This is a genomic window from Mesorhizobium sp. CA13 (genome assembly GCF_020165235.1).
Taxonomy (GTDB): Bacteria; Pseudomonadota; Alphaproteobacteria; order Rhizobiales; family Rhizobiaceae; genus Mesorhizobium.
Genome location: NZ_JAIUHS010000009.1, coordinates 170060 through 223971 on the forward strand (window position 1 = coordinate 170060; position 53912 = coordinate 223971).

Here is a 53912-nt window from a genome sequence, read left to right on the forward strand (position 1 = left end):
GCTGATGATCCGCAATTCATGCCGACCGCTGGGAACGGTGGCGCAGAGCGTGAGTGCGTAGAGCGGTTCAGTGGTTGAATCGCTATCGGCAAGCGCCGAGCTGGAAATCTCACGCTGCTTGCGACAGCGATTTATGGGCGTCAGCCAGGATTTCGAAGGACCTCACCCGAGCCGCATGGTCGAATATCTGCGCGGTGACCATCAATTCGTCGGCGCCGGTGCGGCGAACGAAGGCGTCGATGCCTTGCCGCACCGTTTCCGGCGAGCCGACGACGGCGCAGGACAGCGCCTGGCCGAGCATGGATTTGGCCATCGGATCGAGATCGCGGTCATAGTTCTCGACCGGTGGCGGCAATTTTCCGGGGCGCCCGGTGCGCAAATTGACGAAGGCCTGCTGCAGCGAGGTGAACAGCAGCCGCGCCTCCTCGTCGGTGGGCGCGGCAAAGACGTTGAGGCCGAGCATGACATAGGGCTTGTCGAGCTGTTCCGACGGCTGGAAACGCGAGCGGTAGATGTCCAGCGCATGGTCTAGCTCGGCCGGCGCGAAATGCGAAGCGAAGGCGTAGGGCAGGCCGAGCATGGCGGCAAGCTGGGCGCCATACAGGCTGGAGCCGAGAATCCAGACCGGCACGGTCTGGCCTTCGCCCGGCACGGCGCGCAGCCGCTGGCCCTCTTCCGCCGGCAGGAAATAGCCCATCAGCTCGACGACGTCCTGCGGGAAATTGTCGGCACCGGCCTCGAGATTGCGGCGCAAGGCGCGCGCCGTGTTCATGTCCGTACCGGGCGCCCTGCCGAGGCCGAGATCGATGCGGCCCGGGAACAAGGCAGCCAGCGTGCCGAACTGCTCGGCGATGACCAGCGGCGAGTGATTGGGCAGCATGATGCCGCCGGCGCCGACGCGAATGGTCCTGGTGCCGCCCGCGACATGGGCGATGACGACCGAGGTGGCGGCACTTGCGATGCCGGGCATGTTGTGATGCTCGGCCAGCCAATAGCGCTTGTAGCCCAGCCGCTCGGCATGGCGGGCAAGATCGAGCGAATTGGCCAGCGACTGCGAGGCATCGCTGCCTTCGACGATCGGCGACAGGTCGAGGACGGAAAGTTCGGTCATGGACGACATCCTTTGAGGAAATCGGATGTAGGAAGTGCCGGCCTGGGTCGCAAATTCAAATTCTTGAACCTGACTTTTCGCAACGGCGAGCATGCCGGGCCTGGAGTAGCTTACCCTTTCGCGTTTGCCGGCGCCGGGCCCTCCTCGTCCTCGAGAGTGATGGTATGCTGAGCGGCGAGAAAATTGCCGACAGGGCTGAGCCCGTCGAAGTGATCGCAGAACACCTTGATGACGACCAGCAGCGGCACCGCCATCAGCGCACCGACGAAGCCCCACAGCCATGACCAGAAGGCAATGGCGATGAAGATCGCCACGGCGTTGATCTCGAGCCGCCGGCCGACAACCATCGGCGTCACGAATTGGCCTTCGACGACGTCGCACAAAATCAGGAAGGCAGGCGCCAGCAACGCATAGGAGATCGTGTCGAAGCTGATCAGCGCGATGATCGTGACCACGATGAGCGTGATCATCGCCCCGACATAGGGCAGGAAATTGAGCAGAGCGGCCGTGGCGCCCCAGACGAACGGATTGGGCATGCCGAGCGCCCACAGGCCAAGGCCGATGACCGTGCCGAGACCGATATTGATGATGGTGACGGTGAGCAGATAGTGCGAGATTTCCTGCTCCACGTCGTAAACGACACGCAGCGCCCGCTTCTTCTCGGTGAGGCTGGCGAAGGACTGGATGATCTTTTCGTAGAACATCGTGCCCGAAGCGAGCAGGAACAGTGACAGCACGAAGATGATGGTCAGGCTTGTTCCCGCCGAGAGAATGTTCGAGGCCGCCGACGACAGGAAGCCAGACTGGGCTACCGCTACTTTCTGTATGCCCGGCTCCTGCGACGTCTCGGTGAGGCCTTCGATCTGATGTGTAACCTCCATGATCCTCTCGAGCGGAGGCCGCAAATGCGCCAGCCGCTCGGTCAACCGCTGGCCGATCGACGAGGTGTTGTTGATGAGATCGATCACCGGGCCGCTCAGCAGGTAGCCGGCGCTGGCGAAGAGGCAGAGGGACAGAAGCACCAGAAGCGTCGCCGAAATCACCTCGGGGATGCCGCGCTTGCGCAGAAGCCTGACGATCGGCGTCAGCGTCAATGCCAGCAGAAAAGCCAGTATGACCGGCATGAAGAAGGCACGGGCGAAATAGAGCGCATAGACGGCCATGAAAATGAAGATGCCGACGAGCAGCGAGCGTATCAGATGGGTGTCGGCGCGGGCGACGATGCGCGCCTCTTCTGCTTCGGCAACGCCCGCGACCGAAGCGGTGGGGTCAGCTTTCATCACGGTCCCTCGGCGGCGCACCGCAATAGGCGCAACCGCTGACGAAAACGCCCCTGCCGCTCCAAGGTTCCGTTAGCCGGCGTCGAGGAACCCCGACATTGAGGACCCTTGCCGCACGGCTTTGCACCAGCTTCGGCTCACGTCGGAGCGTTGCGTATTACATGCCATGTAATTGAACGCGCGCAGCCGGCGGGCCCAATACGAGCAGGTTTTCGCAACCGCAGAGCGGGAAAGCCGGCGCGGCGAGGACGTCGTGCGCGCAATCACATCCAATTTTGGAAGAGGACGTTACGATGCAAAGATTCACCCTTCAAACGATCGAGTCGGCGCCGGAAAAATCCAGGCCCGCGCTGAAGGCGCTGGAAGAGAGATTTGGCTTCCTGCCGAACGTCATGGCGACGATGGCGAACAATCCGGTCCTTCTCAACGGATTCGTCAACAGCTTCGGCAGTTTTCATGGCGGCAGCTTCGACGAGATAGAAAAGCAGGTCCTGCTCTTGACCAACGCGGTCACGATCAAGTGCCCCTGGACGGTTGCCGCGCACTCGACATTCGCCATCGAGGACGGCATTGCCGAGAGCGAAGTCAAGGCGATCCGCGACGGCGGACTGCCGAAGGACCCGAAATACGCAGCACTCTCGGCGCTGACAAAGGCACTGATCGAAAACAAGGGAAACGTGACCGACGCGGACATCGACAGGTTCACCTCGGCGGGCTATTCGAAGCTCCAGATCCTTGAAGTCGTAACCGGCGTGGGCGTTTCCACGATGGCTGCAACGACGACGAACATGGCCGGCACCCCGATCGAGGAACGCTTCCAGCCGCAGGCATGGTCGCCTCCCTCGGCGATGGCGGCTTGAGCCGAATGACGGCGCATGGATCGCCATGCGCCGTCGAACGATACGCGGGTCGGCGCCCATCGTTGGACGGATTGCGAGGATAGTGCATGAGACCGTCGAACCTCAGGACGAGCACAAGGCCTGAGCTGGGCGTGCTCCTGCGTCACTGGCGCGATGCACGCGGCAAAAGCCAACTCGACCTGTCCCTCGATACCGGCATTTCGCAAAGACAGATCAGCTTCATCGAAAGCGGACGCAGCGTGCCCAACCGCGAGACCTTGATGGCGATCGCGCGGGCGCTCGACGTCCCCTTGCGCGATCGCAACATGTTGCTGTTGGCGGCAGGCTACGCGCCGATGTTTTCCGAAAGCGCATGGGACTCGGCTGAAATGAAGAGCGTGATCGGCGCCTTGACGCGCATCTTGCGACAGCATGAACCCTTTCCGGCGCTGGTGATGGACCGGTACTGGAACGTGCTCATGACCAACGAAGCCGCGCCGTTGTTCTTCGGCTGTTTCTTCGACATGGCTGCACGCCAGGGGCCGCGCAACATGCTGCACCTCCTATTCGATCCGGACGGAATGCGCCCATTCGTCGCCAATTGGCCTGAGGTGGCGCAGAGCTTGTTTGAGCGTGTCTACCGCGAATCCATCGGTCGCCTGGTCGATGACAAGACAAAGGAATTGCTGGCGACGCTGCTCGCCTATCCGGATGTGAAAAACGAATGGAAGAACCCGGTGGCGATCGGCTTCATGCCCGTCATTCCGCTCGGATTCATCAGGGAAGACCGTGTCCTGAGTTATTTTTCGATGGTCACCACCGTGGGCACTCCCCAGACTGTTGCCGCCCAGGAGCTTCGGATCGAGTGCCTGTTCCCGGCCGATGAGGCGACCGAGATCCATCATGCCATAATGATGGATGAGGCTCGTGCTGGTGCTGCGCAACGGCCAGGCGAGCACGCCGATTGACGGGCGGCTCTGAGCGAAGCCCGCATCTGCGGGCCTCATTCGAGATCATACGGCAGGCGCCGGGGCCGGGCCGGCGTTGGCCGTCTCCTTGCGCACGATCGGCGCCACCCTGGTGCCGTAGAGTTCGATCGCGTTCATGACCTTGGCATGCGGCATGATGCCGATCGCCATCTGCAGCAGGAAGCGGTCGTTGCCGAAGATCTTGTGCTGGGCGACGATCTTCTCGGCCACCTGCTCGGGATTGCCGACGAACAAGGCGCCGCTCGGGCCGCGCGACTGGTCGAAATGAGCCCGCGAAGTCGGACCCCAGCCGCGCTCGCGGCCGATGCGGTTCATCACCTCGGCCTGCGGGCCATAAAAATCGTCGGCCGCTTTCTCCGTCGTCTCGGCGATGAAGCCATGGACGTTGATGCTGGTGGCAAGGCCCTTCGGATCGACGCCAGCACGCCTGGCGGCCTCGCGGTAGAGGTCGAAGAGCGGCGCGAACCGCGCCGGCTCGCCGCCAATGATGGCGAGCGCCAGCGGCAGGCCGAGCGCGCCCGCGCGGGCGGCGGACTGCGGCGTGCCGCCGATGGCGATCCAGATCGGCAGTTTTTCCTGCATGGGGCGTGGGTAGACGCCGCGATCGTTGATCGGCGCGCGCAGATTGCCCGACCAGGTGATCTTCACCTGATCGCGGATGGCGAGCAGCAGATCGAGCTTTTCGGCGAACAGCTCGTCATAATCCTCGAGCTTGTAGCCGAACAGCGGAAAGGATTCGATAAACGAGCCGCGCCCGGCCATGATCTCGGCACGTCCGCCGGAAAGAAGGTCGAGCGTGGCGAATTGCTGGAAGACGCGGACCGGATCGTCCGAGGACAGGACAGTGACGGCGCTGGTCAGTTTTATGCGCTTGGTGTGCTCGGCCGCCGCGGCCAGCGCCACCACGGGCGCGGACGCGGCATAGTCCGGCCGGTGGTGCTCGCCGAGGCCGAAAACGTCGAGGCCGACCTGATCGGCCAGTTCGATCTCCTCGATCAGGTTGCGCAGCCGCTCGTGCGGGCCGATTGCGCCGGGGCCCGGCTGCGGGCTGACGTCGGCGAAAGTGTAGAGACCGAGTTCCATCTGGTGTCATCCTGGCGTTTGATTTTCGCGCTAGAGGTAGCGATCAGCCGGCATCGCCACCAGAGGGTCCGACTGCGAACAGTGCGTGTCCGTTTCGGCCGCAAAGGCGTCTCCCGGCTGCAACAGCACGGAATTTCATGGCTGGCATACCGTTTTGGCGCTTGAACTCCCGGTTTTCGCGCGTATGTAAGCGTCGCGAATTGACTTCAGGGAAGTGGACTTGGCTATCTACAGGGAAAAAGACATTTTCGAGCGGCGCAACGCCGCGAACGAGGCAAAGAAGGCGCTTCTGGAGCGCTTCAAGTCAAAGCCGGCGGCGGACGATCCCGCAGTGCTGGCGCGACAGGCCGAACGCAAGGCTATCCTTGCGGCGCGTGAGATACGCGAAGCCGAGAAGGCGAGGCTGAAGCAGGAAAGGCTGGCACGCGAGGCAATCGAGAAGGCCGAGCGCGAGGCCGCAGCCGAAGCCGCACGGATCGCGGCCGAAGAGGCGGCGCAGGCGGAAGCCAGGATTCGTGAAGCCGAAGAGGCCGAGCGTATCGCGCGTCTTTTGGCCGACGAGGCCGAGCGCAAGGCCAAGCGCGATGCGCGCTATGCGGCGCGCAAGGCGCGCACCGGCAGGACGCCGCCGGGCTTTACCGGCCGCTAGCCTCAGACCGCCGGAGCAATCTGCTTCGAGGATCAGGGTCGCTGCGAAGCGGCCCTGCATGCGTTTGTCCGCGCGCCAGTTCATGCGATTGCCGGCGCCGGTCGTGATGCGACTTTCGCGGATTGCTCTGTTTGCTTCGACGCAATTCCGGACGGATGCCGCTTCGCACTTCTCCTGGATTGCCTTACGCCGCGAATTTCAGCCCCATAATGCCACAGACGATGAGCGCGATGCAGGCGAGCCTGATCACGGTCGCCGGCTCGCCGAGCAGCCAGATACCGAGCAGCGCCGTTCCGACCGTGCCGATACCGGTCCACACCGCATAGGCGGTGCCGACGGGCAGCGCCTTCAGCGCCAGTCCAAGCAGCGTGAGGCTGACGATCATCGAGGCGACCGTGAGCACGGTCGGGACGAGCCGGGTGAATCCGTCGGTGTATTTGAGGCCTATTGCCCAGCCGATCTCGAACAGGCCGGCGAAAAACAGAAAAATCCACGACATGGGGAACGCTCCAGCCAAGCATCGCACCGGTCTCCGTTTCAGGACAATGCGATACGCGATCGACAGAGCACCGCGGCAGCCGTCCGGCTGCCGATGCCCTATCAAACAATGGGCGGGTCGTCCCGACCGGATTTCAGAAGATGTGGGGTCGTCCCGCACCAGATATGGAGTGTCTTAACGTCCGATCAACAGACTGCCGGCGGTGTTTCGAACGCCGCCGGCGAACTCCGTCCCGAGGCACGCGAAAGCCTATTTTTCCTTAAGCCTCGTTGCCTTGACCGGCGGCGCCTTGAGCGTGGGAGCAGCGGCTGGCTTCTTGGCATCCTTCTTAGGCTTGCGGGCTTCCTTGCCTGCCTTCATCGCACCTTTTGCCATGATTCGTTCCTCCAATTGCGGGAAGCGAAGTGAAACAAGAGAAATGCCTCTAGGCAAGGGGCTGTTCGCGGTCATGGCCGCGAAAATCCGGCAACCTGTTTCGAGGGCCTTTATGAATCTCAACCGGCGCGCACGGACTTGAACGGATGGGGGTTGATGCGTCGTGGATGGCCGGGGAATTTCGCGGGCCGGCAGCACGATCTCAAGGAAATCGGGTCCCACTTTTCCTGGAATTGCTCTAGACTTCGCGCGTCGGACAGGACGACAGGGAAGCAATGGCGGGACATGGCGGCTCTCGAACGGTCATCTACGCGGCGCTCGCCGGCAATCTCGCGATCGCGCTGACCAAATTCGCCGCGGCCTTCTTCACCGGCAGTTCGGCGATGCTTTCGGAGGGCGTGCATTCGCTGGTCGATACCGGCAATGGCGGTCTGCTGCTGTATGGCATGCATCGCGCTGCACGCCCGGCCACCCGCGCGCATCCGCTCGGCCATGGCCGCGAGCTCTATTTCTGGAGCTTCATCGTGGCGCTTCTCGTCTTCGCGCTCGGCGCCGGCGTATCCTTCTACGAAGGCGTGACGCACATCATTGCGCCGCAACCGGCCGCCAATGTCAGGGTCAACTACATCGTGCTCGGCCTGTCGTTCCTGTTCGAGGGCAGCTCATGGCTGGTGGCGCTGAGGGAATTCCGCCGGCAGAAAGGCCGGCAGGGCTGGCTGCAGGCCGTGCAATCGAGCAAGGATCCAAGCGTCTACACGGTGCTGTTCGAAGACAGTGCCGCGCTTCTCGGCCTGATCGTCGCCTTTGCCGGCATATTGGCGGCGGAGATTTTCGAGATGCCGGAACTGGACGGCGTCGCCTCGATCGGCATTGCTCTGATCCTGGGTGCGACCGCGGCCTTCCTGGCGCGTGAAAGCAAGGGGCTGCTCATCGGCGAGCCTGCTTCACCGGAGGTGCAGAAAGAAGTGCTGGCGATCGCCCAGCAGGATCCGGCCGTGCAGCGGGCGAACGGCGTGCTCACGGTCCACATGGGGCCGGAAGAGATCGTCGCCGGCCTGAGCATCGAATTCGAGGACCATCTGTCGGCACCGGAAATCGAAGCCTGCGTCGAGCGCATCGAAGCGCGGTTGAGGAAGGAAATGCCCGAGATCACCCGGCTGTTCGTCAAGCCGCAGACGTCAGGCACCTGGGAACAGCGGCGCAAGCTGATCGAATCCGCATCCGAGTAGAGCTTGAACATGGTCTCGAGACCGCGTTCCACCTCTCGCGATCATGCCTCTGGATCAGCGTCGCGTCGTTGCCTTGCGCCGCTGCGCCGCTAAGATCGGCCGATCGAATTCTTGGAGGACTGATTATGAAGATCGACGGCGGCTGTCATTGTGGCGCCATCACCTATGAGGCGGAGGTCGAGCCGGAAAAGACCTCGATCTGCCATTGTACCGATTGCCAACAGCTGACCGGCACGGCCTTTCGCGTCACCGTTCCGGCATCTGAAGATCACTACCGGATCACCAGGGGTACGCCGAAGATCTACATCAAGACCGTGGCAAGCGGCGCCAAGCGCGTCCAGGCCTTTTGTGGCGACTGCGGCTCGCACCTTTACGCCACGTCGGTCGGAGATGGCCCCAAGGTCTACGGCATTCGCGTGGGAACCGCGCGGCAACGCCAGGATTTGATTCCGACACTGCAAAAATGGCACCGCTCGGCGCTTCACTGGCTACCTGAATTTCAGGGCATGACCACAGTGGAGGAGCAGTAGCGCCGGCCCGGTGCGGCGCCTCATTCGTCGCCTTCGACGACCCTCAGCCTGAGCTGGCCGGTCTTTGAATCGGCAACGCGCGGGGAATCGACAACGCGCGGGCCGGGTTCGGGCTTGGCAGGGGCTGGTGACGCGATATCAGGGCCGGCTTCGCCACCGGGCTGCGCACCGAACTCCAGAGCTTCGATCTTCTGGCCGCGCTTGGTCACCTTCGACGTCGAGACGAGGATGTCGTCTATATCCTTGGCCGACTGGGCAAAATGGCCCTGCAATTTGCGCACTCGCTCGTCGACGCGCGAAACATCCTCCATCAGCCGGATCACCTCGCCCTGGATCAAGTGTGCCTGCTCGCGCATGCGGGCATCCTTGAGAATCGCCTGGATGACCTGGATCGACAGCATCAGCAGCGACGGCGAGACGATGACGACGCGGGCGCGGTGCGCCTTCTGCACCACCGCCTCGAAATTCTCGTGGATCTCGGCAAATACCGATTCCGACGGCACGAACATGAAGGCGGTGTCCTGCGTCTCGCCCTGGATCAGGTATTTTTCCGCGATATCGCGGATATGCACCTCGATGTCGCGGCGGAAGGCCTGCGCCGCGACCTTCTGCTGTTCGACGCCTTCGGCGGCGCGGATGGCATTCCAGGCTTCCAGTGGAAACTTGGCGTCGACGGCAAGCGACGGCGCGCCGTTGGGCATCTTCACCAGGCAATCGGGCCGGCTGCCGTTGGACAAGGTCGCCTGGAACTCGTAGGCGCCGTGGGGCAGGCCGTCGGCGACGATCGCTTCCATGCGCGATTGGCCGAAGGCGCCGCGCGTCTGCTTGTTGGAGAGGATCGCCTGCAATTGCACGACCTGGCCGGCGAGCGACTGGATATTGCCTTGCGCGGTGTCGATGACGGCTAGCCGCTCCTGCAATTTGGCCAGGCTTTCATGCGTGGACCTGGTCTGCTCGGTCATGGTCTGGCCGAGGCGGCCAGTCATGGCGTCGAGGCGCTGGCCGATCGACTGCGTCAGTTCCGCCTGCCGCGCGCCGAAGACTTCCGCGATGGCGCCCATGCGCCCCTGCATCTCAGCTTGGCTTTGCAATATGCCGGCCATCCGCGCCTCGGCATCGCGGGCATGGTCGGCGGCCTCGGCGGCGGCAATAGCACGCGCCTTGGCCGAGCGCCACAGCGCAACGACAAGCGCCACGAACAGGCCAAGAAACACAAAGGCACCGAAAGCCAGCGCATGGCCGAGCGTGATCGTGGTCGCGCCAAGCCGGGCGACAGGCTCCGAAAGGATGGAGGTCAGGTCGTTCATGCGCACAGCATAGACGATTCGGCCGCCCAGCACAGATCAAAACGTGAACGATCCCCCAGCGCACCGGTTGACGCCCTTTATTCAAGGTCTTAGGTGAGACGCCATGCCGATCAAGCCGCTCATCATCCTTCCCGACCCCATCCTGCGCCAGGTTTCCAAGCCGGTGGAGCGCGTCGATGCACCTTTGCGCAAACTGGCCGACGACATGCTGGCAACCATGTATGACGCGCCCGGCATCGGGCTGGCCGCGATCCAGATCGGCGAGCCGCTGCGCATGCTGGTGATCGACCTCGCCAAGGAGGACGAGACGCCGGCGCCGCATGTCTTCATCAACCCCGAAATCCTGGAAAGCGCCGACCAGCGCTCCGTCTACGAGGAAGGCTGCCTGTCCATCCCCGACTATTATGCCGAGGTCGAACGCCCGGCTTCCGTGCGGGTCAAGTATCTCGACCGCGACGGCAAGCTGCAGGAGATGGAGGCCGAGGGGCTGATGGCGACCTGCCTGCAGCATGAAATCGACCATCTCAACGGCGTGCTGTTCATCGACCACATTTCGAAGCTGAAGCGCGACATGGTGGTGAAGAAGTTCAAGAAGCTGGCCAAGGACAAGGCTCCGGGCAAGCTGGTGGGATAGGGGACAATGCCCCTTCGCGTCATTTTCATGGGGACGCCGGAGTTTTCGGTGCCGACGTTGCGCGCGATTGCCGAGGCCGGACATGAGGTCGCGGCCGTCTACACGCAGCCGCCGCGGGCCGCTGGCCGGCGCGGCCTTGAGCTGACGCCGTCGCCGGTACAGCGCGAGGCGGAACGGCTGGGCATCGAGACGCGCACGCCGACGTCGCTCAAGGGCGAGGCCGAACAGGCAGCTTTTCGCGCGTTGCAAGCCGATATCGGCGTGGTCGTGGCTTACGGCCTGCTTTTGCCCAGGGCGGTTCTCGAGGCGGCGCGACTGGGCTGCATCAACGGTCATGCCTCGCTGTTGCCGCGGTGGCGCGGTGCGGCGCCCATCCAGCGGGCGATCATGGCGGGCGACAGCGAAACCGGCATGATGGTCATGCGCATGGAAGAAGGCCTCGACACCGGCCCGGTGGGGCTGGTTGAAAAATGCGTCATCGAACCCGACATGACCGCCGGCGATCTGCATGATCGATTGATGAGCGTCAGCGCCGCACTGATCGTGGAAGCGCTGGCGCGGCTGGAAAGGAATAGCCTGGCATTCACCGCCCAACCGGTCGAGGGGGTGACCTACGCCAAAAAGATCGATAAATCCGATACGCACGTGGATTGGACGCGACCCGCGGCCGAAGTCCACAATAACATTCGCGGCCTGTCGCCCTTCCCCGGCGCCTGGTGCGAGGTTGAAATCGGTGGCCGGGTGGAACGGCTGAAACTGCTTCGCTCGACGCTTGCGCAAGGCGTGGGCGAACCGGGAGGAATTCTCGACGACCGCCTGACGGTCGCCTGCGGAGCGGGCGCGATCCGGCTGGTCGAAGTTCAACGGGCGGGCGGAAGGCCCGCCGCCGCGCAAGAATTCCTGCGCGGGACCAAGATCGAAAAGGGAATGAAACTGTCATGAGCATGATGTCGATACGCGCGGCGACGCCGCGGGATCGCGAGGCCATCCGCCTCGTCGAGGAACACGCTTTCGGCCAGCAGGCGGAAGCCGGGCTGGTTGACGCGCTGGTTTCCGGCGGCGACGCCGTTGTCGAACTGGTGGCGGAAGAAGACGGGCAAGTGGTCGGCCACATCCTGTTTTCGCGGCTTTTCGTCCGCGCCGGCGGCAAGGATTTTCCGGCGGTGGCACTGGCGCCGCTGGCGGTGGAGCCGTCGTTTCACGGCACCGGCATTGGCGGCGCGCTGATCCGCGAGGCTCACATCCGCCTACGCGACGCCGGCGAGACGCTGGCCGTGGTGCTGGGCGACCCCGCCTACTACAGCCGTTTCGGCTACAGCCATGCGCGCGCCGAAGGCTTCGAGAGCGACTACCAGGGCGAGGCGCTGCAGGCGCTGGCCTGGGGCGACGCTCCCGAAACCGGCCGGCTGGTCTACGCCTCGGCCTTCACCGCACTCGCCGCCTAGGCGAATGCGTATAGCCGCCCGGCATGCCGCGTTTTCGCCTCGACATCGAATATGACGGCAGCCTGTTTGCCGGCTGGCAGCATCAGGCGGACCAGCCCTCGGTGCAGCAGGCGATCGAGCAGGCGATCGAAAAATTCTGCGGCCAGCAGGTCCGCTTGCGCGCCGCCGGCCGTACCGATGCCGGCGTGCATGCGACGGCCCAGGTGGCGCATGTCGACCTGGCCAAGGCCTGGCCGGACGACAAGGTGCGCGATGCCGTCAACGCGCATCTGCAGGCCGCCGGCAATCGCATCGCGATCTTGAAAGCCACGACCGTCGTCGACGGCTTCGATGCCCGCTTCTCGGCCATCGGCCGCCACTATCTCTACCGCATCCTAAACCGGCGCGCGCCCTCGGCCCTGGAAAAGGGCAAGGTATGGTGGGTGCCGAAGCGGCTCGACGCCGCTGCCATGCACGAAGCCGCCAAAGTGCTGCTCGGGCGGCACGATTTCACCACTTTCCGCTCCACGCAATGCCAGGCCGAGAGCCCGGTGCGCACGCTCGACCGTCTTGACGTCAGCCGTTCGGGCGACATGATCGAAGTCAGAGCTTCGGCGCGTTCCTTCCTGCACAACCAGGTGCGCTCGATCGTCGGCTCGCTCAAGCGCGTCGGCGAAGGCGCATGGACGGCCGGCGATCTCAAGGCGGCGCTCGAGGCGCACGACCGCGCCGCCTGCGGCCAGGTGGCGCCGCCCGACGGGCTTTTTCTGGTCGGCGTCGATTATCCCGGATAGAGTCCCGAAAGGCTCTGAGCTCCGGTGTCCGGAACCGTGATTCCAAGCAGCGCCTGCAGCCCGAACAGCACGATCAGCGAAGCGATGAACATGCCGACGAAGACAGCGGTCCCGATTGCGGCACCTCTGCCGATGGTCGCGTTGGTCATGCGCCAGGTCAGCACCATCGAGAGCGCGAACAACAGCAGCGACACAAGGCTGGAGATCTGGCTCGCCGAGGTCAGGAAAAGCCTGATCAGCGCCGACGGCAGCATCAGCCAGGCGGTGATGGCCGAAGCCCAGTTGGAGGCCACGACATAGTGGACGAAGCGGCCGCCGATGCCGGCGCGCGGCGCGACCAGAGCGAGTGCGACCAGAGGCAGCACCCAGGAACCGATATCGACTGTCGCCAGCCGCAACAGCATGCTTAAGCGGCCCGCGAAGGCATCGGGATCGCCGATCTCGTTGGCGATGCCGACCCAGCCGACGATCAATGCCGGCGCCGCGACGACGATGGCGAAAAAAGAATTCCAGAAACCATCGGCAGACAGGTCGAGCAGACGCAGGCCATCGGCCCTGCCGAGCATCAGTCGCCAGGCGCCGGTCAGCGAAACTTGGGTCTCGTCCGCCGAAAGCATGCTGCTCAGTCCTGTCCGAACCAGTCTTCGATGAAGCGCTGATAGATTTGCGTCAGCGTCTCGAGATCGGCAAGGGCGACGCGTTCGTCGACCATGTGCATGGTCTTGCCGACCAGGCCGAATTCGACCACCGGGCAATAGTCCTTGATGAAGCGCGCATCCGACGTGCCGCCGGAGGTGGACAGCGCCGGCGCTCTGCCGACCACCGTCTTGACCGAGCCGCTCAATGTCTCGATCAGCCGGTCGTCGCGGGTCAGGAAGACATGGCTCGGCCGGTCGCGCCAGACGAGGTCGTAGTCGACCGACATCTCCTTGCCCGGCCGGTATTTCTTGCGGCCCGCCGCCTGGTCGAGACGATTGTGGATTTCGGCCTGTATGGTCTCGGCAGTCCAGCTGTCGTTGAAGCGGATGTTGAAGGTGGCGGTTGCCTTGGCTGGAATGACGTTGGTGGCCGGGTTGCCTACGTCGATGGACGTCACCTCCAGATTGGTCGGCTGGAAATCCTTCGTGCCCTCATCGAAGACGGGATGCAGCAAAGCATCGACCAGGCTCATCAGCCCGCGTACCGGATTGTCGGCAAGCAAGGGATAGGCGACATGGCCCTGACGGCCATTGACGGTGATGTCGCCCGACAGCGAGCCGCGCCGACCGATTTTTATCATGTCGCCGAGCGCAGCCGGGTTGGTCGGCTCGCCGACGATCGATGCATCCCATTTCTCGCCCCTGGAAGCCGCCCATTCGAGCAGCTTCGTGGTGCCGTTGATGGCCGGGCCTTCCTCGTCGCCGGTGATCAGCAGCGAGACCGAGCCCTTCGGGCCGCCATTCGTCTCGACATGGCGCGCTATCGCGGCGATGAAACAGGCGATGCCGCCCTTCATGTCGACCGCACCCCGGCCATACATCTCGCCATTGGCGATCTCGGCGCCGAAGGGCGGATGCGTCCAGGCGGCTTCGTCGCCGACCGGCACCACGTCGGTGTGTCCGGCGAACATCAGATGCGGGCCATTGCCGGAGCGCCTGGCATAAAGGTTCTCGATATCGGGCGTGCCGTCTTCCGAAAAAATCGGGCGATCGACGAGGAAGCCGAGCGGTTCCAGCATCGTCTGCAATGCGCTCAGCGCACCGCCTTCGGCCGGCGTCACGGAGGCGCAACGGATGAGGGCGGCGAGGTTTGCGGCGGGATCGGTCGGCAGCGTCATGGCAAAAGCGATAGTCGAAAGCTGAAGGCCTGTCACGGCCAGACGTAGGGGCCAGTCCTATGACCGGCGATACCGCCGACATTATGGTTTTCATGTCGTATAGTCGCGGGCCCGGTGCGGAGTAAGAGATGGCAAAGGGGGACAGGAGAATCGTCATTGCCGGCGCCGGCAGCATCGGCTGCTATGCCGGCGGCTGCCTGGCGCTCGCTGGGCGCAAGGTGATTCTGCTGGCCCGGCCGCGCATCGAGGCGGCTCTGCGGCAAGGCGGATTGCGGGTCAGCGACCTTGAGGGCCGCGACCGGCGCCTTGAGCCGCAAGCGCTTGCCGTCACCACAGATCCAACCGCCGCCTTGCCGGAGGCGGACGTGATCCTGGTCACCGTCAAGAGCGGCGCGACGCGGGAAATGGCTGCGCTCATCGCCGCGCATGCCCCGCCGGACGCGGTGGTGGTGAGCCTGCAGAACGGCATCGACAATGCCGACAGGCTGCGCACCGGTATCAGCGGGCGAACAGTGCTGGCGGGCATGGTGCCGTTCAATGTCGTGCAATCGGCCGAGGGCGAATTGCCGCTGCGTGTCCACCGCGCCAGCGACGGCAAGGTCGTGATCGAGGACAGCGATGCCGGTTTGATCAGCCTTCTCGGCGTCGAAGGGCTCCGGGTTGAAGCCCATGCCGACATAAAAGCCGTGCTGTGGGGCAAGCTTTTGATGAATTTGAACAATGCGCTGGTGGCGCTTTCGGGCCTGCCGCTGGCGAGCGAGCTTGCCGACCGGCACTGGCGGCTGATCCTGGCAAGACAGATCGACGAGGCGCTCCAGGCGATGAAGGCGTCGGGCATCGAGCCGGCGCGGATCGCCGGCTTGCGGCCGGCGCTGTTGCCCATGGTGCTCCGCCTCCCCGATTGGCTGTTCAGGCTGCTGGCGCGACGGATGCTGGCCATCGACCCGGAGGCGCGTTCCTCCATGTGGGACGATCTGCAGCGCGGCCGGCCGACGGAGATCGGCGATTTGCAAGGCGCCGTTCTTCGCCTGGCGCAAGAAGCGGGCACACCGGCGCAGACGGTCCAGCGGATCATTGCCCTGGTGCGTGAGGCGGAAGCGGCCGGGCGTGGATCGCCCGGTTTAAGTGCGGATCAGGTCGCCGCGCCTGAAGCGCGTCGGGTCTGAACGACTTCAGGCGACGCGCATCAGGCCTTTGTTTTCATGGATGTCGCCAGTAGCGCATGGCGACATACGGCGCTCAGGGTTCGGCCGGTGCATTGGTGTGCCTGCCATAGCGGTTGGGTCCTGGCTGGCCCGGAAACAGGCAAAGTACAACGAAGGCGACGATCGAGACGACCGGCACGAACAGGACCAACGCCGCGACGCCGGGCTTGTCGAGGTCGTGCAGCCGCTTCACCGCCAGCGCGATGTTCGACCACAGCGAGGCGATGAAGGCGATGAAGAAGACGAACGACCACATATTGCTCTCGGGCGAGCCTTCCGCCACCAGCGTGAAGCGGTAGAGCGGGAAGGCCTGGATGATGGCCACGAGCAGCCCGCCAAGAAAATAGGCCGCGCGGCTGACGCGGCCCGATGTCTTGAAGAAAAGCCAAGTGAGGTTGGATCTGTTAGGCAAGCGGGTCCCGTCCATATTGATTGACACCCCGGGTGCCTTCGAAACTCGTCAGCAGATATTTCCAGTCCATGTCACCCCTCCATGTTGAACCGGCGCGACCGATCGTCGCGCCGGCGGAAGGTGCGCCCGCTTTCCAAAAAGATCAATCGCGCAGCAATTCGTTGATCGACGTCTTGGACCGGGTCTTGGCATCGACCCGCTTGACGATGACCGCGCAATAGAGACTTGGACCCGGCTCATTGTTCGGAAACGGCTTGCCAGGCAGCGAACCGGCTACGACGACGGAATTCGGTGGCACTTCCCCGTAGAAAATCTCGCCGGTGGCGCGGTCGACGATCTTGGTCGACTGACCAATGAAGACGCCCATGCCGAGCACCGAGCCCTCGCGCACGATGCAGCCTTCGACCACTTCCGAGCGCGCGCCGATGAAGCAATTGTCCTCGATAATGGTGGGACCGGCCTGCATCGGCTCCAGCACGCCGCCGATGCCGACGCCACCCGACAGGTGCACATTCTTGCCGATCTGGGCGCAGGAGCCCACCGAAGCCCAGGTATCGACCATGGTGCCCGAATCGACATAGGCGCCGACATTGACGAAGGACGGCATCAGCACGGCGCCTGGCGCGACGTAGGCCGAGCGGCGCACGACCGACGACGGCACGGCGCGGAAACCGGCCTTCTCGAAATCGACGGCGCTCCAGCCGTCGAACTTCGACGGCACCTTGTCCCACCACACGGCCTGGCCGGGACCGCCCTTGATGATCTCCATCGGGTTCAGCCGGAAGGACAAAAGGACGGCTTTCTTCAGCCATTGGTTGACATGCCATTGGCCATCGGCCTGGCGCTCGGCAACGCGGGCGGTGCCGCGGTCGAGCAGATCGAGCGCCGACTGGATGGCATCGCGTGTCTCGCCTCTGGTCGCCGTCGAAATCGCGTCACGTTCCTCGAAGGCCTTGTCGATGGTCTTTTCGAGGCTCGCCAGATCCGGCTTCGACATGAATTCGCTCCATTACCAGGCTGTTAAGGGGCTGAGCCTTAACCTGTTTTGAAAATCGCGCGGACCCTATGTGAAGGCAGAGTAGGGGTCAATCGCGACTGCGCCATGGGACGGCGCAAGTAAATGAAATGGACGGACCTGACATCATGACACCCATGGAAAAGGCGGGCTGGACGCCGCTGCCGCATTCGGACGAGGATCTGGAGCGGGCCAGGAGCGTGCCGGACACGCCGCAGACGCGCGCCGAGACCTACCGCCTGGCGTGGAACGATCCCGACTTCATGACGCGGCGCGAACTGCGCGCGGTCAGGCTGCAGCTCGAACTCCTGAAGCCGGAGATGATCCTGGCCGAGCGCGGTATCCGCTCGACCGTGGTCCTGTTCGGGGGCGCGCGGCTGCCTGAACCCGGCGGCGAGGCCTGGGCTGCCAAAAACGAGACGCAGAAGAAGAACCTCGAGGAAAACAGCAAATATTACGAGGAAGCGCGCAAATTCGCCCGCCTCTGCTCGCAGCAATCGGCCAGTTCATATTACCGCGAATATGTCGTGGTGACCGGCGGCGGGCCCGGCGTCATGGAGGCCGGCAATCGCGGCGCCGACGATGTCGGCGCGCCCTCCATCGGCCTTAACATCGTTCTGCCGCACGAGCAGGCGCCCAACGCCTATGTGACGCCGGAACTCTGTTTCAACTTCCACTATTTCGCCATCCGCAAGATGCATTTCGTCATGCGCGCCAAGGCCGTCGCGGTGTTTCCCGGCGGCTTCGGCACGATGGACGAATTCTTCGAGACGCTGACGCTGATCCAAACCGGGCGCATGGAGCGCGTGCCGGTGATCCTGTTCGGCAAATCCTTCTGGAAACGGGCGATCGACCTCGATTTCCTCGCCGAGCAAGGCACGATCAGTCCCGGCGACCAGGACATCATCGATTTCGTCGACACCGCCGACGAGGCCTGGGGCATCATCAGCCGGTTCTATAAGTTAGGGGAATAGTGAGTAGTGAGTAGTGAGTAGTGAGTAGTGAGTAGTGAGTAGTGAGTAGTGAGTAGTGAGTGATAAGCCGTTTGCAGTCTCTGCTCGCCGCTCAATTTCCACTACTCACTACTCACTACTGCCTTATACCCACGACTATCTCCGTCAGGAATCCGGCGAGGTCGTCGGTGACGAAGTCGACATCATCTTCCTGCGCCCGATCGCGCTCCCAGATTTCGGAGAATGTCGGCTCGAAATTGCGCGGCACCACCAGGACCGTCGTCATGCCCAGCGACTTCGGCACGGCCAGGTTGCGCGCGAGATCCTCGAACATCACCGCATTGTGGCCGGTGACGGCGTGGAGTTCGGCGAATTTCTCGTAGGTCTGGCGCGCCGGCTTGGGGTTGAGCCCGGCGGCGACGATATCGAAGATGTCGTCGAAATGATCAAGGATGCCAAGCTGGCGCGCAGTGCGCTCGGCATGCCTGCGGTCGCCATTTGTGAAGATGAACTTGCGGCCGGGAAGCTGGCGAATGGCGGTGCCGAGGACGGGATCCGGCACCAGCCAGGAATAGTCGATGTCGTGGACCTTCTCGAGGAAATCGTCGGGGTCTATGCCATGGCGCGTCATCAGCCCGTTCAGCGTCGTGCCATATTCCCGATAAAGTTCCTTCTGCAGCTTGCGCGCGTCCTCGCGCGGCAGCGACAGCAGTTCCCCGACATAGGCGGTCATCTTGACATCGATCTGCGAGAACAGATTCGAATGGTGCGGATAGAGCGTGTTGTCCAGGTCGAACACCCAGTCGGTGACATGGGCGAAGCGAGCGGGGTCGGGGTGTGTAGCCATGCGCCCCTTATGGCACGAAACGGACGATCTTGAAGGGGCTTTATCCACAACTTCTACGCGCCGAAAGTGGCAGAAACCGTCTCACCGTTCAAATTTTAGGCATCCTGGAAAGGTGGCCTTCAGGGCTTGCTGGCACAGAGGCGGTCCAGTGGGAGCCAGCGATGAGCAGTATAATTCTGAAGTCCGCCACCATTGCTTTCGTCTCTGTCGCGGTTTCGCTCCTTCTGACCCTGATCATCGTCCCCGCCATGGGATTCCCGGTCAACCGCATGATCTGGCTGACCTCGACATTGTGTCCGCTGGTTCTTGCATGGGCGGCCTGCGCAAGCACGTTCTGGCACAGCGACAGGCTGAAGTCGGCGCATCGCGACCTTGCCCGCACGCACGCCCAGCTTGCCGCAGCGCATCGCCGGCTGGCGGAAAAGGCCAGCCGCGACGACATGACGGGCATGCTCAACCGGGAAAGCTTCTTTGCCGTGCTCAACGGCTCCCGGCACAAGCCCGATCGCGGCGCCTTGCTGATCATCGATGCCGACCATTTCAAGATGATCAATGACAGCTTCGGCCATCTGACCGGCGACGACGCGCTGCTCCTGATCGCCAGCGCCATCAAGCGCGGGGTGCGCGACGGCGACGTCCTCGGCCGCATCGGCGGCGAGGAGTTCGGCGCATTGCTGGTCGGAGCCACGGAACGGGAAGCCAAGCGCGTCGCAGAGCACATTCGCCGCGAAGTCGAGCTGATCCGCTTCCGGCCCGTGGACGAGCGGACCATTCCGCTGACCGTCAGCGTCGGCGGAACCCTCTGCGGCGAAAGCGCCAGCGTGTCGGAGCTGATGCGGGCCGCCGACCGGCGCCTCTACCAGGCCAAACATCGGGGACGCAACCTGGTGATCCTCGACACCGACATCTCCGAGGCGGCCTGAACGGGCTGATCCAGCATATCGGCCTGTTAAGGAGTCTCTAACCCTGTTTGCACTCGGCTGCGCATTGTTCCGGCTTGCGACCAGTTTTGGCATGCTTCTGGCTTCGATGATGAAGCATGTGCCGTTCAGGGAACATGCCTGGATAGAGACCCGTCGAGAGACCTGTCATGAGTTTCCTTATCAAGAAGATGTCGCGCCGAATGATCATGCAGACGCTGATCGCGGTGCCTGCCCTGTCGCTGTTCCGCAAATTGCCCGATGCGGGTTCTTCCGAAGCCGCCCCCGATGAGATCGTCGAGGTTAATGGCTGGATCCTGAAGCGGAGCGACCTGGCATGATCTTCGACAGTTATGAGGCGTTTCTCGCCGCGAATTTCACGCCCAGGGTCTGCGTTCTCGGCTCCGGCCCGGCCGGCACCACGATCGCCAGAAAGCTCGGCGCCGCTGGCATACCGGTCGTGGTGCTGGAGGCCGGCGGCAGGGAGTTCAGCGACACCTCGCAGGATTTCTACCGCGGCACCACGGTCGGCGATTTCTATTTCGATCTCGATATCACCCGGCTGCGGTTCATGGGCGGCAGCTCGAACCACTGGGCCGGCTGGTGCCGCGTGCTCGATAAACAGGATTTCGAGCCGAAGGCGTGGGTGCCGGACACGGGTTGGCCGATCCGGCGCGGTGACATCGAACCCTATCTGGGCGAAGTGCGCGAAATCCTGGAACTGCCGGATTTCCGGCCGGACGCACCGATCTCGGACGACATCCGGTGGGTGCAGCTGATCAAGAGCGGTGCGGTGCGCTTCGCTGAAAAATACGCCGACGAGCTCGAAAAGAGCCGGAACATCGCTGTCGTGCTCAACACCTGTGCCACCGAGCTTGCCGGCGACGGCAGACGCGTGACCGGCGCCAGGCTGTGGTCGCAGGGGCAGGATGCCGGCTTCTTCAGCGCCGACTATTTCATCGTCTGTACCGGGGGGCTGGAGAATTCGCGGCTGCTTTTGTGGTCGAACCACCGCTCCAACGGCGGCGTCGTGCCGAACGCGACGGCGCTTGGCCGCTACTGGATGGAACACCCGACCTTCCAGGGCGGCAACGCCATCCTGGCCGACTATGGCGCATTCGAGGTCGATGCGGTGAACGAGGCCTTCTTCTCGCCGATGCCGGCCGCGATGGAGCGCCTGCGGATCATGAATTTCGGCATCAGGCTGATCGAGACGCCCTATCCGGGCGTCAAGGACCTGATCGCCGATCTCGCCTGTACGGCGCCCAGCATGGCGGAGTGGCTATCGGGCAGGCTCAACCAGAACCTGCGCTGCGCGGCCCAGCTCTATGTCGCCTGGGAGCAGGCGCCGCTGGCCTCGAACCAGGTCGAGCTGTCGAAGACCGTGGTCGACCACGCCGGCGTGCCGCGCATCGAGCTGCACTGGAAGAAATCGGACCTGGAACGCCGCACGCTGCTCGAAGGGCTGAGGCTTTTCGGGACGACGCTGGCCCGGAAGAACCTGGGCCGGGTGCGTATAGCCGACTGGATTTCGAATGGCGGCGACTACCCGACGGACGAGGAGACGGCCGGCCACCATCACATGGGCGGCACGCGCATGGGCACCGATGTCACCAAGAGCGTCGTGGATGCCAATTGCAAGGTGCACGGCATGGACAATCTCTACATCGGCGGCTCCTCGGTGTTCTGCACCTCGGGCCAATGCAACCCGACGACGACGATCACGGCGTTGGCCTGCCGGCTCGGCGAGCATCTCGGCAAGGTGATCGCCGCCTGAAGGTTCCGCAGCCCCGCGAAAATCATCTCATCCCGGCAAGGCCGCGTCACCTGACGGCGCGGCCCCCCGAGCGGCTTAAAAGCCGTAGATGGCGATGCGCACCAGCACGGCGGCGACGTAGCTTTCCCGAATTGCCCTACGCCCGCTGCTCCGAGCGGCCGAAACGCCGTTCGAGATAGGCCTGGCCGAACTCCAGCGTGATCGACAGGATCCAGTAGATCATCGAGGCGGTGATCAGCATCTCGATATGGCGGAACTCCGTCTGGCCCATGGTGCGGGCGAGATACATGATCTCCCAGACGCCGACGACCGACACCAAGGACGAATCCTTCAGCATGGCGATGAACTGGTTGCCGGTCGGCGGGATGATGACGCGCATGGCCTGCGGCAGGATGACCAGCGCCATGGTCTGGCCGGGGCTCAGTCCAAGCGCGGTGGCGCCTTCGCTCTGTCCGCGCGGGATGCTTTCGATGCCGGCGCGGAAGATCTCGGTCATGTACGCGCCATAACACAGCGACAACGCCAGAATGCCGGCCGGCACCGCGCCGATCACGTAGCCGACCTGCGGCAGGCCGAGATAGATGATGTAGATCTGCATCAGCAAAGGAAGGCCGCGGAACAACGAGGTGTAGAAAGTGGCCAGCCCGTACACAATGCCGTTTCCGGTCAATTTGGCGATGGCGCCGACAAGTGCGATGGCTGTCGCGATCAGGATCGAGATCGCCGAAATGTAGAGCGTGGTGGTGACGCCCTGGGTGATCAGGAAGCCGATCTTCCTGGCGATGAAGGCAAGCGACAGGTCGAAGGAATAGAAGAACAGCATCAGGAGCACGAACAGTTCGATCCAGACGCCGACGATCTGCTGTCGCCGGGGCAAAAGCAGCAGCAGTTTGCAATTCACCAGCACAATGAGCGCGATCAGCACTGCGGAAACGGCGCGCGACAGGACAGGGTTGGCCTGCAGCCAGCCGGATGCAACTGGAATCACCGAGCCGATCCAGCTTGACTTGATGCCCATCGCGTAGAGGCCGGCGGCCAACAGCGCCAGCACGAGCGCCGCCGCTGCGCGGCGGGTGATCCCCGGATAGAAGAGCATCAGCCTGCCGATCATGCCGTCACCTTGTCTTTCGTGGCGGCATGACGTTCTCGCCACCAGTCCTGCGCCTGCAATTTCCAGTAGGTGAGTTGCGCGGCCGCCAGGCCGGCGGCGCCGCCTGCCCAACTCAATCCGAATGGTGCGAACTGCCGGTACCGGTCCGAAACGCCCAGAATGCCTTCCGCAACGACTTTTCCGGCGATGGCCGTGGTGTTGAGGCCATGGCCGCCGAAAGCCGTGCAATACCAGACGCCCGGCTGCAATTCGCCGATCTGGGGCATCAGGTGACGGGCATAGGACATCAATCCGGACCAGGCCAGTTCGGTCTTGAGGCCCGCAAGCTGCGGATAGGTCCCGACCATCTCGCGGCGCAATTCGCGCGCCAGCGCGTCGGCGGAAGCGGCGCGCGTGGTGATGCGCCCGCCCCACAACAGGCGATTGCCGCCGTCGACCAGCCGATAATAGTCGCCGGCCCGCCGGTTGTCGCCGACCGCGTCCGTCGTCGCGACGGCTTGCGCGATCAGGCGCGGCGCCGGCTCGGAAATCATCACATAGGTTGCGATGGGAAGGAAGGCGCGGTGGAGCTGACTGAATACCGGGCCGGTGTAGCCGCCGGTAGCCAGCACGACGCGAGTTGCCCGAAGCGTGCCCTCTCGCGTGCGCAGCATCTTTTGCGACCCCGACAGATCACATTGCACGACTTCGGAGCTCTCATGGATGCTGCCGCCAAGCCGCTCGATCTCATCGGCCACGGAACGCAGATAATTGAGCGGATGGATGTGAAAGGCTTTCGGGTCGCGCAGGCCCTGATAGTAGCGAGCCGATTTAAGCACCGAGCGGACGTCTTCCCTGCGCAGATATTGAAGCTCGTATCCGTGGTCGCGCGCCGTCTGGTCGGCATAGGCCTTGAGCGCGTCGCCATCGTCGTAGCGCAAGACGCTGACCAGCCCGTCGCGCGGCTTGGCGGCCGATATGTCGAGCGCCTCGATGGTGTGACGCACGAATTCGACGCCCTCGATCGACAGCCGATGCAGTTGCCGCGCGGCCTCCTTGCCGACGCGCGCGGCAATGGTGTCGCCGCCGGTGGCGAAGCCAGGCGTGACGAAGCCGCCATTGCGGCCGGAGGCGCCGAAACCGACGACCTGGGCCTCGAGCACGGCGACGCGCAGCCCGGAACGCGACAGCTGCAGCGCCGTGGTCAGGCCGGCCAGTCCCCCGCCGACGACGGCCACGTCACAGTGCGCCTCGCCGCGGAGCGGGGGCCTGAGCTTCCGGTCGGTCATGGTGCGGGCGTAATAGGTGTCCGGATAGGCCATCGGCGACTTTCAACTGCATCCCGCTCAGAGTCAGGAAAAGCGCGTAGCGCTTTTCCTGGGGAATTGCGCAAGAACAAAAGTTTAGAGAGGGGCGGCGATTGTTTCAAACGCTGCACCGCTCCGGCATCTGACGCGTGATGCCCGCCGGCAGCCGAGCGGCGGCCGGCGAGCGATCCAACGTCATTTGGCGCTGTAGTCCTTGCCGTACCATTTCGTGGTCAGCGCGGCGAGCGTGCCGTCCTTCTTCAGCTCGGCGATGATGCCCGAAACCTTTGCGGTCCACTCGGGATCGTTCTTCTCGGCGATGACCACGAGCGGTTCCCGGAAGGCATATTCCCCTTCGAGTATCTTCACGGGATAGCCGTTCTTGATGGCGTTCTGCGCCGTCTGCTCCGGCGCGATCACGGCATTCAGGCGGACACCGTCGCCGAGCCGCAGGTCATCGAAGGGAAGCATGGAATCGGCGAAGGTGCGGATCTCGCCGGGCTCCAGCTTGTATTCGACGGGAGGCAGGCCGGGCGCGTCGATCTCAAGCTTGCGGCGGATGAAATCCTCCGAGGTGGTGGCCGTCTCGACGCCGATCACCTTGCCGTTGAGATCGGTGACCGACTTCGCGGTGCTATCCTTGTGCACGACGTAGACATAGGGGCTGTAATAATAGATGCCGACAAAGTCGATCACCTTGGAACGAGCCTTGGTCGGCGTGACCGAGCCGACGCCGAGGTCGTAGCGCCCTTGCCAGCGGCCGCCGGTCAGCGTCGCCCAGTCGGGGGTCTCGAACGAGACCTCGACCCCCAGCCGTTTGCCGATCTCGCGCGAGACGTCGATGTCGAAGCCGGCGAGCTCGTTGCTGTCATTGAGAAAGCTTTGCGGCGGCCAGGCGGCGTTGGTGGCGACGACCATCGCCTTCTTCGACGTGACGCGATCCAAAGTTTCTCCGGCCATGGCCGCCGTCGTGATCGCGAATGTCGCGGCGGCAAGAATGGCGAAATCGAGCAGTTTTTTCAAGGTTATCCTCCCTTATGGATGCAGCTGAAATGATTTGTGCCTGCGTCGGGCACCAGTGGTTATTGCGACCGCGACGTCTCCGCGGCGTTCGGCTTGCGGTGCAAGTCCAACGCGGCTCGGTGTCGATTTGCGTCCATCGCAGCCGAAGCTGTTCCCCCCCATGGGCTGCCGTTTGTGACAGTTGACACTCGGGTCGCGAAAAGCAGGGTTCCACCCGGCGAAATGCCGGATAATGGCAGCCATGCAGTCATTGCGTGCCGTGAGGCGGCAAAATGCCGGATATTTCAGCCTTGCGCAGCCTGCACCGGCTGTTCCTCAGGATTGTCGCGGACGTGGTTCAGCCGATAGGATCACGCCGAGGGATTGACGGTTCCAGGGCGGATCGAAGGAGAGGATTGATTGTGGAATTGACCGAAAAAGATCGCCAGCTGCTCGCGCTGATGCAGAAGAACGCGCGTGAGCCGGTCGCATCACTGGCGCGTCAGCTCGGCGTATCCCGGACTGCCTTGCAGGAGCGCATACAAAAGCTCGAGGCGGGCGGCGTCATTGAAGGCTACGCGGTGCGGCTGACCAAGGAGGCGGCTCAGAATTCCGTCCACTGTTTCACCTTCGCCGCCCTGAACAACAAGAGCTACCCGGACGTCTCCAGGAAGATCAAGGCGATGGCTTCGATCCAGGCGGTCTATGCCATAACCGGCGAGTGGGACCTGATCATCCATGTCGCGGCCGAGACGCTCGAGAAGCTGAACCGGGAAGTGAACGCGCTGAATGAAATCGGCGGCATCGTCAAAACCGCTTCGCATGTGGTGATGGAGACGAAATTCAACCGCAACATCTATGCCGCACTATAGAAAGGGCGAGGTTTCGCTCGCCCCTGCCCATCCGAATCCGGCTAGAGCAATTCACCGTCCCGTGGAACGCTGAACTGCTCTATCTCTTTGTTTTTGCGCAATTCCCAAGGGGAAAGCGCTACGCGCTTTCCCCGGGAAAACCGTGCACACTTTTCCTGGATTGCCCTAGACAGTCGCCGGGTCGAGTGCGGGCTCGCCCATGCGGCGAGCGACGATCGCCGCGAAATCCGCGGTCTGGAATGTGTCGCGTAGCGCGTCGAAGGACGGCAGCACGAAATAGACGCGCTGGAACTTGTCGATTTCGTAGCCCGTGCGCATCACCGTTTCCAGGTCGAAAGGCGCATGGTGCGCATCCTTGCTCTCGACCGCGAACTGCAACTCCGTGAAGGATGACATCAGGCCGGCGCCGAAGGCCTTCAGCGGCTGACCACTCTCCTGCATGAGGCCGTATTCGGCCGTATACCAGTAGAGCCGGCTGATCATTTCGTCGCCGCCGAGCGCGATGATGTCGCCCGCCTTCTGGCCGTACATCTGCATGAAGTCGGCGAAGACCGGCTGCGACAACACCGGCACATGGCCGAAGAAATCATGGAACATGTCGGGTTCGACGATGTAGTCGAGTTCCTGCTGCGTCCGCAGCCAGTTGGTGACGGGGAAACGGCGGCTGGCGAGATGGTCGAAGAAGGGCGCGGCCGGGATGAGCCCTGGCACGGCGACGATCTCCCAACCAGTCAGCTTGCGCAACCTGGCACTGACTTCGTCGAAGTCCGGGATGCGGTCGAGCAGGCCGAGCTTGTCGACGCCGTCGAGATAGGAATGGTGGGCGAGCTTGCGCGTCAGTTTCGTCTGGCGGTCGCACAGTGTGCGCCACACCGCCTGTTCGTCGGCGCTGTAGTCATAGCCCTGCGCCACGGTGAAATCAGCACGGCAGACCGAGTAGTCGCCGCGCAGCCCTTGAGCCGCGCAGTCGCGGGCATATTCGGCAACGCTCATCGTCGTCATGGTTTTTCTCCTCGCCAGTCCTGAATTCTGAATTCTAACCGGATTTGCGGAGGCAAATCGGTTTTGGCGATAGCCGGAATGAGGATTTTTCGATAACATCCACTCGGAATGCGCCATAGCGGAGTTAAAATGCCTCAATTCGATGATTTCGAGATCAAGATGCTCGATATCCTCCAGCGCGACGGACGCAAGCCGGTCTCGGAACTGGCGCAGGAGATCGGCCTATCGACGACACCTTGCGCGCGGCGCTTCGAGGCGCTGCAGGAGGCCGGCATCATCAAGGGCTTTGCCGCCGTGCTCAGCCGCCGTGCCGTCGGCCTGACGGTCGAGGTGTTCATCCAGGTGCGGCTGGTCAGCCACAGCGACGGTTCGCCCGAGAGCTTCATCGCCGCGGTCCAGCGCATGGACGAGGTATCATCCTGCTGGACGATGACCGGCGACCACGACTTCCTGCTGCACGTGATGGTGCCGTCGGTCGACGAACTCAACGCCTTCGTCATGCACCGGCTGATGCGGCTCGACGGTGTGCGCGACGTCCACACGCAGCTCGTGCTGCAGAACATCAAGGGACCCGGCCACGTGCCGCTTGGGCATCTGCGGCGGTAATGGCGCCGGCAGCATGGGCGGATCATCCATGAAGAGGTCCGCCATACGCAGATGGGGCGGCGGGTCTGCTTCCGCGAGTCTGGGGATTTCTGACGCGCAACGGCCGGGTGAAGATGGCCCAACGCCGGCTGATTTCCGGGGCGCGCCGCAGGACGCGCAAGAGCAATCGATGGTGTTCGAACGGACGGCACGGAAACCTGCCGTGCTCGCGGCCATGCATTCGCACCGCGCCTGACTTTTTCACGCTGGCCGTTATCAGGCTGCGCGCTACTTCCTGGAAGCGGAGGGTGTCCGGCAGGAGGAAGCGATGGAGCTTGTCACCCATAAAAAGATGAAAGAGGGCAGGCTGATGCCTTGGGGAAAAGGCACCGTCGTCAGCGGCGCCAGGGGCTATGTCTTTCTCGCCGGCAATACGGGCACGGCCGAAGATTACGACCCGTCGACGGGCAAAGGTGGCGCCGTCGGGGACGCGGCGACGCAATGGCGCTCCATTTTGACGACCATCAAATCGGACCTGGAGGAGCTTGGCAGCTCGCTCGAGCATCTCGTCAAGATTACCCAATATGTCAAAGGACCATTTCCGGACGGCGGCGTTCTGAGTTCCCCCAATTTCCGACTGGACGTCATGGACGAATTCTTCGCCACGCACTGCCCGAAGCACTGCAGCTACAACAATCCGCCGCCCTCGGAGGTGATCGGGGTTGCCGCACTTGCGCATCCCGATCTCGTCATCGAGATCGTGGCGGTCGCCGCTCTGCCGGACTAGCGTCCGGCGCGACAGCCCACAAATATCAAGGCACGATCAGCGTGCCGGCGCCGTGCTCGGTGAACAGTTCGAGCAGCACCGAATGCGGCGTCTTGCCGTTGAGGATGACGACGCCTTCGACGCCGCGCTCGATCGCCTCGATGCAGGTCTCGACCTTTGGGATCATGCCGCCCGACACCGTGCCGTCCTTGATCAGCGCCCTGGCCTCGGCGACTGTCAGCTCGTCGATCAACTTCTTGTTCTTGTCGAGCACGCCCGGCACATCGGTGAGGAACAGAAGACGCGAGGCCTTGCAGGCGCCGGCGATGGCGCCGGCGAAGGTATCGGCATTGATGTTGTAGGTGTGGCCATCGCGGCCCGGCGCCACCGGCGCCAGCACCGGGATCATCTCGGAGCGCGCCAAAAGGTCGAGCAGCGTGCGGTCGACCTCGACCGGCTCGCCGACGAAGCCGAGATCGAGTACGCGCTCGATGTTGGAGTCCGGATCGATCATGGTCTTGCGCGCCTTTTCGGCGAAGACCATGTTGCCGTCCTTGCCGCACAGGCCGATCGCCCATTCGCCCTCGGCATTGATGAGCGCGACGATCTCCTTGTTGATCGAGCCCGCCAGCACCATCTCGACGATCTCGACCGTCTTCTGGTCGGTGACGCGCAGGCCGCCCTCGAATTTGGATTCAATGCCCATCTTGTTGAGCATGGCGCCGATCTGCGGCCCGCCGCCATGGACGACGATCGGGTTGACGCCGGACTGTTTCAACAGCGCGATGTCGCGCGCGAAGGCTTTGCCGAGTTCGCTGTCGCCCATGGCGTGGCCGCCATATTTCACCACCACCGTCTTGTTCTCGTAGCGCTGCATGTAGGGCAGCGCCCGCGACAGCAGGGCGGCCTGCATTTCGGCGGTGGCGGCAATGTCCGTCATCGGCGTGGTTCCCTGGTTTTTGATTTCATGCCTGCCGTTGTCCCAAAACAGCTGCGCATTTCTGGGCGACATGCATCAGGTAAAGACGGCGGCGTCTTAGCGGGAATTGGCGCGGGCCGCAAACGGCTTTGCTGTCATATTCGAGCGGCTCACGACCTCGTCATCGCTTATGGCACCATAAGCGGCGCCCTGCGGCCCCGCCAACCGGAGATCTTCTCCATCTGCGCGGCCAGGGACAAAAGCGTCTCCTCGTCACCGGGCCGGCCCGCGGCCTGGATGCCGAGCGGCAGGCCGGCTTCGGTGACGTGGATGGGCAGCGCGATGGACGGCTGGCCGCTGACATTCTGGATCGCCGGCCAGTGGGTGAACCACAGGCTCTTGTCCATCAGCTGGCCGAACAGCGGTTCGATCCTGAGCAGCGCCGTGAGGCGAAGCTTGTCGAGCATATTCTCGATGAGCTCGTCGGCGCCCTTCGGGTCCATCGCACCGCAGGCGAGCGGCGGGTGGGCGATGATAGGCATCAGCACGGCGTCATACCGAGCCGTCTCCGCAATCAGTTGCCGCGAGGCGGCATGCAGCCGCTGCAAGCCTGAATAGGTCTCGCCGGCCGAGACCATTTCGCCCAATCGGCCGAGCACCCGCGTCGCGCGCTCGATGTCGCCGGTGACGGTGCGGCCGATGCGCACCGCTTCGGCCCGCAACATGCCTGCGACCGCCGAGGCAACCGTTCTGCAGAAATCGGCGAAGAAGTCGCGACCGATGGAGGGCAAATCGATTTCCTCGACGCTGTGGCCGCCCTCGCGGGTGAGCGCAACCGCGGTATCGAGCGCTTTCAGCGTCTCGGCCGAAATCGGCAGGCCAAGTGGAGAGTTCCGGTACATTGCGAGCTTGAGCTTGCCGGGATCGCGCGCGGCAGCCGCGGCGAACGCACCTTTCGGCGGCAGCGCGGCATAGGGCGCGAGCGGGTCGGGGCCATGGGTGAGGTCAAGCAGCAGGGCGCAATCGCGCACCGAGCGGGTTACGGCATGGTCGACCACCATGCCGTACCAGCTTTCGCTCACCAATGGCGACAGCGGGACGCGGCCGCGTGAGGTCTTGAGGCCGACCAGCCCGGTGCAGGCAGAAGGCACGCGGATCGAGCCGCCGCCATCGGAGGCATGCGCCACCGGCACGACGCCGGCGGCGACCAGTGCCGCAGCGCCGCCGGACGAGCCGCCGCTGGTATGGCCGATGTTCCAGGGATTGCGGGTGATGCCGAAGGCCTTTGATTCGGTCATCAGCCGCAGCCCGTGTTCGGGCGATGTCGAGGTGACGATGGGTATCAGTCCGGCGGCGAGATAGCGCTCGGTCAGCACCGAGCTGACCTCCGGCACCCAGGCGGGGATGCGGCTACCGCCATGCGACGGCACGCCTTTAATGGCGATGCCGAGATCCTTGATGGCGAAGGGCACGCCGGCCAGCGGCAGGGAACGGTCGATGCCTTTCGCCCGGCTGCGCGCCGCATCGTAGAGTGGCTCGGCCGTGGCATTGATTTCAGGCCGGCTGGCCTCGGCGCGTGCGATCGCCGCGTCGACCAGTTCGACCGGCGAAACCTCGCCCTTGCGCACCAACGCGGCAAGGCCGGTGGCGTCTTCTTCCCACAGCACCCGTTCGACCGACATGCGCGCTCCCCCGATCCAAGCAAGGTAACCAGCGGCCAATCCGTTGGCAATCGAGCGATGGAACGAGTGCGGCGCGGTGCGGAAAGCTTTGGGTGCACGGAAATTTGCGCCGTTGCAAATACATCGCAATCCCCTAATTTGCCGACATGACGCCACAGGAGATCAGCAATCTGATTGTCCGGACTTCGATGAAGGACCGGGCTTCGTTCGATCTGCTGTACCGGCAGACCAGCGCGAAACTTTTCGGTGTCTGCCTTCGTGTATTGAAGGACCGGGGAGATGCCGAAGAGGCGCTTCAGGAGGTCTTCGTCAAAATATGGACGAAGGCGGACCGTTTCGCCGTCTCGGATCTAAGCCCGATGTCCTGGCTGGTGGCCATCGCGCGCAACCATGCGATCGATCGCATCAGGGCGCGGCGGGAACCCGCCGCCTATATCGATGCCGCGCTCGATGTGGCCGATCCGGCGCCGGGACCGGAGGCGATGACCGTGGCAGGTGCCGAGTCCGAGCGCATCTATCATTGTCTCGAGGAATTGGAGAAGGGCCGGGCAGCGGCTGTCCGGGGCGCTTATCTGAACGGCGAGAGCTATGCCGAACTGGCGGAGCGCCATGGCGTGCCGCTGAACACGATGCGAACCTGGCTGCGGCGCAGCCTGGTGAAGCTCAGAGAGTGTCTGGAAAGATGACGCCGGCAGACGACGACGGACCGGAACGTGGAGGCGACGACCTGTTCGCCGCCGAATATGTTCTTGGCGTGCTGACAGCGGAAGAACGCCAGATCGCGTCCCGCCGCATCGATGGCGACGCCGCATTCGCTAGGCTTGTCGATGCCTGGGAGGCCCATTTTTCGCCCTTGGCCGTCGCCTATCCCGGGACAGAACCTCCGATCAGGGTCAAGGAGGCGATCGACCGCCGGCTGTTCGCCTCGCAGCCTCGCGCCGGCCTATGGTCGAGCCTTGCCTTCTGGCGCGGCCTTGCCGCCGCCGCCATCGCGGCGCTGGCGATCTATATCGCCTTGCCTTTCATCAACCCGCCGCTCCAACAACCACAGCTTGTCGCCTCGCTGGCTGCCGAAGGCAGCGACGTCAGATACCTCGTCGTCTATGACGCGGCGCATCATGAAGTCGGCCTGTCGCACGTTTCCGGTGAGCGGGCCTCCGGCAAGGACTTCGAACTGTGGGTGATCGCGGGCAATAACGCGCCGGTTTCGATGGGCGTCATCCCGGCTGGGAAGGCTGCGCATGTGACGGTTTCGCCGGCCGTGCAGCAGAAACTTGCGCAGGGCGCCGTGCTGGCGGTCAGCCTCGAGCCTTCAGGCGGTTCGCCGACCGGCCAGCCGACGGGACCGGTGGTCGCGGCGGGTGACCTGAAGGGCATCTGACGGCTCCCCGCCGGGGCCGTCAACTTGCAAAATAGTGAAGTCTATTTTTGCATGGATAAACTGCGAACCAAATTCCCGCGGTTGGTTCAGCCTATCCGCCGAAATCACTGTGCCTCATTTGGAAGAATGAGAATTCTTTCATAGGAAGCGAAACTAAGTTTTTCATGGCCCGTATCTCCTCGCGTTCCCAATGATGGGGAAAATAACCCGAGGAGACTTACATCATGCGTAAACTCGCCACCCTTTTGCTCGCCGGTACGATCGGCCTCTCGGCGCTCGGCACCATCGCCTATGCCGCCAATCCGATGGTCGGGGGCGCACCCATGTACGCCAAGAAGAACATCATCGAGAACGCCGTCAATTCGAAGGACCACACGACGCTGGTCGCTGCCGTCAAGGCAGCGGGCCTGGTCGACACGCTGCAGGGCGCCGGGCCCTTCACCGTCTTCGCTCCCACCAACGAGGCCTTTGCAGCACTTCCGGCCGGCACGGTCGAAACGCTGCTCAAGCCCGAAAACAAGGACAAGCTGACCAAGGTCCTGACGTGCCATGTGATCGCGGCGAAAGCGATGGCCGCCGACGTCGCCAAGATGGCCAAGGCCGATGGCGGCGCGCATGTGGTCAAGACCGCCGGCGGCTGCGAGCTGACGCTCAAGGCCGACAAGGGCAAGGTCACCGTCACGGACGAGAACGGCAATGTCGCCCATGTGACGATTGCCGACGTCAGGCAGTCCAATGGCGTCATCCATGTCATCGACAAGGTTCTTTTGCCGAAGATGTAACAAACGGCGCGCTGCCGGCGAACAGGCAGCAAGGCTCCCCTGCCGGTGCGCGGCTTCGTTCAGGCGCCGCGCGACCGGCAGGCGTCCGCTCCGCCCGTGGCTCCATCCGGGAGCCTGGTGCGGGCAACGTTCGGTCCTCAACGGCTTTTGATTTTCAGCCGAACGTTGAATGTGGCAAACAGACAGCAGGAGGATTGGCCATGAACCGTCGCGACTTTCTCTTGAGCGGCGCCGCCGCAATCGGCGTGGCCGCCGGCACGGCATCTCTGCTGCGCATGGGCGGATCGCAGGATGCGCGCGCGGCGGAAACCTTCGAAGTTACCAAGACCGATGCCGAATGGCGCGCGATCCTGTCTCCTGCGGCCTTCGACGTGCTGCGCAAGGAAGGCACGGAATATCCCGGCACCAGCCCGCTGCTCAACGAGCACCGCAAGGGCGTCTTCGCCTGCGCCGGCTGCGACCTGCCGGTTTACTCCTCCGAGACGAAGTTCGATTCCGGCACCGGCTGGCCGAGTTTCTGGCAGGAGATCGCCAGTGCCGTCGGCAAAACGGAGGACCGGTCGCTCGGCATGACTCGCACCGAAGTCCACTGCCGCCGCTGCGGCGGCCATCTGGGCCATGTCTTCGACGACGGCCCGCCGCCGACCGGGCTGCGTCACTGCATCAACGGCGTGGCGCTGAGCTTCAAGCCCGCCACAGCCTGAGACCATGCGGCCGCGATATGAAAAAACTCCGGGCTTGCGGCCCGGAGTTTTTTAGCGGTCAATCATTTCGGGCGTGGACTGGAGGAGCTTCCCGAAACGGCTGCCCGTGTTTCCTTGCTTTCAGCGCGATTCCGGACGCAAACCGTTTTTCCCGGTGTTGCCCTGGTGTCAGTGCCCGCCGCCACCACCGCCGGCGGCCGCCGGTTTGCGAATCATCATGGTAAACAGGCCAAGCGTCGCGAACAGCACCGTCAGCATGTAGAACACATCCATGAAGGACAGCAGCGCCGCCTGCTGCTGGACCATGCCCGACAATTTCGAGATCGCCGCGCTGGCCGCATCCAGGCCGGCGGTCTGCTCGAAATTGAGCGTCATGTTCTGAAGCTTCTGCTGCGCGGCCGCACTTCCCCACTGCACGTGCTCGGAGAGCCTTGCATAGTGGAAGGCGTTGCGGTCGATCAGCACCGTGTTGATCAGGGCAAGGCCGACGGCACCGCCGAGATTGCGGGTCAGGTTGAACAGGCCCGATGCATTCTTCAGCCGCTCGGGCGGCAGCGTGCCGAGCGCGATGTTGTTGATCGGCACCATGCACAGCATCATCGAACAGCCGCGCAGGATCTGCGGGATAAGCAGCTCGTAGAAATCCCAGTCGGCGGTCAGGTGCGTCATCCACCATGTTCCGGTGGCAAAGCCGAAGAAGCCGATCATCATCATCAAGCGCGGGTCCATCTTGTTCGACAGGATGCCCGAGACCGGCGCGGTGAAGAACATCGCCAGGCCGCTGACGAACAGCGCCTCGCCGATCATCATCGAATCGTAGCCGCGGATGCGTCCGAGGAACACGGGGTAGAGATAGGTGAGACCGTAGAGCCCGATGCCGATGACGAAGGAGAACAGCGAGCCGAAGGCGAAGTTGATATTGCTGAACGCCTTGAGATCGACGATCGGCTCCTCGGCGGTGAACACCCGCCAGAAGAACAGCACCGCGCCGAAGGTCATGACGACGGCACAGATGAACACCGCCTGATCCTGCAGCCAATCATTGTTCGGGCCTTCCTCGAGCACATATTCCATGCAGCCGAGGAACGCCGCCATGCCGGCAAGGCCCCACCAGTCGAACTTCGAGAACAGCTTGAGGTTGGGCTTGTCGAAGTCGATCAGCGACCAGGCCGCCGTCGTCACCAGGATGCCGGGCACGACATTGACGAGGAACAGCCAGTGCCAGGACATTGCGTGGCTGATATAGCCGCCGACGGTCGGGCCGATTGTCGGCGCCAGGGTGGCCACCAGGCCGATCATCGGCGACACGACGGCACGGCGCGACGGTGGGAAGATGGTGAAGGCGGCCGCGAAGACGCTGGGGATCATGCCGCCGCCGATAAAGCCCTGGATGGCGCGATAGACGATCATCTGGTCGATGTTGGTGGCGGTCGCGGCGAGCGCGCTGGCGGCGGTAAAACCCGCCGCCGAAATTGTGAACAGAATGCGCGTCGACAGCATCCGGCTGAGAAAGCCGGACAGCGGGATCATGACCACCTCGGCGATCAGATAGGCCGTCTGCACCCAGGGGATCTCGTCGGAACTGGCGCTCAGGCCGGCCTGGATCTCAGCCAGCGAGGCCGAGACGATCTGGATATCCAGGATGGCCATGAACATGCCGAACACCATCGCCAGGAAGGCTATGACGCGCCGCGTCGAGATGGTGTCAGGCACAGCCGGCCTCGCCGGCGGCGCTCCTGCGGTCAGGGTTGCGGTAGCCATGGCGTTGCTCCCCGGAGCGCGCTCAGTTGGTCGCGGCCGGCGCGGTGCGGCTGTCGACGGCGACAACGACGCTCAAGCCGGCGCGCAGCCTGCCGCTCTTCAGGGCATCGGCCGGCACGTCGATGCGGACCGGGACGCGCTGCACCACCTTGGTGAAGTTGCCGGTGGCGTTTTCCGGCGGCAGCAGCGAGAACACCGCACCCGAGGCCGGCGCCAGCGAGGAGACAGTGCCCTCGATGGGCTCGCCGTCGATGGCATCGACCGAGATCCTGACCTTTTCGCCGGGCACCAGCCGGGCAAGCTGGGTCTCCTTGAAGTTGGCGACGACATAAAGTTTGTTCATCGGCACGATGACGGCGAGCTTCTGGCCGGGGCTGACGAGGTCGCCCTGCTCGACGGAACGGTTGCCGACGACGCCGTCATAGGGCGCCTTGAGCACAGTGAAGGAAAGGTCCCGCGCGGCCTTGTCGCGGCTGAGCTGCAAGGATGCCAGCGTGCTTGCCGATTCAGCACGCTGCGCCTCCAGCACGCCGATATTGGCCTGTGCCGCGGCGATCTGCGCGTCGGCGCCGACGAGAGCGGCGTTGGCCTGGTCGAGCGCCGTCTGGGCGTCGTCGAGTTGCGCCTGGGTGCCGACATGGGTCTTGAGCAGTTGCGCGGCGCGCTGCTGGGCGCGCGCGGCATTGGCGGCCGCGGCCTGGTCGGCGGTCTTGGCGGCCTGCGCCTGCTGCAAGGAGGCCTGCGCCGCCTTGGTCTGCGCATCGATGCGATCGAGCGTCCTGGCTAGCGTGGCGATCTGCGCCTCGGCCTGGGCGACCGCTATTTTGTAGTCGCCGTCATCGACCGTCAGCAGCGGATCGCCGGCCTTGACCTGCTGGTTCTCACTGACCTTGACCTGATCGACATAGCCGGAGATCTTGGGCGAAATGAAAGCCATGTCGGCCTGGACATAGGCGTCGTCGGTCGAAATCATGAAACGGCCGGTGGTCCAGTAATCGTAGCCGTACCAGGCGCCGGCGCCGAGCAAGGCGACGCCGATGATCGGCAGCAGCAAAGAGCGCACGGAACGCTTCTTCTTCGGCGGAGTTTCCGCCAGAGGTGGCGCGGCGACTGGCTGGACGGGAACTTCCGGTGCTTCCGTCGCCGGAGCAACCTTGGCGTTGGGGAAAGGACGGACTTCGGCGGTGGACGGCGCGTTCGAGGACATGACATCTCTCTCATGTTATAATACTGAACCGTTCGGTTCGATCCGGGCGTTGACATAGCGCCTAAAGAGGACCATATCAAGAGGCAATCGAACCGCTTGGTTCGAATTATTTTCGAGGTGTGACTTTAATGGCCGACACAACGCCCGAAGTCGAAAACGACAATTGCGGCGACCTGCTGGACAGCTTGCGCCGCGGCCGCCCGGCAGCCGGACAGGATCCGGTCAAGCGCAGCCAGATCATCGATGGCGCCCGCCGGGTCTTTATCGACAAGGGCTTCGAGGCGGCCTCGATGAACGACATCACGCGGGAAGCCGGCGTGTCGAAAGGCACGATCTATGTCTACTTCGCGAACAAGGAAGAGCTGTTCGAGGCGCTGATCGAGGAAGAGCGCGGCACTATCTTCAAGAACATGTATGACGTGCTCGACCGTGCCGACGACCTGCGCGAGACGCTGGTGAAATTCGGCAAGGTCCTGTCCATGAAGATCACCTCGGCCAAGGTCATCCAGGCCCAGCGCACGGTGATCGGCGCCTCCGACAGGATACCCGACATGGGCGCGCGGTTTTACGAACGCGGTCCCAAACGCGGCCACGACAAGGTCGTGACCTTCCTCAATGCCGCCATCGACCGTGGCCTGCTCAAGATCGACGATGTCGACCTTGCCGCCTATCAGTTCACCGAACTGTGCCTGGCCGGTCTTTTCCGGCAGTGCATCTTCGCCTATCGCGCCAAGGCTCCGAACCAGGACGAAATCGACCATATCGTCAGGTCGGGCGTCGACATGTTCCTGAAGGCCTATGGCACCGAAATGCTTGCCGCGGAGGAAAGCCACAAGATGATCGCCCTGGAGGCGAAGGCTTAACCCGGCTTTTTGTGCCGCTAACCGCCATTGGCCGCGAGCACGATCGCGGCACGCAGCTCCTCCAGGCCCTCGGCCTTTTCCGATGACGTCGCCAGCACGAAAGGAAACGCCGCCGGTCGCTTCTTGATCTTGGCAAGCGTCTCCTCAATCAGCCGCGGCACGCCGGCAGCCTTGATCTTGTCGGTCTTGGTCAGCACGATCTGGTACGAAACCGCCGCCTTGTCGAGCAGCGACAGCACCTCGTCGTCCTTGGCCTTGATGCCGTGGCGGGCGTCGATCAGCACATAGACCCGCTTCAGCGTGACGCGGCCCTTGAGATAGTCGAAGACCAGCTTCGTCCAATCGTCTACCTTTTCCTTGGGCGCGGTGGCATAGCCGTAGCCCGGCATGTCGACCAGCGCCATTGGCGGCAGGTCGGCGCCCTCCCCCGAAAATCCGTCCGGCACGAAATAATTGAGTTCCTGCGTGCGCCCCGGCGTGTTGGAGGTGCGCGCCAGGCCCTTCTGGTTGACCAGAGCATTGATCAGCGACGACTTGCCGACGTTGGAACGGCCGGCAAAGGCGATTTCCGGCGGCCCTTCCGGCGGCAGGAACTTCATGGCCGGCACACCGCGGATGAAGATCCATCCGCGGGTAAACAGGTCGGTGCCGATCGTGGTGCTGTATTGAGCGTTCAAGCTGCTATCTCCAGAAGAGAAATATCGGCGCCCCTGATGGCATCGAGGTTGCGGCTGATCTTGTCCACCGGCCAATCCCACCATGCCACCGCCAGCAGCCGCCGGATCGTCCTGTCGTCGAAACGCATCTTGACGACTTTGGCCGCGTTGCCGGCGACGATGGCATAGGGCCGCACGTCGTGCGTGACCACGGACTTCGCCGCGACAATGGCGCCATGTCCGATTTGCACCCCCGGCAGGATCACCGCCTCCATGCCGATCCAGACGTCGTTGCCGACCACCGTGTCGCCGCGCACCTCCTTCGACCATGTGACGGGGTCGAACCCCTTTTCCCAGCCATGGCCGAAAATGTTGAACGGATAGGTCGAAAAACCGGACATGGCGTGGTTGGCGCCGTTCATGATGAAGCGGGCACCTTCGGCGATGGCGCAGAACTTGCCGATGATCAGCCTGTCGCCGATGAAGGAATAGTGGTGCAGCACGCATTTCTCGGCGAATTTGTCCGGCCCTTCCGGATCGTCATAATAGGTGAAGTCGCCGATCTCGATGTTGGGCGCGCTCACCAGCGCCTTGAGGAAGCCGACGCGCGTGTGCATCGGGATCGGGTGCTTGATGTCGGGATTGGGTCCGGTCATGTCGAGGTCCGTCAAGGATTGGCCGATGCGGCGACGTTGAGCTTCGCATGCGCCCGGTCAAAATAGCGTGATCCGCCTATAGCACCAAACGGCGGGTGCGCGAGCCTTCTCGAACTGCCGGGCTCAATTGCTGCCGCGGCAGATCACGATCGGATTGGACAGCGCGCTGTCGAAGCCGCTGCCCTGGTAGATAGTGACGTTCGAAGCTCGCGGCGGCAGCGCGAAACTGCCTTCCACGATCTTCTGGTCGCCGGCCGGCGTGTGCAGAGCCCAGCTATAGGTGCAGAACTGGGGCGGCGCCTCGGCCTCGACATGGCTGCAATTGAGCTGCGCTCCGCCCAGCATGGCAGCGCCGCCGCAGCTGACCGCCTCCTTTGCAGTCGCCGCGCCCGGATACCCCAAGAGAGCCGTGACCGCCGCGACCCTGATCCAATTCATCGTCGAAATCCTTGCAGGCGAATCAAAATCGCAGGCAGCCTTTTCATGCCGTGGCCCATGCGATTTTTCCAAGCCGGGGCTTACTCGGTCTTGCGCAAAGCGTCCAGCAGGATTATGTGCATGATGATAATAAGCATGCTCATGAAAAGTTGCTCGCCGACCCCGATCTCCTCCCATGCCCTCCTCGCCCAATATCAGCTTCGTGCTGCACGATGTCGCGCGCCTGCTCAGAAAACGGTTCGAGCAGCGTTCGCGGACGTCAGGACTAACCCGGGCCCAGTGGCAGGTCCTGGCTCTTCTTTCGCTGCATGAAGGCATTCACCAGAACAAACTCGCCGACCTCATCGAGATCGTGCCGATCACGCTTGCCCGGCTCCTCGACAAGATGGAGGCGCGCGGCTTCATCGAACGCAGGCCCAATCCCTCCGACCGCAGGGCCTGGCTGCTTTATCTGACCCCGCAGGCCCGCCCGCTGATCGAAGTGATGCGCAGCAACGGCCAGAAAACACGCAATGAGGCCTTCGCCGGCCTTCCCCCTGAAACACAGCAGCAACTGCTGCAAACCCTCTGCTTGATCAAATCCAATCTGCTCGTGGCTTGCACCCAGCCAGCCGTCGACCGGGAGAAACTACATGGCTGAACCAACCTCACCCAAGAAACCTGCCGAAGCAGAGCCTTCCGCCAGCCGGACCAAAGACCAGATCATCCGACTGGACAGCGAGCGCGAACACAGGCGGGCCAATACCGTCATCGACAATGACGAGCTGGAAACGCCGGTCGCTCTGGAGCCGGCGGCACTCGAGGCTCCGTCCAGGGAGCGGCCGGCGGCCAATGTCGCCGCGGCACCTGCGACGCTGGCCAAGCCCAGGCGCAGCCTGACGCGGCCGGTCCTGTTTGCCCTGCTCCCCGTGGCGCTGGCGGTCGGCGGCTATTATTACGTCGTCGGCGGCCAGACCATGACGACCGACAATGCCTATATCCAGGCCCAGTCGCTCGGCGTTTCCGCCGACGTCTCCGGCACGGTGCAGGAGATAGACGTCCACGAGAACGAGGTGGTGAAGAAGGGCCAGGTGCTGTTTCGCCTGCGGCCCGCCTCATTCGAAACCGCGCTGACCGCCGCCCAGGCCCAGCTCGGGACCGTGCGCAACCAGGTGCTGACGTTGCAAGCGAGCTATCGGCAGTCGCTGGCGCAGATCGAGCAGGCCGAGGCCGACATCCCCTATTACGAGGCCGCTTTCCAGCGCCAGCAGGATCTGCTCAAGACCTCCACCGCCTCCAAGGCGACGTTCGACAGCGCCCAGCACGACCTCATCGCCGCCCGCCAGAAAGTGTCCGTCGCCAAGGCGCAGGCACAAGCCACACTTGCCCAGCTTGGCGGCGACGCCAACCAGCCGGTCGAGAAGAACCCGTTCTACCTGCAGGCCCGGTCGGCAGTGGACGACGCCCAGCGCAATCTCGCCGATTCCATAGTTAAAGCGCCGTTTGAGGGCATCGTCACCAATGTCGACGCGCTGCAGATCGGCAAGTACCTGCCCGCTTCGCAGCCGGCGTTCAGCCTGGTCTCGGCGACCGATCTGTGGATCGCGGCGGAGCCCAAGGAAACCGAACTGACCTATGTCAGGCCAGGACAGACGGCGACGATCAGTGTCGACACCTATCCTGGCGCCGTCTGGCACGGGACCATCGCCTCGATCAGCCCCGCCTCGTCGTCGAGCTTCTCGCTGCTGCCGGCGCAGAACACCACGGGCAACTGGGTCAAGGTCGTGCAGCGCATCCCGATGCGGGTCACGATCGATGATCCGCAGGGCAAGCCGCCGCTCAGGGGCGGGATGAGCGTGGTTGTCGACGTCGACACCGGTCATGCGCGCGGCCTGCCCGACTTCGTCACCAACCTCATCCACCGGGCCGAGCAGAAATCATGACCGCGGCAGGCGCCACGCCGGTGGTCGCCAATCGCGGCGCCATCACCGCCTGCGTGATCCTGGCGGTCATCATGCAGGCGCTGGACACCACCATCGCCAATGTGGCGCTGCCCTATATCCAGGGGAGCGTTTCGGCGAGCGCCGACCAGATCAATTGGGTGCTCACCTCTTATATCGTCGCGGCTGCCGTGATGACGCCGCCTTCGGGCTACCTTGCCAATCGGTTCGGCCGCAAACGCATCCTCCTGATCTCCATCACCGGCTTCGTGGTTGCCTCGGTGCTTTGCGGCTTCGCGCAGTCGCTGCCGCAGATCGTCGGCTTCCGCCTGCTGCAGGGCCTTTTCGGCGCAGCCCTGGTGCCGCTGTCACAGAGCATCCTGCTCGATATCTATAGTGTGGAAGAGCGCGGCTCGGCCATGGCGCTGTTCGGCGTATCGGTGATGGTCGGGCCGGTGCTCGGGCCGGTCATCGGCGGCTGGCTGACCGAGAACGTCAGCTGGCGCTGGGTGTTCTACATCAACGTACCGATCGGCGCCCTGGCCTTCGCCGGCGTGTCCATGTTCGTCCAGGAGACGAAAACGGACCTCAAGGCGAGGCTGGACTGGCTGGGCTTCGGCATGCTCAGCATCACCATCGCGGCGCTCCAGATGTTCCTCGACCGCGGCGAGCAGCTCAACTGGTTCTCCTCCTCCGAGATCATCGTCGAAGCGTTGATCTGCGCGTCGGCCTTCTACATCTTCCTCGTCCACACCTTCACCGCCCGCAGCAGCTTCGTGAACCCCAGGCTCTTCCTGGACAGGAATTTCGCCGTCGGCATGGTCTTCATCTTCATCATCGGCATCACCTACCTGGCCTCGCTGGCCCTGATGACGCCCTATCTGCAGACGCTGATGGGCTATCCGGTGGTGACGGCCGGCATCGTCATGGGGCCGCGCGGCCTCGGCACCATGGCCTGCATGTTCCTGGTCGGCAGGCTGGTCGGCAAGGTCGATACACGCTGGCTGCTGTTGACCGGCCTGCTGGTCACCGCCTGGGCGATGTACGACATGACCGGCTGGACGCCTGACGTCTCGCAATGGACGATCATCAGCACCGGCTTCATCCAGGGTGCGGGACTCGGCTTCCTGTTCGTGCCGCTGACCACCATCACCTTCGCCACGCTGGCGCCGGAGCGGCGCGCGGAAGGCACCGGCCTCTACAATCTGTCGCGAAACATCGGCTCCAGCGTCGGCATATCCGTCGTCACCGCGCTGCTGACGCAGAACGTGCAGATCAACCACGCCAATATCGCCACCTATGTGACGCCCTTCAACCAGGCGTTCAGCGATCCGGCGATCGCGCAAGCGATGAACCCGTACACGGCCGCCGGCCGCGCCGCGCTCGACGGCGTGGTGACGCTGCAGGCGACCATCATCGGCTACATGAATGATTTCAAGCTGATGATGATCCTGTCGCTGGCCGCCATCCCGCTGGTGCTCCTGCTGCGCAAGCCGGCAACGCCGGCCAAGATCGATCACAGCGCCGTCATGGAATGACCGTTCGAACGCGATCGGGTAACCATTGAGCGCAAGCCGCGGCGGCTCTGCGGAAAAACCGGGGCGCACCACGGCTGGTCTGCCCTGCCGCCATTTCATTGCTCGAATGGACCAGTATCCCGCGAAGCGGCGCGGAACCCGGTTTGCCGGAGGCCTGCCAGACACCAGCGTCGCTGCGCCGAAGCCGTCGCGGTGTTGGGCTTGAGAAAAACTTGGCGATCGATGCCGGCCAAGACCTCTGTCCGAACAAAAAACCCCGGACGAACCGGGGTTTTTTGTTCGGAATCCGGAGCCGGCGCCTTTTATTCCGCCGGCGAGGGTTTCTTGCGGAACAGCGCCAGCAGATTGTCCCACAGTTCGATCTTGGCGCCCTGGCGCTTCATGATCACGCCTTGCTGGAGGATCGACAGCGTGTTGTTCCAGGCCCAGTAGATGACCAGGCCTGCCGGGAAACCAGCCATCATGAAGGTGAAGATAACGGGCATCCAGGTGAAGATCGCGGCCTGCGTCGGGTCCGGCGGCGTCGGGTTCATGCGCATCTGCAGGAACATGGTGACGCCCATGATCAGCGGCCAGACGCCAATCATCAGCATGTGCGGAAGCGTGATCGGAACGAGGCCGAACAGGTTGAAGATCGACGTCGGATCGGGCGCGGCCAGATCCTGGATCCAGCCGAAGAACGGCGCATGGCGCATCTCGATGGTGATGTAGAGCACCTTGTAGAGCGAGAAGAAGACCGGGATCTGCAATGCCACCGGCCAGCAGCCGGCGAGCGGATTGATCTTCTCGGTCTTGTACAGCTCCATCATCGCCTGTTGCTGCTTCATCTTGTCGTCCGCGTATTTCTCGCGGATCTCGAGCATCTTGGGCTGCACCTTCTTCATGTTCGCCATCGACGCGTAGGACTTGTTGGCGAGCGGGAAGAAGATGGCCTTGACGATGACGGTGGTGGCGAGGATCGCCAGGCCGAAATTGCCGAGGAATTTGTAGAGCGTGTCGATGAGCCAGAACATCGGCTTGGTGATGAAGTGGAACCAGCCCCAGTCGATCAGCAGGTCGAACCGCTTGATGTGCCGGTCTTCGGCATAGGCATTGATCTTGGCCACTTCCTTGGCGCCGGCGAAGACCTCGGTCTCGACGGTAGCCGACTGGCCGGCCTCGACATTGATCGGGTCGGTGAGGAAGTCGGACTGGTAGCGGTGGCGGCCGTCCACGAAATAGCCGAAGCGCGGCTGGAACGGCTGCTTCTCGCTCGGGACCACCGTCACCGCCCAGTATTTGTCGGTGATGCCAAGCCAGCCGTCCGTCGCCTTGCCCGGCTTGACTTCCTTGTCCTTCTCGATGGACGCGTATTTGTGTTCCTGCAGGCCTTCCGCACCGGTGAAGCCAATCAGGCCTTCATGCAGCACGTAGGTGCTGGCGACTGCCGGCTTGTCGTAGCGGGTGACGCGGCCGTAATTCGACAGCGTAACCGGGGCCGAACCCGAGTTGCGCACCTCGTCGGAAACGGTGAACATGTAGTCGCTGTCCACAGAGAAGGTGCGCTTGAAGGTCAGCCCCTTGTCATTGGTGTAAGTCAGCGTCACCGGCGTCGACGGGGTCAGCGTCGGATTGCCTTCGACGTTCCACACCGTATCCGCGCCCGGTACCGTGCCCGTCTTGTCGTTGCCGACGAAGCCGATCTCGGCGAAGTAGCCGGTGGGCAGCTCCGAAGGGTTGAGCAGTTCGATCTTGGGCGAATTCTTGTCGACGGTTTCGGTGTAGTGCTTGAGCTTGAGGTCGTCGAGACGGGCGCCGGTCAGGTTGATCGAGCCTTCCAGGCTCGGCGTATCGATCTTGACGCGCTTCGAAGCCGCCAGCACCTGGTCGCGGCTGGCCGCGGTCACGGTGTCGCCGCCGGGCGCGTTGGGGATGGCACCGGGAGCGGTGCCGGCCGGCGCTGGCGTTGCCGCGCCCGGATTGGCTGTCTCTGCCGCCTTCTTCTGCTCTTCCACGCGCTGCTGCTCGACGCGCGCCGCCTCGCGCTGCTGCTCGACGCGCGGGTTCATGTAGAAAACCTGCCACAGGGTCAGGATCAGCACCGACAGCGCGATGGTGATGAAGAAGTTCCGGTTGTTTTCCATCGAGAGCCCTTGGCCTATCGTGTTCCGCGAAGTCGGCGGGAGAGTTCGGCTTTCAACTGGCCGAACGGGGCGCGGAGCGCATCATCGCGCCCGACGATGACATAATCATTGCCAGGCATCATGTCATCGGCCGCATGGGTGCGCACGGCCTCTTTCAGCCGCCGCCTGACGCGGTTGCGCACGACCGCGTTGCCGACCTTCTTGGTGACGGTGTAGCCGACGCGCGGCGCTCCGCCATCGCCGCGGTCGAGGACCTCGATGAGGAAAAACCGCCCGCGACGTTTTTCACCACGGCGGACGGCCAGGAATTCCGCGCGTTTCAGAAGCCGCTTGGGATTTTGTCCCACTGGCTTGCCGGTTGCGGGCAACGATCTTGTCTCGCTCAGGCGCTGAGCCGCTTGCGGCCGCGGTTGCGGCGAGCTGCGACGACGCCGCGACCACCCTTGGTGGCCATGCGGGCACGGAAACCGTGCCGGCGTTTGCGGACGAGTTTGGACGGTTGGTAGGTACGCTTCATTTGTTTTAATACCGCGGGGTGCGGCCCTTCTTGATTCTGTCACTCTGTAACAGGAGCTTTGCCGGGCCGGCTTTGGCGCGATCGAAACCGCGCCGGGACGAATGGCCCGAGCGTGAGCGGGCTTATAGAAAGAAGGGTTTTGGAAGTCAATCCGGTGCCGGGGCCGGTGCCGCCGGGCCCGGGATGAGCACCTTCGGCGGCAATTATATCTCTCCGACCAAGGAGCAAATTGGCAAAAAAGCCGCAATCGCCTAATCTGGGCTGATCAAGCGATTGTGAAGACAGGACCGCATGAGCGAAACCACGCACGCCGAGGAAGGGACAGGACCAGCGCCAGCCGCCGTCCGCAGCGTCCCCTTGTCGCGCGGCCTGTCGACGAAACTGCTGCTGTTGACCATCGTTTTCGTGCTTTTGGCCGAGGTGCTCATCTTCCTGCCCTGGATCGCCAGCTACCGGCTGGCCTGGCTCAAGGAGCGGCTGAGCACCGCCGCGGCCGTATCGATCGTGCTGGTGCAGGGCGAACCGACCTCGCTGTCGCGCACGGCGCAGAACGACGTGCTCATGGCGATCGGCGCCAAGGCGATCGCGGTGCGCGACGGCGGCGTGTCGCGGCTGCTTGTGGTGGCCGACATGCCGCCGCAGGTCGACGAGCACATCGACCTCGCCAGCGTGGGCATGGTCAAGGGCATGACCGGCGCGCTCGACACGCTGTTTTTCGGCGGCAACCGGATGCTGCGCGTCTTCGGGCCGGTCGGCGACAGCGACAAGGAGTTCGAGCTGATCATGCCGGACTACAGCCTGCGCAAGGCCATGCTCATCTATTCGCGCAACGTCGCCTTCGTCTCGCTGCTGATCTCGCTGTTCACGGCAATGTTGGTCTATGCCGCGATCGACCTGATCATGATCGGCCCGATCCGCAACATGACGCGCTCCATGCTGTCCTTCTCGCAGGCCCCCGACGATCCCAGCCGGATCATTCATCCCGCCGCCCGCGCCGACGAGATCGGGGTGGCCGAGCGCGAGCTGTCGCAGATGCAGGAGCGGCTGCAGAAGATGCTGACCGAGCAGAAGCACCTGGCCGACCTCGGCCTCGCCGTGTCGAAGATCAACCACGACATGCGCAACATCCTGGCCTCGGCGCAGCTCATTTCAGACCGCCTGCGCCAGGTCAAGGATCCGACCGTGCAGGCCTTCGCACCGAAGCTCCTGCGTGCGCTCGACCGCGCGGTCTCCTACTCGGAAGGCGTGCTTCATTATGGCCGCACGCAGGAGCCGCCGCCTTCGCGCCGGCGCGTGCGGCTGCGCCAGCTGGTCGAGGACGTGCACGGCCTGCTCGACATCGAGGAAGGCATCGAGTTCATCAACGCGGTCGAGAAGGCGTTCGAGGTGGATGCCGATTCCGACCAGCTGTTCCGCGTGCTCACCAATCTGTGCCGCAACGCCGTGCAGGCGATGGCGGCGGACACGGAAAGCGCCGTGGTGCGCCGGCTGGCGGTTTCGGCCGAGCGCATGGGCAGCGTCAGCCGCATCGTCGTCACCGACACCGGCCCCGGCCTGCCGCCTAAGGCGCGCGAGAACCTGTTCGCGGCGTTCCGCGGCTCTGCGCGCAGCGGCGGCACCGGGCTTGGCCTGGCGATCGCGCATGAACTGATCCGCGCGCATGGCGGCACGGTGGAGCTGGTCGAATCGATTGGCGGGCGCACCACCTTCGCCGTCACCATTCCCGACCAGCCGGTGCGGCTCGACCAGGCCCGCAACGGGCTGCGCCGTCCGGCTTGACAGGCCCGGGCGCTGTTTTGCCCAGCAAACCGGTCCGGCCCGCTTTGACCTGAATGCCGCTTCGAACAATCCGGATTTCCGGCCGGATTCACCGGATGACGCGTCGACGACAAAACTTTTGCCGGATCGGCTTGCTTTTCGCGAATTCAGTCGCTAGGGAACTGCACACATTCGCGGCCGGTCCTCGAGGATCGGATCGTGGGGTCATGGAAAGCATGACCTGATGCGCGCCCGTAGCTCAGCTGGATAGAGCACCAGACTACGAATCTGGGGGTCAGGAGTTCGAATCTCTTCGGGCGCGCCATTTCGGTACAACACGACGCCGAGTTACTCCTCGCATCTCCCTGACTCTCCGTCTGAGATTGGGTTGCTTAAGGGCGAGCGAATCCGCGGCCTTGCGGAAGCGGAAGCTACCAGCCTCCGCCACTTCGGCCAACGCAGCTGTTTAAGCTCGATCGGCACGCGGCCCACACCTCCGTCTGCTCTGGCCCGAAGCGGCTCCGCAAGTGCGTCATTCCCCGCGCGTGCCTGGGAAAAGAACCGTCAGTCTTTGCTCGGCCGCCGCCCAGGCCCGCAGGTGATAGCGGCGCAGCACGAACACACTTGCAGCGAAGGCGAGCATCCCGGCTGCCACGCCGAGAGCCATTCCCGCGCCGACTGCCGCTGTGGCGGCGATGCCTGTAAAGACACCTGCAATGGCGCTGCTGATCACGCTCACCATGCCGGCCGTCGTCATGAAATACTGCAACGGCGATGGGCTGAGCCCCTTGTCCACGCGCACTGCCGAGCGATCGTCGTGCGTGGAATGAACGAGATAGCTTTGCATGGCGGGCGCGACTTCAACGTAGTAGTGCCGGATCCGTGCCATTCCACGGGCGTGCACCATGTCCTCGACAGCAACCTGCACGGCGCGGACGAAGGTGACCAGGCCGATAAAGAAGACGCAGGGCAGCAAGATCAGGCTGAACAGCACGAACGGCATACCCATTTTCGTGACTTGCGCCACGAATGACAGAGCGATCGCTACGCTTGAGACTGACGTGAGGAACAGATTGGCGCGCTGATTCGCCTCTTGAATCGTGGCTGCGCGGGCGGTCTGCAACACGAAGTGCTCGGTTGTCATGCACTGCAGGACTACCTGCGCGTCGTTGCCTTCTTCCGCCATGCCATCGTCCTCCGGTCGGCTCGACCACAGCGCTGCCGAAATCGCTCAGGATCGGCAAGCCGCCTCCAGTCACGCATATCCCATGCGGGCCTGGCGGCCTTCCATAGCCGCCCATGGAGCCACGCCGGCCCAAGGGGCTGGGTCATTCCACGCGCTCGAACACATCCAGGCTGGTCCCGAAGGCGCGCCATGCCCCAACTCTGACTATCCTGGCGGGCGCCCCTTCCGCCGATGCGGTAAGGGTCTGCCCTGCAACGGTATGCCAAAGCGTCTCGAGCTTACTTTCCCGCAGAATGCCGGTGTAGCTCACGGCCGCAGGCCCGGCCTTGCCCTGTCCCGCAGCCGTGAAGCCGATTACGTCGCCACAAGCAGCGCCATGGATCGGAAGTTCCTGACCAAAGAAACTGCTGTCTTCCAACGCCGTCCTGAACGTGCCGCGAATGACGCCTTCCGCGTCGTCCTCGATGATGACGGTCGAGCCGTATTGGTTTCGCCAAGTCCCGATCCAATCTGGCATGGTGCACTCCACGAGCGGTTCGGGATCAACGTGCAGGGCCCGCACGTGTTCCGAGGTTGCCTGCGCCGCTCGGCGTCGAGGCAAACCTCTGGGCAACCGTCGCCGGGCCATGTGCGGCTCTGATGCCGCAACAGCGCCAATTCCGGCTCCGTGTCAGCTGACGCCGATGACCACCATCAGCCCGCCGCCGCCTTTTTCCTCGGCAGCGACGCCGAAGCCGATGCGACGTTCGTCTGGCGTCGGACCACGACGCCGGAGACCGACAATGTGGATCATGCTTGAACGGATGCCACTTTCCGGCGCCGCGATTGCGAGACGGTCAGCCAAAGGGCTGAGACGAGGAAATAGAAGGCGCCGAAGCCAGCATAGCCTGCGATGTTGGCGATCGAGGGCGGTGCGGACATCTGCGCTTGCGCGATGAAGAATGCGCCGGCGACAGCCGATTGGCCTCCGCTCAAGATCATGGCCCATTGGCCTCCGGCGGCTTTCCAGCGCCGGATTGCGGTTCCAAGCTGCAGCAGGCCGGAGAAGATTGCCCACACGCCGAAAACGCCGAGTACCCAATTCATGTTCATCGCCAGCGCCATGATGACTGCAAGGGCGACCACCGAACTGACTGCAACGTTGAATGCTTGCGTACGATTGGCGGCAAGCCCGCCGTTGCGGGAAGCATCGACATAATTGGCGGCTGCATCCCAGACAGGATAGGCAACAAGCAAGACAGCCGCGATGGACGCCGACTGCCGGCCGACCGTCAAAGCGGTCACGACCCAGACGACGGAAAAGGCCGCACGGGCGAGGTAATACAGCTTGAGCCACTTGTCCTGGTCATTTGAAGCAACTTCACCGCGATCGCGTCTCATTGGATATCCTTCAGGTATGGTTCAATGTGTGTCTGATGATCTCGGCCATCACAGATGGCCGAGGCGCTTGTCAAAGAGGGCTGTTTCACCCTCGTAGCCTTCATTTATCCGCCACTTTCGTCCGGGAGCCGGCGCCGGGGTACAGGCCACAGCCGTCGGCGAATGCGCCGCTTCCGGTGCATGGGAAATGTTGCCGGCATTTCGGACGAGCGGTAGGCGTTCACTGTCGCGTTCGTCCGCGCCGAACCGCTCAGCGTATCTTTCGCCAGCGTCGCTGTGATGGCCGACAGCCTGCGAACGAGCGGCGACGTGGCTCACATGGGCGGGACCACGCCATTTTTGCCGACAACGACCTGATGACCGATCGTTCCGCTTGCGGCCTTCTCGCCTGCTATGAAGACGACGGCACCCGGAACCAGATCGTCCTTGGTTGCCGGAGCGAGGGTCACGACAGGCGTGCCATCCGGGATCGCGATCTTCTTTTCCTTGCCCTGGTAGGACACGGTCACGGTGCGTCCGTCGACGTCCTTGACGGCATCGGCGACGGTTGCATTGGTCATGCTGCTGTTGGGCTTCAGATCCCACCCATAGCTTCCCTCGCCTGCGCCTTTCAACGAGGGCGGGAAGATCAGGACTTCCAGAGCGCCGTCACCGCCCTTGTCCTTCGGCAGCGAGGCAATTCCGACGAAGTCGCCTGGCTTGATATCGGCCACCTTCGCAGTGGCGACGGCAGAGATCTTCCAGCCGTCAGCCAGGGCGACGTCAATGGTTTCTCCTTCCCGCGTGTTGACCTTCAGCGTCGAAGCGCTGAAGGTCAACACGCTGCCCCTGATGTGGATCTGCTCGGCCTTCCGGCTTTGAGCCTGAGCGGGCGCCGTGATGGCGAAGGTCGCCGGGATACCGATGACCAAGAGAGCCGAGAGGAGTTTGTGAAACATAGGGAATTCCTTTACCTGCTAGTTGGTAGTTTAATGCGGCGCATTTATCGATGCTCTTGTCGGGGCGACCCGTCGCTTAGCCGCCCGGCACTGATATCATTCGGGCTTCAGCCTCCGCAGGGTCGGGTCGAGAATTGTAGCAAAGACGCCAGGCTTTCCGTATGCCCGGGCCGACAGCATTGCGCCGTGAACGGTGGCCATGAGCGCCTCTGCCTCCACCGGCGCCGGACCAGAGATTTTCAGGGAGCCTTGTTGTTCGCCGCGTTCGATGACCGACGTCAGCCACGCCGAGAGAAACTGAAAATACGCCCGTACCTCCGAGGCGACCTCGTTCGGAAGCGCTGGAAGTTCGCTTGCCAGCAGCGCACATACGCAGAACGGGATGCTTGCATCCTCGATGCATCTGGCCCAATAGCCCGCGTAGGCCTGAACGAGTTCGAGCGGTTCAGGCACGCTGCGCTCGAGATCGGCCATGCCGGCTTCGGCGTTCTCGCGGTAACGCGACACAAGCGTACGCACCAGATCGACCTTGCTGGGGAAGTGGTGGTGGATGCTGGCCTTGCGTATGCCGACCACGGCCGCGATGTCTGCGTAGCTGAATCCGTTATAGCCGCCGGCGATGATCAGCTTTTGTGCCGAGGCCAGAATCTCGTCAGATGTCGTCGAAAAGTTGCTCATATGGTCTGTCTACCTTCTAGTAGGCAGACTGTCAAGCGGACGAATGCCCCGCAATTGACGGGAGAGCGTCGACTGCAATCCCGAGCTTCCTTGCAAGGCAATCAACCAGGGGGCCGCCCGGCCGGCTGAGGGCCAACGGCTAATCTTGCAATTTTTCGATCAAGGTCGAGCATTATTGTTTTCGGCAACACGGGACACTGCGCGGCCACCCTCGTACCAGCCTTTGGAGTGGTTCACGATCCAGACCACGGAGAGCATGACCGGCACTTCGATCAGCACGCCGACGACGGTAGCGAGCGCCGCCCCCGACTGGAAGCCGAACAGGCTGATGGCGGCGGCGACCGCCAGTTCGAAGAAGTTCGAGGCGCCGATCAGGGCCGAGGGGCCGGCGACGCAGTGCTGCTCGCCGGAGATGCGGTTGAGCAGGTAAGCGAGCCCCGAATTGAAATAGACCTGGATCAGGATCGGCACGGCCAGCAGCGCGATGATCAGCGGCTGCGCCAGGATTTGCACGCCCTGAAATCCGAACAGCAGCACGAGCGTGGCGAGCAAGGCCATGAGCGAGAGCGGCTGAAGCCGTTCCAGAAATCGCTTCAAGGCGGCTTCGCGGCCCGCCGCGAGCAGCCGCCGACGCAGGAGTTGGGCACCGATGACCGGCACGACGATGTAGAGCGCGACGGAAAGGACGAGCGTATTCCAGGGCACGGTGATGGCCGAGAGGCCGAGCAGCAAGCCGACGATCGGCGCGAAGGCGAAGATCATGATGGTGTCGTTAAGCGCGACCTGGCTCAGCGTGAAATGCGGTTCGCCTTTCGTCAGGTTCGACCACACAAAAACCATCGCTGTGCAGGGCGCGGCCGCCAAGATGACAAGGCCGGCGATATAGCTGTCGATCTGGTCGGCCGGCAGATAAGGCCGAAAGAGATACCCTATGAACAGCCAGCCGAGCGCCGCCATCGAGAACGGCTTCACCGCCCAATTGACGAACAGTGTCACACCGATTCCGCGCCAATGCTCCTTCACATGGCCGAGCGCGGCGAAGTCGATCTTGACCAGCATCGGCACGATCATCAGCCAGATCAGTGCCGCGACCGGCAGGTTGACCTTGGCGATCTCGGCCTCGCCGACGGCGCGGAAGACACCTGGCATGAGATGGCCAAGCGCGATGCCGGCGACGATGCACAGCGCCACCCACACGGTCAGGTATTTCTCGACGAAGCCGATACCGGATCGGGCCTCGCCCGCGTTCAAAGCATGATCGGTCATGATGCTTTCCTTGCTCAGCCGGCTCTGGGAAGATTGCGGCCGATTTCATTCAGCCGCTTCTGCAAGGCGAGCTTGTCTACCATGTTGATCGGCAGGCTGACGAAGATCGAGATCCGGTTGTTCAGCATGCGATAGGCTTCGGCGAAGGCCAGGTGCTTTTCGGCATCGGTGCCTTCCACGTCAGCCGGATCAGGCACGCCCCAATGCGCGGTCATCGGCTGCCCCGGCCAGACCGGGCACGATTCGTTGGCGGCGTTGTCACAGACCGTAAACACGAAATCCATTTGCGGTGCGCCGGGAACCGCGAACTCTTCCCAGTCCTTCGAACGAGCAAAAGAGGTGTCGTAGTTGAGGTTCTCCAGAAGCTGCAACGTAAAGGGGTGAACCGCTCCCTTCGGATGGGATCCGGCCGAATAGGCCTGGAACCTGCCAGCACCGACACGATTGAGTATCGCCTCGGCGATGATCGACCTTGCCGAATTTCCCGTGCAGAGGAAAAGAACGTTGTATGGCTCGCTCATGGCGTGCGCCCTCCCTTCTAGCATTTGCAGGTCACCGCCTGGATTACCGGCTGACAGAGTTCCGGCGCGCCATTGCAGCAGTCTTCCATGAGATAGGCGAGCAGATCGCGGAATCCGGTCATGTCGGCGACGTAGCGGATTGTGCGGCCGTCGCGCTCGGCGCGGACGAGGCCGGCATGATCAAGAACCTTGAGGTGTGCCGACATCGTGTTCTGCACGATGTTCAAGCGGGAAGCGATCTCGCCGGCGGGGGTCCCCTCGGCGCCCGCCTGGACAAGCAGGCGAAAGACCTCGAGCCTTGTATCCTGGCCGAGTGCCGCCAAAGCGAGGAGCGCTGATTTTTTATCCATGTATCCACACATCCAGAACTAACGGTTCGTAGCACCAACGTATGACGGCCGGATGACAAATAGGCAAGCGCGCTCATCGCGTTTGAAGCTGGGGCAGGAGTTCGGAACCGCAACGCGGGCGCGGACCGAATGTCGGATATTCATTGCCGCGATCACTCCTGAGCCGGCGACAAAAAGATGCATGACCTCCAGGACAGGCATTCGGGTTGCTCAACGCACTCGTTGCGGCCTTCGCCGCCAGCCGTTAAACAGAGACTGACACACGAACGTGAGAAGCGGCCGTGAGCAAACCGACACAGCGAATGGTCGAGACCAACGGCATCCGCCTCAACGTCGCGGAGCAGGGCGACGGCCCTTTGGTGCTCTTGTGCCACGGC

The 53912-nt window shown here is 63.3% G+C and carries 62 protein-coding genes and 1 tRNA gene (2 of these 63 running past the window's edge); 29 read left to right on the forward strand and 34 right to left on the reverse strand.

Annotation, left to right across the window (positions count from 1 at the left end):
• A protein-coding gene (locus LB566_RS20750; RefSeq protein ID WP_224626451.1) for a LacI family DNA-binding transcriptional regulator crosses the window boundary here: on the forward strand, window positions 1-61 show its 3' portion. The gene continues 959 nt to the left of window position 1, outside the view; only the last 61 of its 1020 coding nucleotides appear in the window; its start codon lies off the left edge, out of view; it ends in the stop codon at window positions 59-61.
• 48 nt (window positions 62-109) lie between these two features.
• Here LB566_RS20750 and LB566_RS20755 read toward each other — a convergent pair whose 3' ends face one another.
• Window positions 110-1111: an LLM class flavin-dependent oxidoreductase gene (locus LB566_RS20755; RefSeq protein ID WP_224626455.1), complete on the reverse strand. Its 1002-nt coding sequence runs from the start codon at window positions 1109-1111 to the stop codon at window positions 110-112.
• 110 nt (window positions 1112-1221) lie between these two features.
• A complete protein-coding gene (locus tag LB566_RS20760) occupies window positions 1222-2391 on the reverse strand; it encodes an AI-2E family transporter (RefSeq protein WP_224626459.1) in 1170 nt (389 codons plus the stop codon).
• A gap of 293 nt (window positions 2392-2684) precedes the next feature.
• On the opposite strand from LB566_RS20760, the gene LB566_RS20765 reads away from it, so the two are divergent.
• Both LB566_RS20765 and LB566_RS20770 read left to right on the forward strand, forming a co-directional pair.
• On the forward strand, window positions 2685-3251 hold the full coding sequence (locus LB566_RS20765) for a carboxymuconolactone decarboxylase family protein (RefSeq protein ID WP_224626462.1): 567 nt from the start codon (window positions 2685-2687) through the stop codon (window positions 3249-3251).
• Between the two features lie 86 nt (window positions 3252-3337).
• Window positions 3338-4198, forward strand: a complete 861-nt coding sequence (locus LB566_RS20770; RefSeq protein WP_224626466.1) for a helix-turn-helix domain-containing protein — start codon at window positions 3338-3340, stop codon at window positions 4196-4198.
• Between the two features lie 45 nt (window positions 4199-4243).
• Here the strand turns inward: LB566_RS20770 and LB566_RS20775 are convergent, their stop codons facing one another.
• Window positions 4244-5302: an LLM class flavin-dependent oxidoreductase gene (locus LB566_RS20775; protein WP_224626469.1), complete on the reverse strand. Its 1059-nt coding sequence runs from the start codon at window positions 5300-5302 to the stop codon at window positions 4244-4246.
• A gap of 220 nt (window positions 5303-5522) precedes the next feature.
• Here LB566_RS20775 and LB566_RS20780 point away from each other — a divergent pair, with 220 nt between their 5' ends.
• Window positions 5523-5951 carry a DUF6481 family protein gene (locus LB566_RS20780; RefSeq protein ID WP_140551615.1) on the forward strand — a complete coding sequence of 143 codons (429 nt, stop codon included), beginning with the start codon at window positions 5523-5525 and terminating at the stop codon, window positions 5949-5951.
• A 184-nt stretch (window positions 5952-6135) separates the two neighbouring features.
• On the opposite strand, the gene sugE is transcribed toward LB566_RS20780, so the two are convergent.
• Window positions 6136-6450, reverse strand: a complete 315-nt coding sequence (sugE, locus tag LB566_RS20785) for a quaternary ammonium compound efflux SMR transporter SugE (protein WP_140491423.1) — start codon at window positions 6448-6450, stop codon at window positions 6136-6138.
• A gap of 249 nt (window positions 6451-6699) precedes the next feature.
• Window positions 6700-6900, reverse strand: coding sequence for a hypothetical protein (locus LB566_RS20790; RefSeq protein WP_181172521.1), 201 nt, complete (start codon window positions 6898-6900; stop codon window positions 6700-6702).
• Between the two features lie 200 nt (window positions 6901-7100).
• Between LB566_RS20790 and LB566_RS20795 the strand changes: the two genes are divergently transcribed.
• Window positions 7101-8054 carry a cation diffusion facilitator family transporter gene (locus LB566_RS20795; protein ID WP_140551616.1) on the forward strand — a complete coding sequence of 318 codons (954 nt, stop codon included), beginning with the start codon at window positions 7101-7103 and terminating at the stop codon, window positions 8052-8054.
• Between the two features lie 125 nt (window positions 8055-8179).
• A complete protein-coding gene (locus tag LB566_RS20800; protein ID WP_224626472.1) occupies window positions 8180-8584 on the forward strand; it encodes a GFA family protein in 405 nt (134 codons plus the stop codon).
• Between the two features lie 20 nt (window positions 8585-8604).
• On the opposite strand, the gene LB566_RS20805 is transcribed toward LB566_RS20800, so the two are convergent.
• Complete coding sequence (locus LB566_RS20805) at window positions 8605-9891, reverse strand: DNA recombination protein RmuC (RefSeq protein ID WP_224626475.1); 1287 nt, start codon at window positions 9889-9891, stop codon at window positions 8605-8607.
• A gap of 103 nt (window positions 9892-9994) precedes the next feature.
• Here LB566_RS20805 and def point away from each other — a divergent pair, with 103 nt between their 5' ends.
• The 4 genes from def to truA are packed head-to-tail and all read left to right on the forward strand — an operon-like array spanning window position 9995 to window position 12743.
• Entirely contained in the window at window positions 9995-10525 is a 531-nt protein-coding gene (def, locus tag LB566_RS20810; RefSeq protein WP_056573548.1) for a peptide deformylase, read from the forward strand.
• Window positions 10526-10531: 6 nt separating this feature from the next.
• A complete protein-coding gene (gene fmt / locus LB566_RS20815; protein WP_224626478.1) occupies window positions 10532-11467 on the forward strand; it encodes a methionyl-tRNA formyltransferase in 936 nt (311 codons plus the stop codon).
• On the forward strand, window positions 11464-11970 hold the full coding sequence (locus LB566_RS20820; RefSeq protein WP_140551620.1) for a GNAT family N-acetyltransferase: 507 nt from the start codon (window positions 11464-11466) through the stop codon (window positions 11968-11970). The genes fmt and LB566_RS20820 overlap by 4 nt, the downstream gene beginning before the upstream one ends.
• Before the next feature lie 23 nt (window positions 11971-11993).
• Window positions 11994-12743, forward strand: a complete 750-nt coding sequence (gene truA, locus LB566_RS20825; RefSeq protein WP_224626481.1) for a tRNA pseudouridine(38-40) synthase TruA — start codon at window positions 11994-11996, stop codon at window positions 12741-12743.
• Here truA and LB566_RS20830 read toward each other — a convergent pair.
• Together LB566_RS20830 and dapE are read right to left on the reverse strand one after the other, a co-directional pair.
• A complete protein-coding gene (locus tag LB566_RS20830) occupies window positions 12731-13360 on the reverse strand; it encodes a transporter (protein ID WP_224626485.1) in 630 nt (209 codons plus the stop codon). The two genes, truA and LB566_RS20830, sit on opposite strands and share 13 nt — an antisense overlap.
• A 5-nt stretch (window positions 13361-13365) precedes the next feature.
• Window positions 13366-14559 (reverse strand): succinyl-diaminopimelate desuccinylase, encoded by a 1194-nt coding sequence (dapE, locus tag LB566_RS20835; RefSeq protein ID WP_224626488.1) that lies wholly within the window; start codon window positions 14557-14559, stop codon window positions 13366-13368.
• Between the two features lie 128 nt (window positions 14560-14687).
• Here dapE and LB566_RS20840 point away from each other — a divergent pair, with 128 nt between their 5' ends.
• Window positions 14688-15725 carry a 2-dehydropantoate 2-reductase gene (locus LB566_RS20840; RefSeq protein WP_224626491.1) on the forward strand — a complete coding sequence of 346 codons (1038 nt, stop codon included), beginning with the start codon at window positions 14688-14690 and terminating at the stop codon, window positions 15723-15725.
• 73 nt (window positions 15726-15798) lie between these two features.
• Here the strand turns inward: LB566_RS20840 and LB566_RS20845 are convergent, their stop codons facing one another.
• Together LB566_RS20845 and dapD are read right to left on the reverse strand one after the other, a co-directional pair.
• Window positions 15799-16176, reverse strand: a complete 378-nt coding sequence (locus LB566_RS20845) for a DUF805 domain-containing protein (protein WP_224626494.1) — start codon at window positions 16174-16176, stop codon at window positions 15799-15801.
• Between the two features lie 142 nt (window positions 16177-16318).
• Window positions 16319-17173: a 2,3,4,5-tetrahydropyridine-2,6-dicarboxylate N-succinyltransferase gene (gene dapD / locus LB566_RS20850; protein ID WP_224626512.1), complete on the reverse strand. Its 855-nt coding sequence runs from the start codon at window positions 17171-17173 to the stop codon at window positions 16319-16321.
• Window positions 17174-17319: 146 nt separating this feature from the next.
• Here dapD and LB566_RS20855 point away from each other — a divergent pair, with 146 nt between their 5' ends.
• Window positions 17320-18165: an LOG family protein gene (locus tag LB566_RS20855; RefSeq protein WP_224626515.1), complete on the forward strand. Its 846-nt coding sequence runs from the start codon at window positions 17320-17322 to the stop codon at window positions 18163-18165.
• A 115-nt stretch (window positions 18166-18280) separates the two neighbouring features.
• On the opposite strand, the gene LB566_RS20860 is transcribed toward LB566_RS20855, so the two are convergent.
• Window positions 18281-18991 (reverse strand): pyrimidine 5'-nucleotidase, encoded by a 711-nt coding sequence (locus tag LB566_RS20860; protein WP_224626518.1) that lies wholly within the window; start codon window positions 18989-18991, stop codon window positions 18281-18283.
• Window positions 18992-19152: 161 nt separating this feature from the next.
• On the opposite strand from LB566_RS20860, the gene LB566_RS20865 reads away from it, so the two are divergent.
• The 3 genes from LB566_RS20865 (at window position 19153) to LB566_RS20875 (ending at window position 21688) form a co-directional block, all read left to right on the forward strand.
• A complete protein-coding gene (locus LB566_RS20865) occupies window positions 19153-19914 on the forward strand; it encodes a GGDEF domain-containing protein (RefSeq protein ID WP_140551628.1) in 762 nt (253 codons plus the stop codon).
• Between the two features lie 167 nt (window positions 19915-20081).
• Window positions 20082-20252, forward strand: coding sequence for a hypothetical protein (locus tag LB566_RS20870; protein WP_140551629.1), 171 nt, complete (start codon window positions 20082-20084; stop codon window positions 20250-20252).
• Entirely contained in the window at window positions 20249-21688 is a 1440-nt protein-coding gene (locus LB566_RS20875; RefSeq protein WP_224626521.1) for a GMC oxidoreductase, read from the forward strand. The genes LB566_RS20870 and LB566_RS20875 overlap by 4 nt, the downstream gene beginning before the upstream one ends.
• Before the next feature lie 136 nt (window positions 21689-21824).
• On the opposite strand, the gene LB566_RS20880 is transcribed toward LB566_RS20875, so the two are convergent.
• The 3 genes from LB566_RS20880 to LB566_RS20890 form a co-directional block, all read right to left on the reverse strand.
• Window positions 21825-22799, reverse strand: coding sequence for an amino acid ABC transporter permease (locus tag LB566_RS20880; protein WP_224626551.1), 975 nt, complete (start codon window positions 22797-22799; stop codon window positions 21825-21827).
• Complete coding sequence (locus LB566_RS20885) at window positions 22796-24100, reverse strand: NAD(P)/FAD-dependent oxidoreductase (protein ID WP_224626554.1); 1305 nt, start codon at window positions 24098-24100, stop codon at window positions 22796-22798. Before LB566_RS20885 ends, LB566_RS20880 begins: the two co-directional genes overlap by 4 nt.
• A gap of 180 nt (window positions 24101-24280) precedes the next feature.
• The gene (locus tag LB566_RS20890) at window positions 24281-25045 is read right to left on the reverse strand and encodes a transporter substrate-binding domain-containing protein (protein ID WP_224556422.1); all 765 of its coding nucleotides are present in this window, start codon (window positions 25043-25045) and stop codon (window positions 24281-24283) included.
• 353 nt (window positions 25046-25398) lie between these two features.
• Between LB566_RS20890 and LB566_RS20895 the strand changes: the two genes are divergently transcribed.
• The gene (locus tag LB566_RS20895) at window positions 25399-25959 is read left to right on the forward strand and encodes an Lrp/AsnC family transcriptional regulator (protein WP_224626556.1); all 561 of its coding nucleotides are present in this window, start codon (window positions 25399-25401) and stop codon (window positions 25957-25959) included.
• Between the two features lie 165 nt (window positions 25960-26124).
• Here the strand turns inward: LB566_RS20895 and phhA are convergent, their stop codons facing one another.
• Complete coding sequence (gene phhA, locus LB566_RS20900; protein ID WP_224626558.1) at window positions 26125-26961, reverse strand: phenylalanine 4-monooxygenase; 837 nt, start codon at window positions 26959-26961, stop codon at window positions 26125-26127.
• 129 nt (window positions 26962-27090) lie between these two features.
• Between phhA and LB566_RS20905 the strand changes: the two genes are divergently transcribed.
• Together LB566_RS20905 and LB566_RS20910 are read left to right on the forward strand one after the other, a co-directional pair.
• Window positions 27091-27567 (forward strand): Lrp/AsnC family transcriptional regulator, encoded by a 477-nt coding sequence (locus tag LB566_RS20905; protein ID WP_140491470.1) that lies wholly within the window; start codon window positions 27091-27093, stop codon window positions 27565-27567.
• 307 nt (window positions 27568-27874) lie between these two features.
• Window positions 27875-28333: a RidA family protein gene (locus tag LB566_RS20910; RefSeq protein ID WP_140551635.1), complete on the forward strand. Its 459-nt coding sequence runs from the start codon at window positions 27875-27877 to the stop codon at window positions 28331-28333.
• 25 nt (window positions 28334-28358) lie between these two features.
• On the opposite strand, the gene argB is transcribed toward LB566_RS20910, so the two are convergent.
• Both argB and LB566_RS20920 read right to left on the reverse strand, forming a co-directional pair.
• Complete coding sequence (gene argB, locus LB566_RS20915; RefSeq protein WP_140551636.1) at window positions 28359-29252, reverse strand: acetylglutamate kinase; 894 nt, start codon at window positions 29250-29252, stop codon at window positions 28359-28361.
• A gap of 167 nt (window positions 29253-29419) precedes the next feature.
• On the reverse strand, window positions 29420-30913 hold the full coding sequence (locus tag LB566_RS20920) for an amidase (RefSeq protein ID WP_224626561.1): 1494 nt from the start codon (window positions 30911-30913) through the stop codon (window positions 29420-29422).
• Window positions 30914-31059: 146 nt separating this feature from the next.
• Here LB566_RS20920 and LB566_RS20925 point away from each other — a divergent pair, with 146 nt between their 5' ends.
• The 4 genes from LB566_RS20925 to msrB all read left to right on the forward strand — a co-directional run bounded on the left by LB566_RS20925 (window position 31060) and on the right by msrB (window position 33780).
• A complete protein-coding gene (locus LB566_RS20925; RefSeq protein ID WP_224626563.1) occupies window positions 31060-31599 on the forward strand; it encodes a sigma-70 family RNA polymerase sigma factor in 540 nt (179 codons plus the stop codon).
• On the forward strand, window positions 31596-32294 hold the full coding sequence (locus LB566_RS20930; RefSeq protein ID WP_224626566.1) for an anti-sigma factor domain-containing protein: 699 nt from the start codon (window positions 31596-31598) through the stop codon (window positions 32292-32294). Before LB566_RS20925 ends, LB566_RS20930 begins: the two co-directional genes overlap by 4 nt.
• 224 nt (window positions 32295-32518) lie before the next feature.
• A complete protein-coding gene (locus LB566_RS20935; RefSeq protein WP_140551640.1) occupies window positions 32519-33076 on the forward strand; it encodes a fasciclin domain-containing protein in 558 nt (185 codons plus the stop codon).
• A gap of 200 nt (window positions 33077-33276) precedes the next feature.
• Window positions 33277-33780 carry a peptide-methionine (R)-S-oxide reductase MsrB gene (gene msrB / locus LB566_RS20940; protein ID WP_224626583.1) on the forward strand — a complete coding sequence of 168 codons (504 nt, stop codon included), beginning with the start codon at window positions 33277-33279 and terminating at the stop codon, window positions 33778-33780.
• Between the two features lie 168 nt (window positions 33781-33948).
• Here the strand turns inward: msrB and LB566_RS20945 are convergent, their stop codons facing one another.
• On the reverse strand, window positions 33949-35541 hold the full coding sequence (locus LB566_RS20945; RefSeq protein WP_140551642.1) for a DHA2 family efflux MFS transporter permease subunit: 1593 nt from the start codon (window positions 35539-35541) through the stop codon (window positions 33949-33951).
• A gap of 22 nt (window positions 35542-35563) precedes the next feature.
• Window positions 35564-36748 carry an HlyD family secretion protein gene (locus tag LB566_RS20950; RefSeq protein WP_224626586.1) on the reverse strand — a complete coding sequence of 395 codons (1185 nt, stop codon included), beginning with the start codon at window positions 36746-36748 and terminating at the stop codon, window positions 35564-35566.
• 128 nt (window positions 36749-36876) lie between these two features.
• Between LB566_RS20950 and LB566_RS20955 the strand changes: the two genes are divergently transcribed.
• Complete coding sequence (locus LB566_RS20955) at window positions 36877-37611, forward strand: TetR/AcrR family transcriptional regulator (RefSeq protein ID WP_140551644.1); 735 nt, start codon at window positions 36877-36879, stop codon at window positions 37609-37611.
• 17 nt (window positions 37612-37628) lie between these two features.
• On the opposite strand, the gene yihA is transcribed toward LB566_RS20955, so the two are convergent.
• The 3 genes from yihA to LB566_RS20970 all read right to left on the reverse strand — a co-directional run bounded on the left by yihA (window position 37629) and on the right by LB566_RS20970 (window position 39361).
• Window positions 37629-38288, reverse strand: a complete 660-nt coding sequence (gene yihA, locus LB566_RS20960; protein WP_140551645.1) for a ribosome biogenesis GTP-binding protein YihA/YsxC — start codon at window positions 38286-38288, stop codon at window positions 37629-37631.
• Entirely contained in the window at window positions 38285-38923 is a 639-nt protein-coding gene (locus tag LB566_RS20965; protein WP_224626589.1) for a CatB-related O-acetyltransferase, read from the reverse strand. The genes yihA and LB566_RS20965 overlap by 4 nt, the downstream gene beginning before the upstream one ends.
• Window positions 38924-39046: 123 nt before the next feature.
• Window positions 39047-39361 carry a hypothetical protein gene (locus LB566_RS20970; RefSeq protein ID WP_224626592.1) on the reverse strand — a complete coding sequence of 105 codons (315 nt, stop codon included), beginning with the start codon at window positions 39359-39361 and terminating at the stop codon, window positions 39047-39049.
• 175 nt (window positions 39362-39536) lie between these two features.
• Between LB566_RS20970 and LB566_RS20975 the strand changes: the two genes are divergently transcribed.
• From LB566_RS20975 to LB566_RS20985, 3 genes are read left to right on the forward strand one after another with little or no spacing between them, the layout of a single operon-like run.
• Window positions 39537-40001 carry a MarR family winged helix-turn-helix transcriptional regulator gene (locus LB566_RS20975; protein ID WP_224626594.1) on the forward strand — a complete coding sequence of 155 codons (465 nt, stop codon included), beginning with the start codon at window positions 39537-39539 and terminating at the stop codon, window positions 39999-40001.
• Window positions 39994-41283, forward strand: coding sequence for an HlyD family secretion protein (locus LB566_RS20980; protein WP_224626597.1), 1290 nt, complete (start codon window positions 39994-39996; stop codon window positions 41281-41283). The genes LB566_RS20975 and LB566_RS20980 overlap by 8 nt, the downstream gene beginning before the upstream one ends.
• Complete coding sequence (locus tag LB566_RS20985; RefSeq protein ID WP_140551650.1) at window positions 41280-42818, forward strand: DHA2 family efflux MFS transporter permease subunit; 1539 nt, start codon at window positions 41280-41282, stop codon at window positions 42816-42818. The genes LB566_RS20980 and LB566_RS20985 overlap by 4 nt, the downstream gene beginning before the upstream one ends.
• 302 nt (window positions 42819-43120) lie before the next feature.
• On the opposite strand, the gene yidC is transcribed toward LB566_RS20985, so the two are convergent.
• From yidC to rpmH, 3 genes are read right to left on the reverse strand one after another with little or no spacing between them, the layout of a single operon-like run.
• Window positions 43121-44941: a membrane protein insertase YidC gene (gene yidC / locus LB566_RS20990; protein ID WP_224626600.1), complete on the reverse strand. Its 1821-nt coding sequence runs from the start codon at window positions 44939-44941 to the stop codon at window positions 43121-43123.
• Window positions 44942-44955: 14 nt separating this feature from the next.
• Window positions 44956-45309: a ribonuclease P protein component gene (rnpA, locus tag LB566_RS20995; RefSeq protein ID WP_224626602.1), complete on the reverse strand. Its 354-nt coding sequence runs from the start codon at window positions 45307-45309 to the stop codon at window positions 44956-44958.
• 14 nt (window positions 45310-45323) lie between these two features.
• Complete coding sequence (gene rpmH, locus LB566_RS21000; protein ID WP_008833937.1) at window positions 45324-45458, reverse strand: 50S ribosomal protein L34; 135 nt, start codon at window positions 45456-45458, stop codon at window positions 45324-45326.
• A gap of 291 nt (window positions 45459-45749) precedes the next feature.
• Between rpmH and LB566_RS21005 the strand changes: the two genes are divergently transcribed.
• Complete coding sequence (locus LB566_RS21005) at window positions 45750-47237, forward strand: ATP-binding protein (protein ID WP_140551653.1); 1488 nt, start codon at window positions 45750-45752, stop codon at window positions 47235-47237.
• 227 nt (window positions 47238-47464) lie between these two features.
• Window positions 47465-47541 (forward strand) — tRNA-Arg (locus LB566_RS21010).
• Window positions 47542-47748: 207 nt separating this feature from the next.
• Here the strand turns inward: LB566_RS21010 and LB566_RS21015 are convergent.
• From LB566_RS21015 to LB566_RS21050, 9 genes are all read right to left on the reverse strand, one after another.
• On the reverse strand, window positions 47749-48402 hold the full coding sequence (locus tag LB566_RS21015) for a hypothetical protein (protein ID WP_224626605.1): 654 nt from the start codon (window positions 48400-48402) through the stop codon (window positions 47749-47751).
• 142 nt (window positions 48403-48544) lie between these two features.
• Entirely contained in the window at window positions 48545-48919 is a 375-nt protein-coding gene (locus LB566_RS21020) for an avidin/streptavidin family protein (RefSeq protein ID WP_224626608.1), read from the reverse strand.
• A 153-nt stretch (window positions 48920-49072) separates the two neighbouring features.
• Window positions 49073-49195, reverse strand: coding sequence for a hypothetical protein (locus LB566_RS30375; protein WP_263498281.1), 123 nt, complete (start codon window positions 49193-49195; stop codon window positions 49073-49075).
• Complete coding sequence (locus tag LB566_RS21025) at window positions 49192-49782, reverse strand: DUF308 domain-containing protein (RefSeq protein ID WP_224626609.1); 591 nt, start codon at window positions 49780-49782, stop codon at window positions 49192-49194. Before LB566_RS21025 ends, LB566_RS30375 begins: the two co-directional genes overlap by 4 nt.
• Window positions 49783-50096: 314 nt before the next feature.
• Entirely contained in the window at window positions 50097-50720 is a 624-nt protein-coding gene (locus LB566_RS21030; protein ID WP_140551657.1) for a hypothetical protein, read from the reverse strand.
• A 96-nt stretch (window positions 50721-50816) separates the two neighbouring features.
• Window positions 50817-51398, reverse strand: a complete 582-nt coding sequence (locus tag LB566_RS21035) for a TetR/AcrR family transcriptional regulator (RefSeq protein ID WP_140551658.1) — start codon at window positions 51396-51398, stop codon at window positions 50817-50819.
• A gap of 159 nt (window positions 51399-51557) precedes the next feature.
• On the reverse strand, window positions 51558-52664 hold the full coding sequence (arsB, locus tag LB566_RS21040) for an ACR3 family arsenite efflux transporter (protein WP_140551659.1): 1107 nt from the start codon (window positions 52662-52664) through the stop codon (window positions 51558-51560).
• Between the two features lie 14 nt (window positions 52665-52678).
• Entirely contained in the window at window positions 52679-53185 is a 507-nt protein-coding gene (locus LB566_RS21045; protein ID WP_140551660.1) for an arsenate reductase ArsC, read from the reverse strand.
• A gap of 17 nt (window positions 53186-53202) precedes the next feature.
• Entirely contained in the window at window positions 53203-53535 is a 333-nt protein-coding gene (locus LB566_RS21050) for an ArsR/SmtB family transcription factor (protein WP_140551661.1), read from the reverse strand.
• A gap of 281 nt (window positions 53536-53816) precedes the next feature.
• Here LB566_RS21050 and LB566_RS21055 point away from each other — a divergent pair, with 281 nt between their 5' ends.
• On the forward strand, window positions 53817-53912 hold the beginning of the coding sequence (locus tag LB566_RS21055) for an alpha/beta fold hydrolase (protein ID WP_224626610.1). The gene runs 882 nt beyond the window's last position; only the first 96 of its 978 coding nucleotides appear in the window; the start codon lies at window positions 53817-53819; its stop codon lies off the right edge, out of view.

What these genes read in the sequence shown, in the direction of transcription:
- LB566_RS20755 (WP_224626455.1), bottom strand. Translation starts at nt 1,111, where the DNA reads ATGACCGAACTTTCCGTCCTCGACCTGTCGCCGATCGTCGAAGGCAGC.
- LB566_RS20760 (WP_224626459.1), bottom strand. Translation starts at nt 2,391, where the DNA reads ATGAAAGCTGACCCCACCGCTTCGGTCGCGGGCGTTGCCGAAGCAGAA.
- LB566_RS20765 (WP_224626462.1), top strand. Translation starts at nt 2,685, where the DNA reads ATGCAAAGATTCACCCTTCAAACGATCGAGTCGGCGCCGGAAAAATCC.
- LB566_RS20770 (WP_224626466.1), top strand. Translation starts at nt 3,338, where the DNA reads ATGAGACCGTCGAACCTCAGGACGAGCACAAGGCCTGAGCTGGGCGTG.
- LB566_RS20775 (WP_224626469.1), bottom strand. Translation starts at nt 5,302, where the DNA reads ATGGAACTCGGTCTCTACACTTTCGCCGACGTCAGCCCGCAGCCGGGC.
- sugE (WP_140491423.1), bottom strand. Translation starts at nt 6,450, where the DNA reads ATGTCGTGGATTTTTCTGTTTTTCGCCGGCCTGTTCGAGATCGGCTGG.
- LB566_RS20790 (WP_181172521.1), bottom strand. Translation starts at nt 6,900, where the DNA reads ATGACCGCGAACAGCCCCTTGCCTAGAGGCATTTCTCTTGTTTCACTT.
- LB566_RS20795 (WP_140551616.1), top strand. Translation starts at nt 7,101, where the DNA reads ATGGCGGGACATGGCGGCTCTCGAACGGTCATCTACGCGGCGCTCGCC.
- LB566_RS20800 (WP_224626472.1), top strand. Translation starts at nt 8,180, where the DNA reads ATGAAGATCGACGGCGGCTGTCATTGTGGCGCCATCACCTATGAGGCG.
- LB566_RS20805 (WP_224626475.1), bottom strand. Translation starts at nt 9,891, where the DNA reads ATGAACGACCTGACCTCCATCCTTTCGGAGCCTGTCGCCCGGCTTGGC.
- def (WP_056573548.1), top strand. Translation starts at nt 9,995, where the DNA reads ATGCCGATCAAGCCGCTCATCATCCTTCCCGACCCCATCCTGCGCCAG.
- fmt (WP_224626478.1), top strand. Translation starts at nt 10,532, where the DNA reads ATGCCCCTTCGCGTCATTTTCATGGGGACGCCGGAGTTTTCGGTGCCG.
- LB566_RS20820 (WP_140551620.1), top strand. Translation starts at nt 11,464, where the DNA reads ATGAGCATGATGTCGATACGCGCGGCGACGCCGCGGGATCGCGAGGCC.
- truA (WP_224626481.1), top strand. Translation starts at nt 11,994, where the DNA reads ATGCCGCGTTTTCGCCTCGACATCGAATATGACGGCAGCCTGTTTGCC.
- LB566_RS20830 (WP_224626485.1), bottom strand. Translation starts at nt 13,360, where the DNA reads ATGCTTTCGGCGGACGAGACCCAAGTTTCGCTGACCGGCGCCTGGCGA.
- dapE (WP_224626488.1), bottom strand. Translation starts at nt 14,559, where the DNA reads ATGACGCTGCCGACCGATCCCGCCGCAAACCTCGCCGCCCTCATCCGT.
- LB566_RS20840 (WP_224626491.1), top strand. Translation starts at nt 14,688, where the DNA reads ATGGCAAAGGGGGACAGGAGAATCGTCATTGCCGGCGCCGGCAGCATC.
- dapD (WP_224626512.1), bottom strand. Translation starts at nt 17,173, where the DNA reads ATGTCGAAGCCGGATCTGGCGAGCCTCGAAAAGACCATCGACAAGGCC.
- LB566_RS20855 (WP_224626515.1), top strand. Translation starts at nt 17,320, where the DNA reads ATGACACCCATGGAAAAGGCGGGCTGGACGCCGCTGCCGCATTCGGAC.
- LB566_RS20860 (WP_224626518.1), bottom strand. Translation starts at nt 18,991, where the DNA reads ATGGCTACACACCCCGACCCCGCTCGCTTCGCCCATGTCACCGACTGG.
- LB566_RS20865 (WP_140551628.1), top strand. Translation starts at nt 19,153, where the DNA reads ATGAGCAGTATAATTCTGAAGTCCGCCACCATTGCTTTCGTCTCTGTC.
- LB566_RS20870 (WP_140551629.1), top strand. Translation starts at nt 20,082, where the DNA reads ATGAGTTTCCTTATCAAGAAGATGTCGCGCCGAATGATCATGCAGACG.
- LB566_RS20875 (WP_224626521.1), top strand. Translation starts at nt 20,249, where the DNA reads ATGATCTTCGACAGTTATGAGGCGTTTCTCGCCGCGAATTTCACGCCC.
- LB566_RS20880 (WP_224626551.1), bottom strand. Translation starts at nt 22,799, where the DNA reads ATGATCGGCAGGCTGATGCTCTTCTATCCGGGGATCACCCGCCGCGCA.
- LB566_RS20885 (WP_224626554.1), bottom strand. Translation starts at nt 24,100, where the DNA reads ATGGCCTATCCGGACACCTATTACGCCCGCACCATGACCGACCGGAAG.
- LB566_RS20890 (WP_224556422.1), bottom strand. Translation starts at nt 25,045, where the DNA reads ATGGCCGGAGAAACTTTGGATCGCGTCACGTCGAAGAAGGCGATGGTC.
- phhA (WP_224626558.1), bottom strand. Translation starts at nt 26,961, where the DNA reads ATGACGACGATGAGCGTTGCCGAATATGCCCGCGACTGCGCGGCTCAA.
- LB566_RS20905 (WP_140491470.1), top strand. Translation starts at nt 27,091, where the DNA reads ATGCCTCAATTCGATGATTTCGAGATCAAGATGCTCGATATCCTCCAG.
- LB566_RS20910 (WP_140551635.1), top strand. Translation starts at nt 27,875, where the DNA reads ATGGAGCTTGTCACCCATAAAAAGATGAAAGAGGGCAGGCTGATGCCT.
- argB (WP_140551636.1), bottom strand. Translation starts at nt 29,252, where the DNA reads ATGACGGACATTGCCGCCACCGCCGAAATGCAGGCCGCCCTGCTGTCG.
- LB566_RS20920 (WP_224626561.1), bottom strand. Translation starts at nt 30,913, where the DNA reads ATGTCGGTCGAACGGGTGCTGTGGGAAGAAGACGCCACCGGCCTTGCC.
- LB566_RS20925 (WP_224626563.1), top strand. Translation starts at nt 31,060, where the DNA reads ATGACGCCACAGGAGATCAGCAATCTGATTGTCCGGACTTCGATGAAG.
- LB566_RS20930 (WP_224626566.1), top strand. Translation starts at nt 31,596, where the DNA reads ATGACGCCGGCAGACGACGACGGACCGGAACGTGGAGGCGACGACCTG.
- LB566_RS20935 (WP_140551640.1), top strand. Translation starts at nt 32,519, where the DNA reads ATGCGTAAACTCGCCACCCTTTTGCTCGCCGGTACGATCGGCCTCTCG.
- msrB (WP_224626583.1), top strand. Translation starts at nt 33,277, where the DNA reads ATGAACCGTCGCGACTTTCTCTTGAGCGGCGCCGCCGCAATCGGCGTG.
- LB566_RS20945 (WP_140551642.1), bottom strand. Translation starts at nt 35,541, where the DNA reads ATGGCTACCGCAACCCTGACCGCAGGAGCGCCGCCGGCGAGGCCGGCT.
- LB566_RS20950 (WP_224626586.1), bottom strand. Translation starts at nt 36,748, where the DNA reads ATGTCCTCGAACGCGCCGTCCACCGCCGAAGTCCGTCCTTTCCCCAAC.
- LB566_RS20955 (WP_140551644.1), top strand. Translation starts at nt 36,877, where the DNA reads ATGGCCGACACAACGCCCGAAGTCGAAAACGACAATTGCGGCGACCTG.
- LB566_RS20965 (WP_224626589.1), bottom strand. Translation starts at nt 38,923, where the DNA reads ATGACCGGACCCAATCCCGACATCAAGCACCCGATCCCGATGCACACG.
- LB566_RS20970 (WP_224626592.1), bottom strand. Translation starts at nt 39,361, where the DNA reads ATGAATTGGATCAGGGTCGCGGCGGTCACGGCTCTCTTGGGGTATCCG.
- LB566_RS20975 (WP_224626594.1), top strand. Translation starts at nt 39,537, where the DNA reads ATGCCCTCCTCGCCCAATATCAGCTTCGTGCTGCACGATGTCGCGCGC.
- LB566_RS20980 (WP_224626597.1), top strand. Translation starts at nt 39,994, where the DNA reads ATGGCTGAACCAACCTCACCCAAGAAACCTGCCGAAGCAGAGCCTTCC.
- LB566_RS20985 (WP_140551650.1), top strand. Translation starts at nt 41,280, where the DNA reads ATGACCGCGGCAGGCGCCACGCCGGTGGTCGCCAATCGCGGCGCCATC.
- yidC (WP_224626600.1), bottom strand. Translation starts at nt 44,941, where the DNA reads ATGGAAAACAACCGGAACTTCTTCATCACCATCGCGCTGTCGGTGCTG.
- rpmH (WP_008833937.1), bottom strand. Translation starts at nt 45,458, where the DNA reads ATGAAGCGTACCTACCAACCGTCCAAACTCGTCCGCAAACGCCGGCAC.
- LB566_RS21005 (WP_140551653.1), top strand. Translation starts at nt 45,750, where the DNA reads ATGAGCGAAACCACGCACGCCGAGGAAGGGACAGGACCAGCGCCAGCC.
- LB566_RS21015 (WP_224626605.1), bottom strand. Translation starts at nt 48,402, where the DNA reads ATGGCGGAAGAAGGCAACGACGCGCAGGTAGTCCTGCAGTGCATGACA.
- LB566_RS21020 (WP_224626608.1), bottom strand. Translation starts at nt 48,919, where the DNA reads ATGCCAGATTGGATCGGGACTTGGCGAAACCAATACGGCTCGACCGTC.
- LB566_RS30375 (WP_263498281.1), bottom strand. Translation starts at nt 49,195, where the DNA reads ATGATCCACATTGTCGGTCTCCGGCGTCGTGGTCCGACGCCAGACGAA.
- LB566_RS21025 (WP_224626609.1), bottom strand. Translation starts at nt 49,782, where the DNA reads ATGAGACGCGATCGCGGTGAAGTTGCTTCAAATGACCAGGACAAGTGG.
- LB566_RS21030 (WP_140551657.1), bottom strand. Translation starts at nt 50,720, where the DNA reads ATGTTTCACAAACTCCTCTCGGCTCTCTTGGTCATCGGTATCCCGGCG.
- LB566_RS21035 (WP_140551658.1), bottom strand. Translation starts at nt 51,398, where the DNA reads ATGAGCAACTTTTCGACGACATCTGACGAGATTCTGGCCTCGGCACAA.
- arsB (WP_140551659.1), bottom strand. Translation starts at nt 52,664, where the DNA reads ATGACCGATCATGCTTTGAACGCGGGCGAGGCCCGATCCGGTATCGGC.
- LB566_RS21045 (WP_140551660.1), bottom strand. Translation starts at nt 53,185, where the DNA reads ATGAGCGAGCCATACAACGTTCTTTTCCTCTGCACGGGAAATTCGGCA.
- LB566_RS21050 (WP_140551661.1), bottom strand. Translation starts at nt 53,535, where the DNA reads ATGGATAAAAAATCAGCGCTCCTCGCTTTGGCGGCACTCGGCCAGGAT.